This window comes from Xanthomonas prunicola (genome assembly GCF_025266575.1).
Lineage (GTDB): Bacteria > Pseudomonadota > Gammaproteobacteria > Xanthomonadales > Xanthomonadaceae > Xanthomonas > Xanthomonas prunicola.
The window spans coordinates 4,426,823-4,484,493 of record NZ_CP096142.1; the positions used below are offsets into that span (position 1 = coordinate 4,426,823).

The 57,671-nt window shown below is 64.8% G+C and carries 43 protein-coding genes and 2 other RNA genes (1 of these 45 cut by a window edge); 25 read left to right on the forward strand and 20 right to left on the reverse strand.

Annotated features, from left to right (window positions below; genetic code table 11):
• From leuS to rsfS, 5 genes are all read left to right on the forward strand, one after another.
• Positions 1 to 1,972: the 3' portion of a leucine--tRNA ligase gene (gene leuS, locus M0D43_RS18940; protein ID WP_252162598.1), read on the forward strand. The gene continues 671 nt to the left of window position 1, outside the view; the window shows 1,972 of its 2,643 coding nt (coding positions 672-2,643); its start codon lies beyond the left edge, outside the window; it ends in the stop codon at positions 1,970 to 1,972.
• Positions 1,973 to 2,425: 453 nt separating this feature from the next.
• Complete coding sequence (locus M0D43_RS18945; RefSeq protein ID WP_252162599.1) at positions 2,426 to 3,061, forward strand: LPS-assembly lipoprotein LptE; 636 nt, start codon at positions 2,426 to 2,428, stop codon at positions 3,059 to 3,061.
• Between the two features lie 21 nt (positions 3,062 to 3,082).
• Positions 3,083 to 4,111 (forward strand): DNA polymerase III subunit delta, encoded by a 1,029-nt coding sequence (gene holA / locus M0D43_RS18950; RefSeq protein ID WP_252162600.1) that lies wholly within the window; start codon positions 3,083 to 3,085, stop codon positions 4,109 to 4,111.
• Positions 4,108 to 5,010: a nicotinate-nucleotide adenylyltransferase gene (nadD, locus tag M0D43_RS18955; RefSeq protein WP_252162601.1), complete on the forward strand. Its 903-nt coding sequence runs from the start codon at positions 4,108 to 4,110 to the stop codon at positions 5,008 to 5,010. Before holA ends, nadD begins: the two co-directional genes overlap by 4 nt.
• Positions 5,011 to 5,066: 56 nt before the next feature.
• Entirely contained in the window at positions 5,067 to 5,480 is a 414-nt protein-coding gene (rsfS, locus tag M0D43_RS18960) for a ribosome silencing factor (protein WP_005912943.1), read from the forward strand.
• Positions 5,481 to 5,633: 153 nt separating this feature from the next.
• Here the strand turns inward: rsfS and M0D43_RS18965 are convergent, their stop codons facing one another.
• Positions 5,634 to 7,169, reverse strand: a complete 1,536-nt coding sequence (locus M0D43_RS18965; protein WP_252162602.1) for an alkaline phosphatase PhoX — start codon at positions 7,167 to 7,169, stop codon at positions 5,634 to 5,636.
• 121 nt (positions 7,170 to 7,290) lie between these two features.
• Here M0D43_RS18965 and rlmH point away from each other — a divergent pair, with 121 nt between their 5' ends.
• Positions 7,291 to 7,761 (forward strand): 23S rRNA (pseudouridine(1915)-N(3))-methyltransferase RlmH, encoded by a 471-nt coding sequence (gene rlmH, locus M0D43_RS18970; protein ID WP_024744641.1) that lies wholly within the window; start codon positions 7,291 to 7,293, stop codon positions 7,759 to 7,761.
• 73 nt (positions 7,762 to 7,834) lie between these two features.
• On the opposite strand, the gene M0D43_RS18975 is transcribed toward rlmH, so the two are convergent.
• The 4 genes from M0D43_RS18975 to M0D43_RS18990 all read right to left on the reverse strand — a co-directional run bounded on the left by M0D43_RS18975 (position 7,835) and on the right by M0D43_RS18990 (position 13,356).
• Positions 7,835 to 7,910: non-coding RNA, sX9 sRNA (locus M0D43_RS18975), on the reverse strand.
• A gap of 287 nt (positions 7,911 to 8,197) precedes the next feature.
• Complete coding sequence (locus M0D43_RS18980; RefSeq protein WP_313905036.1) at positions 8,198 to 8,872, reverse strand: energy transducer TonB; 675 nt, start codon at positions 8,870 to 8,872, stop codon at positions 8,198 to 8,200.
• Between the two features lie 310 nt (positions 8,873 to 9,182).
• Positions 9,183 to 12,302 carry a TonB-dependent receptor gene (locus tag M0D43_RS18985; protein ID WP_260807475.1) on the reverse strand — a complete coding sequence of 1,040 codons (3,120 nt, stop codon included), beginning with the start codon at positions 12,300 to 12,302 and terminating at the stop codon, positions 9,183 to 9,185.
• 319 nt (positions 12,303 to 12,621) lie between these two features.
• Positions 12,622 to 13,356, reverse strand: a complete 735-nt coding sequence (locus M0D43_RS18990; protein ID WP_252162605.1) for an SIMPL domain-containing protein — start codon at positions 13,354 to 13,356, stop codon at positions 12,622 to 12,624.
• A 138-nt stretch (positions 13,357 to 13,494) separates the two neighbouring features.
• On the opposite strand from M0D43_RS18990, the gene M0D43_RS18995 reads away from it, so the two are divergent.
• The 3 genes from M0D43_RS18995 to M0D43_RS19005 all read left to right on the forward strand — a co-directional run bounded on the left by M0D43_RS18995 (position 13,495) and on the right by M0D43_RS19005 (position 19,655).
• Positions 13,495 to 14,067, forward strand: a complete 573-nt coding sequence (locus tag M0D43_RS18995) for a Maf-like protein (RefSeq protein ID WP_252162606.1) — start codon at positions 13,495 to 13,497, stop codon at positions 14,065 to 14,067.
• Positions 14,067 to 15,566, forward strand: a complete 1,500-nt coding sequence (rng, locus tag M0D43_RS19000; RefSeq protein WP_101361493.1) for a ribonuclease G — start codon at positions 14,067 to 14,069, stop codon at positions 15,564 to 15,566. The genes M0D43_RS18995 and rng overlap by 1 nt, the downstream gene beginning before the upstream one ends.
• Positions 15,567 to 15,734: 168 nt before the next feature.
• Entirely contained in the window at positions 15,735 to 19,655 is a 3,921-nt protein-coding gene (locus M0D43_RS19005; RefSeq protein WP_260807476.1) for a YhdP family protein, read from the forward strand.
• 5 nt (positions 19,656 to 19,660) lie between these two features.
• On the opposite strand, the gene M0D43_RS19010 is transcribed toward M0D43_RS19005, so the two are convergent.
• Positions 19,661 to 20,413, reverse strand: coding sequence for a DUF6065 family protein (locus M0D43_RS19010; protein WP_252165126.1), 753 nt, complete (start codon positions 20,411 to 20,413; stop codon positions 19,661 to 19,663).
• 98 nt (positions 20,414 to 20,511) lie between these two features.
• Here M0D43_RS19010 and tldD point away from each other — a divergent pair, with 98 nt between their 5' ends.
• Entirely contained in the window at positions 20,512 to 21,957 is a 1,446-nt protein-coding gene (gene tldD / locus M0D43_RS19015; RefSeq protein WP_252162607.1) for a metalloprotease TldD, read from the forward strand.
• Positions 21,958 to 22,048: 91 nt separating this feature from the next.
• On the opposite strand, the gene yjgA is transcribed toward tldD, so the two are convergent.
• Positions 22,049 to 22,627 carry a ribosome biogenesis factor YjgA gene (yjgA, locus tag M0D43_RS19020; RefSeq protein WP_252162608.1) on the reverse strand — a complete coding sequence of 193 codons (579 nt, stop codon included), beginning with the start codon at positions 22,625 to 22,627 and terminating at the stop codon, positions 22,049 to 22,051.
• 145 nt (positions 22,628 to 22,772) lie between these two features.
• On the opposite strand from yjgA, the gene pmbA reads away from it, so the two are divergent.
• Positions 22,773 to 24,140, forward strand: coding sequence for a metalloprotease PmbA (gene pmbA / locus M0D43_RS19025; protein WP_260807477.1), 1,368 nt, complete (start codon positions 22,773 to 22,775; stop codon positions 24,138 to 24,140).
• 328 nt (positions 24,141 to 24,468) lie between these two features.
• On the forward strand, positions 24,469 to 24,933 hold the full coding sequence (locus M0D43_RS19030) for a DUF4870 domain-containing protein (protein ID WP_252162609.1): 465 nt from the start codon (positions 24,469 to 24,471) through the stop codon (positions 24,931 to 24,933).
• Between the two features lie 68 nt (positions 24,934 to 25,001).
• Here the strand turns inward: M0D43_RS19030 and M0D43_RS19035 are convergent, their stop codons facing one another.
• The 5 genes from M0D43_RS19035 to M0D43_RS19055 all read right to left on the reverse strand — a co-directional run bounded on the left by M0D43_RS19035 (position 25,002) and on the right by M0D43_RS19055 (position 31,135).
• A complete protein-coding gene (locus M0D43_RS19035) occupies positions 25,002 to 26,099 on the reverse strand; it encodes a M35 family metalloendopeptidase (protein WP_252162610.1) in 1,098 nt (365 codons plus the stop codon).
• 459 nt (positions 26,100 to 26,558) lie between these two features.
• A complete protein-coding gene (locus M0D43_RS19040) occupies positions 26,559 to 27,434 on the reverse strand; it encodes a polyprenyl synthetase family protein (protein WP_127167875.1) in 876 nt (291 codons plus the stop codon).
• A 1-nt stretch (position 27,435) separates the two neighbouring features.
• On the reverse strand, positions 27,436 to 27,696 hold the full coding sequence (locus M0D43_RS19045) for an exodeoxyribonuclease VII small subunit (RefSeq protein ID WP_003486852.1): 261 nt from the start codon (positions 27,694 to 27,696) through the stop codon (positions 27,436 to 27,438).
• Positions 27,697 to 27,727: 31 nt separating this feature from the next.
• Positions 27,728 to 29,032, reverse strand: coding sequence for a tRNA lysidine(34) synthetase TilS (gene tilS / locus M0D43_RS19050; protein ID WP_127167874.1), 1,305 nt, complete (start codon positions 29,030 to 29,032; stop codon positions 27,728 to 27,730).
• Positions 29,033 to 29,401: 369 nt separating this feature from the next.
• A complete protein-coding gene (locus tag M0D43_RS19055; RefSeq protein ID WP_252162611.1) occupies positions 29,402 to 31,135 on the reverse strand; it encodes an alkaline phosphatase family protein in 1,734 nt (577 codons plus the stop codon).
• Between the two features lie 113 nt (positions 31,136 to 31,248).
• On the opposite strand from M0D43_RS19055, the gene M0D43_RS19060 reads away from it, so the two are divergent.
• Both M0D43_RS19060 and M0D43_RS19065 read left to right on the forward strand, forming a co-directional pair.
• On the forward strand, positions 31,249 to 32,589 hold the full coding sequence (locus M0D43_RS19060; RefSeq protein ID WP_252162612.1) for a dicarboxylate/amino acid:cation symporter: 1,341 nt from the start codon (positions 31,249 to 31,251) through the stop codon (positions 32,587 to 32,589).
• Positions 32,590 to 32,598: 9 nt separating this feature from the next.
• On the forward strand, positions 32,599 to 33,426 hold the full coding sequence (locus tag M0D43_RS19065; RefSeq protein WP_252162613.1) for a class I SAM-dependent methyltransferase: 828 nt from the start codon (positions 32,599 to 32,601) through the stop codon (positions 33,424 to 33,426).
• Positions 33,427 to 33,436: 10 nt separating this feature from the next.
• On the opposite strand, the gene M0D43_RS19070 is transcribed toward M0D43_RS19065, so the two are convergent.
• The gene (locus tag M0D43_RS19070) at positions 33,437 to 34,168 is read right to left on the reverse strand and encodes a hypothetical protein (RefSeq protein WP_260807478.1); all 732 of its coding nucleotides are present in this window, start codon (positions 34,166 to 34,168) and stop codon (positions 33,437 to 33,439) included.
• 338 nt (positions 34,169 to 34,506) lie between these two features.
• Here M0D43_RS19070 and M0D43_RS19075 point away from each other — a divergent pair, with 338 nt between their 5' ends.
• On the forward strand, positions 34,507 to 34,998 hold the full coding sequence (locus tag M0D43_RS19075) for an acyl-CoA thioesterase (protein WP_101361478.1): 492 nt from the start codon (positions 34,507 to 34,509) through the stop codon (positions 34,996 to 34,998).
• A gap of 204 nt (positions 34,999 to 35,202) precedes the next feature.
• On the opposite strand, the gene M0D43_RS19080 is transcribed toward M0D43_RS19075, so the two are convergent.
• Both M0D43_RS19080 and M0D43_RS19085 read right to left on the reverse strand, forming a co-directional pair.
• On the reverse strand, positions 35,203 to 35,952 hold the full coding sequence (locus M0D43_RS19080) for a C40 family peptidase (protein ID WP_252162616.1): 750 nt from the start codon (positions 35,950 to 35,952) through the stop codon (positions 35,203 to 35,205).
• Positions 35,953 to 36,061: 109 nt separating this feature from the next.
• Positions 36,062 to 36,598: a C40 family peptidase gene (locus tag M0D43_RS19085; RefSeq protein ID WP_260808293.1), complete on the reverse strand. Its 537-nt coding sequence runs from the start codon at positions 36,596 to 36,598 to the stop codon at positions 36,062 to 36,064.
• Between the two features lie 110 nt (positions 36,599 to 36,708).
• On the opposite strand from M0D43_RS19085, the gene M0D43_RS19090 reads away from it, so the two are divergent.
• The 6 genes from M0D43_RS19090 (at position 36,709) to M0D43_RS19115 (ending at position 42,655) form a co-directional block, all read left to right on the forward strand.
• A complete protein-coding gene (locus M0D43_RS19090) occupies positions 36,709 to 37,188 on the forward strand; it encodes an FKBP-type peptidyl-prolyl cis-trans isomerase (protein ID WP_252162617.1) in 480 nt (159 codons plus the stop codon).
• A 231-nt stretch (positions 37,189 to 37,419) separates the two neighbouring features.
• Positions 37,420 to 38,664 carry a DUF418 domain-containing protein gene (locus M0D43_RS19095; protein ID WP_252162618.1) on the forward strand — a complete coding sequence of 415 codons (1,245 nt, stop codon included), beginning with the start codon at positions 37,420 to 37,422 and terminating at the stop codon, positions 38,662 to 38,664.
• Positions 38,665 to 38,671: 7 nt separating this feature from the next.
• Positions 38,672 to 39,922, forward strand: a complete 1,251-nt coding sequence (locus M0D43_RS19100; protein ID WP_260807479.1) for an NAD(P)/FAD-dependent oxidoreductase — start codon at positions 38,672 to 38,674, stop codon at positions 39,920 to 39,922.
• On the forward strand, positions 39,919 to 41,289 hold the full coding sequence (gene gorA, locus M0D43_RS19105; protein WP_260807480.1) for a glutathione-disulfide reductase: 1,371 nt from the start codon (positions 39,919 to 39,921) through the stop codon (positions 41,287 to 41,289). Before M0D43_RS19100 ends, gorA begins: the two co-directional genes overlap by 4 nt.
• Before the next feature lie 219 nt (positions 41,290 to 41,508).
• On the forward strand, positions 41,509 to 41,916 hold the full coding sequence (locus M0D43_RS19110; RefSeq protein WP_260807481.1) for an MGMT family protein: 408 nt from the start codon (positions 41,509 to 41,511) through the stop codon (positions 41,914 to 41,916).
• 40 nt (positions 41,917 to 41,956) lie between these two features.
• A complete protein-coding gene (locus M0D43_RS19115; protein WP_252162621.1) occupies positions 41,957 to 42,655 on the forward strand; it encodes a rhomboid family intramembrane serine protease in 699 nt (232 codons plus the stop codon).
• Between the two features lie 219 nt (positions 42,656 to 42,874).
• On the opposite strand, the gene M0D43_RS19120 is transcribed toward M0D43_RS19115, so the two are convergent.
• The 3 genes from M0D43_RS19120 to M0D43_RS19130 form a co-directional block, all read right to left on the reverse strand.
• Positions 42,875 to 44,890, reverse strand: a complete 2,016-nt coding sequence (locus M0D43_RS19120; RefSeq protein WP_252162622.1) for a M13 family metallopeptidase — start codon at positions 44,888 to 44,890, stop codon at positions 42,875 to 42,877.
• Between the two features lie 183 nt (positions 44,891 to 45,073).
• Positions 45,074 to 47,173, reverse strand: a complete 2,100-nt coding sequence (locus M0D43_RS19125) for a M13 family metallopeptidase (protein WP_260807482.1) — start codon at positions 47,171 to 47,173, stop codon at positions 45,074 to 45,076.
• A gap of 383 nt (positions 47,174 to 47,556) precedes the next feature.
• On the reverse strand, positions 47,557 to 49,698 hold the full coding sequence (locus M0D43_RS19130; protein WP_252162624.1) for a M13 family metallopeptidase: 2,142 nt from the start codon (positions 49,696 to 49,698) through the stop codon (positions 47,557 to 47,559).
• 425 nt (positions 49,699 to 50,123) lie between these two features.
• Here M0D43_RS19130 and M0D43_RS19135 point away from each other — a divergent pair, with 425 nt between their 5' ends.
• Complete coding sequence (locus M0D43_RS19135; RefSeq protein WP_252162625.1) at positions 50,124 to 51,719, forward strand: phytoene desaturase family protein; 1,596 nt, start codon at positions 50,124 to 50,126, stop codon at positions 51,717 to 51,719.
• A 107-nt stretch (positions 51,720 to 51,826) separates the two neighbouring features.
• Here the strand turns inward: M0D43_RS19135 and M0D43_RS19140 are convergent, their stop codons facing one another.
• Positions 51,827 to 54,886: a TonB-dependent receptor gene (locus M0D43_RS19140; protein WP_252162626.1), complete on the reverse strand. Its 3,060-nt coding sequence runs from the start codon at positions 54,884 to 54,886 to the stop codon at positions 51,827 to 51,829.
• A gap of 773 nt (positions 54,887 to 55,659) precedes the next feature.
• Between M0D43_RS19140 and apbC the strand changes: the two genes are divergently transcribed.
• The 3 genes from apbC (at position 55,660) to M0D43_RS19155 (ending at position 57,313) form a co-directional block, all read left to right on the forward strand.
• Positions 55,660 to 56,511 carry an iron-sulfur cluster carrier protein ApbC gene (gene apbC, locus M0D43_RS19145; protein WP_260807484.1) on the forward strand — a complete coding sequence of 284 codons (852 nt, stop codon included), beginning with the start codon at positions 55,660 to 55,662 and terminating at the stop codon, positions 56,509 to 56,511.
• 95 nt (positions 56,512 to 56,606) lie between these two features.
• Positions 56,607 to 57,176 (forward strand): dCTP deaminase, encoded by a 570-nt coding sequence (gene dcd, locus M0D43_RS19150; protein WP_005912996.1) that lies wholly within the window; start codon positions 56,607 to 56,609, stop codon positions 57,174 to 57,176.
• Positions 57,177 to 57,237: 61 nt separating this feature from the next.
• A non-coding RNA gene (locus M0D43_RS19155) (sX9 sRNA) lies at positions 57,238 to 57,313 on the forward strand.
• A gap of 27 nt (positions 57,314 to 57,340) precedes the next feature.
• On the opposite strand, the gene M0D43_RS19160 is transcribed toward M0D43_RS19155, so the two are convergent.
• Positions 57,341 to 57,526 carry a LiaI-LiaF-like domain-containing protein gene (locus M0D43_RS19160; protein WP_252162627.1) on the reverse strand — a complete coding sequence of 62 codons (186 nt, stop codon included), beginning with the start codon at positions 57,524 to 57,526 and terminating at the stop codon, positions 57,341 to 57,343.
• Positions 57,527 to 57,671 lie beyond the last annotated feature (145 nt).

Below are 57,671 nucleotides of genomic sequence, written 5' to 3' on the forward strand. Positions count from 1 at the left end.
GCGCAACTGGATCGGCCGCTCGGAAGGGCTGGAAATCCAGTTCGACGTGCGCGATACCGATGGCGCCGCACTGGACCCGCTGCGTGTGTTCACCACCCGCCCGGACACGCTGATGGGCGTGACCTTCGTGTCGATCGCCGCCGAGCATCCGCTGGCGCTGCACGCGGCCAAATCCAATCCGGAACTGGCCGCGCTGCTGGAAACGCTCAAGCACGGCGGCGTGTCCGAAGCCGAGCTGGAAACCCAGGAAAAACGCGGCATGGCCACCGGCCTGACCGCGGTGCACCCGATCAGCGGCGAGCAGGTGCCGGTGTGGGTGGCCAACTTCGTGCTGATGGGCTACGGCACCGGTGCGGTGATGGCTGTTCCCGGGCACGACCAGCGCGATTTCGAATTCGCCAACAAGTACGGCCTGCCCATCGTGCAGGTAGTCAAGCTGCGCGAGCCGCGCAACGAAGAAGAGCAGACCTGGGACGCCACCCAGTGGCGCGATTGGTACACCGACAAGAGCCGCGAGCTGGAACTGATCAATTCGGCCGAGTTCGACGGGCTGGATTTCGGTGGCGCCTTCGAAGCATTGGCCGAGCGCTTCGAGCGCAAGGGCCAGGGCCAGCGCCGGGTCAATTACCGCCTGCGCGACTGGGGCGTGAGCCGCCAGCGGTATTGGGGCTGCCCGATTCCGGTGATCTATTGCCCCAAGTGCGGCGCGGTGCCGGTGCCGGAAGACCAGTTGCCGGTGGTGCTGCCGGAGAACGTGGAATTCGCCGGCACCGGTTCTCCGATCAAGACGGACCCGACCTGGCGCCAGACCACCTGCCCGGACTGCGGCGGTCCGGCCGAGCGCGAAACCGACACCTTCGATACCTTCATGGAGTCGAGCTGGTACGTGGCGCGCTATACCAGCCCGAACGCACGCGACATGGTCGACCGCCGTGCCAATTACTGGATGCCGGCCGATCTGTACGTGGGCGGCATCGAGCACGCGATCCTGCACCTGATGTATTTCCGCTTCTATCACAAGCTCATGCGCGACGCGCGGCTGGTGGATAGCGACGAGCCAGTGACCAATCTGCTCACTCAGGGCATGGTGATCGCCGACACTTTCTATCGCGATGCGGACAACGGCGGCAAGGACTGGATCAACCCGGCCGACGTGGAGATCCAGCGCGACGAACGCGGTCGCGTCACCGGCGCGGTACTGATCGCCGACGGCCAGCCGGTGCATATCGGCGGCACCGAAAAGATGTCCAAATCCAAGAACAACGGCGTGGACCCGCAGTCGATGGTGGCCAAGTACGGCGCCGATACCGTGCGGCTGTTTTCGATGTTTGCCGCGCCGCCGGAGCAGTCGCTGGAATGGAACGAGGCCGGCGTCGACGGCATGGCGCGCTTCATGCGCCGGCTGTGGGTGCAGGTGCACAAGCACGTGGGCGAGGGCGTCGCCGCCGCACTGGATGCCGCCGCGCTGAGCGCCGAGCAGAAGGCGATCCGCCGCAAGACCCACGAAACCATCGGCAAGGTCAGCGACGACTACGGCCGCCGGCACAGCTTCAACACCGCCATTGCCGCAGTGATGGAATTGTCCAACGCGCTGGCCAAGTTCGACGACGCCAGCAACCAGGGCCGTGCGGTGCGCCAGGAAGCGCTGGAAGCGATGGTGCTGCTGCTCAACCCGATCACCCCGCACGCCAGCCACGCGTTGTGGCAGGTGCTGGGCCGTGGTGAGACGCTGCTGGAAAACGTGGCGTTTCCGCAGGCCGATGCCAGCGCGTTGGTGCGCGATGCGCTGACGCTGGCGGTGCAAATCAACGGCAAATTACGCGGCACGATCGACGTTGCCGCCGATGCGACCCGCGAACAGATCGAAGCACTGGCGCAGGCCGAGCCGAACGCTGCCAAGTTCCTTGAAGGCCTGAGCGTGCGCAAGATCATCATCGTGCCGGGCAAGATCGTGAATATCGTCGCGGGGTAAGCGTTGCTGATCCGGCGGGTTGCCACCGCCGGTCCGGGCCATTCGCCGGATCGGTGCGGTGACACGGGTATAGGGTGGCTATCGCGCCTCTTCGCAATCGATGGTGGTGGCGCGTGGCGAAGCATCAGGACGTTGCCGCCGGCGTTGCCGGCGACATCGCACCGGCGGGTCGATGCGTGGGTGTGTCGCTGCGATGTCCTGGCGATGCAGTGCGCTGGCGAGCAGCAACACAGAGGCGAGGGGGCTTGGTGTTTCATTTCACCGCTGCGTGGCGACGCGCTGGGGGGTTTTGGCGATGGTTCCCTACACGTTATTTCACCGGCGCGTGGCGACGCGTTTTTCACTCCTGGGGAGCCGCGGTGTTTCGCGGCGCCCTCTCAAGCCCCGTTCACGCGGTGTCGGGCAGGCTAGCCGCCTGTTGCCGCCGCCGGGGCGCTCATCCAGACTGTGCCCATGATTCGATTCCCTACTGCCTTCGCCGCGTCTCTCGTGCTGGTCTCGAGCCTCACCGCCTGCGGTTTCCATCTGCGTAATTCGCTGGCGTTGCCGCCCGACACGCCGGCAGTGAAGGTGCAGTCGGCCACGCAGTACAGCGAGCTGGCCAAGCTGTTGCGGCGTGGTCTCAGGGCTTCCGGCGCCACGCTGGCCGATGAAGACGCCAAGACCGGCTTCGCGCAGGTGCAGGTGTTGTCCGAGCGCTGGGGCGATCTGCCGATCGCCATCGATAGCCAGGGCCGTGCCCAGGAATACAGTCTGCGCTACGCGGCCATTTTCACCGTCACCACCGCCAATGGCTCGGTGCTGGTGCCGCAGCAGGTGATCGAGCTGTCGCGCGATTACGTGTCGCCGCCGGTGGACGCCACCGGTACCGCGACCGAGCGCGAGATCCTTGCCGACGAACTGCGCAGAGACATGTCGGCCTCGATCCTGCGTCGTATCGACAGCGTGGTGCGGGCACGGTTGAAGCGTGGCGAAAGCCTGGAAAGTACCCCGTCTGCGCCGTTGCCGCCGGCCCCAGCACAGCCCACCACGACGCCCGAATCCAGCGTACCGGCCTCGTTGCCGCCTGCGCCGACCTCGGGCAACTAAGCCGCTCCCGCTTTTTCGGTTATGGAACTTCGCCCCGAGCAGCTGGCCGGCCAGTCCAACCAGCCGTTGCAGCCGGTCTATCTGATCGCCGGCCCCGAGACCTTGCGTGTGCTTGAGGCCGCCGACGCGGTGCGTGCACGCGCGCGCGCCGAAGGCATCGGCGAACGCGAGGTCTTCGATGCCGACGGCCGCGATTTCGACTGGAATCAGCTCGACGCCAGCTTCAATGCGCCCAGCCTGTTCAGCCCGCGCCGCCTGGTCGAGGTGCGCCTGCCCAGCGGCAAGCCCGGTAAGGATGGCGCCGAGGTCATCACCCGCTTCTGCGCCAACCCGCCGCCGGACGTGGTGCTGCTGATCACCGCCAACGACTGGAGCAAGGCGCACCAGGGCAAGTGGGCAGAGGCGGTCGGCCGGATCGGCACTATTGCCGTGGCATGGGCGATCAAACCGCATGAACTGTCCGACTGGATCGAGCGTCGCCTGCGTGCGCACGGCCTGCGTGCCGACGCCGCGGCCGTGCAGCGCCTGAGCGAGCGGGTCGAAGGCAACCTGCTCGCCGCCGCGCAGGAAATCGACAAGCTCGCCCTGCTGGCCGACGGCAAGACGCTGGATCTGGAGGCGATGGAATCGTTGGTGGCCGACGCCGCGCGTTACGACGTCTTTCGGTTGGCCGAAACCACGTTTTCCGGACAGCCGGCTGCGGTGATCCGCATGCTCGCCGGCCTGCGCGCCGAAGGTGAGGCGGTCGCCGCGCTGATGCCGATCCTGATCAAAGAATTACTGCGCACTGCATCGCTGGCGAAGGTGCAGGCCAACGGTGGCAACCTCGCTGCCGAAATGAAGGCGCAGGGGCTGTGGGAATCGCGGCAGGCGCCATTCAAGCGCGCGCTGCAACGTCACCCCGAACCGCGGCGTTGGGAACGCTTCGTCGCCGAAGCCGGGCTGGTCGATCGCATGGCCAAAGGTCGCGCCGACGGCGATGCCTGGGTTGGTCTGGAACGCCTGCTGGTAGCCGTGGCCGAAGCCCGTGCGGTGAGATTGTTGGCGTGACCGCGCGGAAGGCCGGGACCGCTGAGCAGGGCGCCGGCGCCGGAGAGCGGGAGCCTCCAACCAGCCCAACCGCAGACCAAAACGCACAGCCGGCACTCCTCGCGAACTCCACTCCGATGCCAGCGTCTACCAGCGCCATGCCTGCCGCCTCAGCCCCGCTGCTGTCCGACTCCCGCATCCAGACTCCCGCATCTCGGTCCCGCACCGCTTCCCGCGTCCCGCTTCTCGCGGCCGGGCTCCATCTCTACTACGGCGGCACCTTCGACCCGATCCATGTAGGCCATCTAGCCATCGCCTGCGCCGCGCGCGACGAACTGGGTGCACGCGTGCACCTAGTGCCGGCGGCCGACCCGCCGCATCGCCCTGCGCCCGGCGCCACTGCCGCGCAGCGTGCGCAGATGCTGCAACTGGCGCTCGCCGACTATCCAGGGCTGCAACTGGATACCCGCGAGTTGCGCCGCGCCGCGCAGAGCGATGCGCCGTCCTACACCGTCGATACCTTGCGCGAACTGCGTGCCGAACTCGGCCCGAGCGCCCCGATCGCCTGGCTGCTCGGCGCCGATGCTTTTGTCGGATTGCACCATTGGCATGCGTGGGAGGCGTTGTTTGGGCTAGCGCATTTCGTGGTTGCCGCCCGACCGGGCACCACATTGGAGTTGGCCGACGTACCGCAGCTGGCCGCGGTGGTGCAGGGCCGCTGGGTCTCCAGTGCGGGCGAGCTGGTCGGCGCGCCGGCCGGCCGCCTCTATCTGCTGCATCAGCCCTTGCGCGGCGAATCGGCTAGCGCAGTGCGTTCACGTATCGCGGCTGGCGGCCAATGGCAGGCCCTTGTGCCGCCGTCGGTGGCCGCAATGATTCAGCGCGAAGGCCTGTACCGCAGCGCCCGCCCGGCTTGCTGAACACGCGTCCGGCCGGACCGGCCTATAATTCACGCCAATTCCATCGAGTTGCCGCTTTGACCAGCCAAGCCCAAGTCATCAAGACCTCCCTTCCGAACCCGCCGCCGTCCGTGCCGGCCCTGTTGGCCACCGTGCGCGAGGCTGTCGAAGAACTGAAAGCCAAGGACGTGGTCGAGATCGATGTGCGCGGCAAGTCCAGTGTCTGTGACTACATGGTGGTGGTGTCGGGTACCTCGACCCGCCACGTCAAATCGATCGCCGACGAAGTGGTCAAGTTCGCCAAGCGTCTGGACGTGATGCCGCTGGGCGTGGAAGGCGAGCGCGAAGCCGAATGGGTGCTGGTCGATCTGGGCGACGTGGTGGTGCACGTGATGCTGCCGCGCGTGCGCGAGTTCTATGCGCTGGAGCGCTTGTGGACGGTGGGCGATCAGCGCCCGTCCGACGAAGACGAGTCCGACGAACTGCGCTGAATCTGCGCTGCGTGCGTGCACGATCAACAACGGCGCCCTTGGGCGCCGTTGTTGTCTGCGTCGTTCGTTGCGCAAGTGATCGTCTTCGTGCATTCCCTGGCAATCGCTGTTCGGGACATGTGCATCACCAGCGCGCAGCGCACCGCCTTCCAGTTACAGCGGTCCGCGCTCCCACGGGCCGGTAATCGCCAGCGTAATACCCGGCGTCTGGATGTTGACGAACAAGGTGCGCGCCAACGGGTCCCAACACGCACCGCAGAACTCCGTATCGCGGTAATCGCCTTCGGCAATCGTCTTGCCGGCATCGGCAATCTGCTGCGAGGTCAGCTGCACATTGTTCTTGGCCAGGTAGAACGATTCGCCGTTACGGGTCAGCCCGAGCAGACGCGCGCCCGGGCCGTATTGGTCCGGGCTCTCGCCGCCGTCTTCGCACAACACCACGCCGCCGCGCGCGCTCACCGTCACGTTGTCTGGATTGTGCGCCGCCAACTGATTGCCGCTGACGAACAGCGCACTCAGACGTTGGGTAAACAGGTCCAGCACCCACACCGCGCCATTGCCGTAACCGCGGCGGCCCTGCGCATCCACGCCGGTGCTGGTGTCGACGATGAACAGCTTGCCGTAGCTGTACCAGATGCCTTCGCCGCGACTCATGCGCAACGCGCCATCGGCCCAGGCCTGCGCGAACGGGCCGCTCAAGGTGTCGTTGGCGCCGATATCGGCAAAGCCGTCCGGTGCGGCGATGCCGTCCAGATCGGGCTCGGAGATATCCACCCATTCCAGTTGGAATTGCTGGCCGATGCCGGCCACGGTGAGGTCGGCATTGCGGCGGCCACGCACGCGCGCGGCCTGCAGGCGGCCGCCGTTTTCCAGTGAGCCATGACGGCCGCGGCGGTCGTTGGGAATGAAGCGGTACAGGCCGGCCTTGTTGCGGTCGTCCTCGGTGAGATAGACGATGCCGGTGCGCGGGTCGATCGCCACAGCCTCATGACTGAAACGCCCCAGGCCCACCAGCGGGCGACCGGTGGTGCGGTGGCTGTCCGGGTCCACCTCGAACACGTAACCATGCTTGCGGCCGGTGCTGGAGACCGCATTGGTCTTGATCTCTTCGCAGCTCAGCCAGGTGCCCCATGGCGTGGGGCCGCCAGCGCAGTTGACCAGGGTGCCGCCGAGGCTCGGCTCCAGGCTGCCCCAGCCGCGACGGCCATAACTCAGCGTAGTGGTGCCGCCGCCGGCGGACTGGGTGCCGCTGACGATGCCGGTGTCGTACATCGCCGGGGCGCGGAACGGGTTGCCCGCGCCGCGTTCGTGGTTGCGGATCAGCACATATTCCAGGCCGCGCAGCGGGTCGCTCCCGGGACGCCAGTCGGGCCGGCGCAGGCCGACCACGGCCATGCCGTCATGCCGGTCGGGACAGGGCTGGCCGTCGTCCATACGATCGCCGCTCCAGCCGAACGAGCGATAGCTGAAACCTTGTGGCAGCTGCAGCAGCGGCAGACCGGTGCTCTGGTCGGCAACCGGAGCGAGTGGGCCGTACCGGCTCGGGACCGGGGCAAGGCGCGTGGAGGGCGAGGTGGCGGCCTGGGCCTGGCGCGACTGCAATGCGCTCAAGCTGCCAAGGGCGCCGGCGGCCATGACGGCAGCACTGCCCTTGAGGACCTGGCGGCGGGCGGGATCGAAAATCGGCATCGAACGACTCCTGCGTGGCTGGGTTCTCGAGCGACACTAAGTGCCAGCTGTAACCACACCATGACACGTAGTGACAAATCGGCGCGGACTGCCCGGGCGGTGACGCGGATATCATGTGCGGATGAAATGCCGATTGATCGCCACCGGCGAACGTGCGCCATCGTGGGTTGCACAAGGGTTTGCCGAATACCAGAAACGTCTGTCGCACTGGATGCCGCTCGAACTCGTCGAGATCGAACCCGGCCTGCGCGGCAAGGGCCGCGACGCACAGCGCGCGACCGACGATGAAGGCCGCCGCGTGCTTGCCGCGCTTCCGAAAAATGCTTACGTGGTGGCGCTCGATGTGCCGGGGCGCCCGCTCAGTTCCGAACAGCTCGCCCAGCGCATGGAGCATTGGCGCGGACAGGGGCGCGACCTGGCGTTTTTGATCGGCGGGCCCGAAGGTCACTCGGCAGAGGTGCTGAAAAGCGCCAGTGAAAGCTGGTCGATCGGCCCGCTCACCCTGCCGCACATGCTGGTACGCCTGATCGTCGCCGAGCAGCTGTATCGCGCTGCGGCGATGTTGGCAAATCACCCGTATCACCGCGCATAGCAACGCGCGCAGGTGGTCCAGATCCAGCAGCAAGCGAAGGTCGTCGCTTCCCGTCACCAACGACGAACCGAGCAGCGAACAAGACGTCGCGAAAAGTCGCTGGGGCGGTAGGGATGGCGCGGAAGAACCGCAGTGCTCAAGCAGCGCATGCCGATTCCGACCACTGGCCGCATCTGTCCGATGGCTGCGCGGTTGTTTTGTTCGCCGATCCAAGTTGCATGCGTGCTGCTGCGTGGCCGCAGCTTCGTAACGTGATGGGCGGTTACCGGCGATCGATGGCGGGTGCGTCATTCAAACGGACGCTTTGGCGATGTTGCTTATTGCGGATAACCCGAGCGCACGCGTTGGTCGTGGCTGGATGGCAGTCGTCGGTCGTCTGAGCAGGGTCGTATCGATGCGGCGGCTGCAGTTGCAAGCCGCCGCATCGGGTTGCCATTCAATTCAACGCGAAGCTCACCGGCACCAGACCATAGGCTTGTACAGCCTGACCGTTCTGCATCGCCGGCTGGAAGCGCCAGCTGCGCAGCACCTGGCTACGTGCAGCCAGGTCGAGTACGCGATGGCCGCTGCTGGTCTGCACACTCACTTCGGTCGGGCGCCCATCGGTGCCGACCAACACGCGCAGCAGCACCGTGCCTTGCTGACCTGCGCGCAGTGCGGCCGCCGGATAGCTCGGCGCTGGCGAATTCAGATACTGCAATTGACCGGCTTCGATCGGTCCGCTGGGTGCAGTGGTCGTCGGAGCGCTGTCTGCAACGACGTCGGAGACCGTTGCGGCAACGGCAGGCGGTGCGCTGTCGACAACGGGCGCCTCACTGACCACCGGGGTCTGTACCGGCACCGGCAGCGTCTTGGTCGGTGAATGCGTTTTCGGCGTGAACGTGACTTCGACTGGAAACAGGATCGGTGGCGGCGGCGTCGGGATGCTGACCGGCATGAGCCAGCGCTCTTTTGGCGCGGTCTGCTGGGGAATGGCCCGGTGCGAGAGCGGAATCAACAACAACCCGCCCGCCAATAGGTGCAATGCCACGGCGGTGCTCATCGCCAGAACGCGTGAGGTGTCGATGCCAAGGGGACGGGAAGAAACCTGCGATTGCGTGCGAACCATCATCCACCTCCAGAACGGAACTGCGGAAAGGACCAGCGCGACCCGGACGTACATCACCATCCGGTAGCGTAGGTTTACCGCAGCGATGGCGGCCGCACAAGCGTCACACGCGATTGCGTGGTTGCATCGCACCGTCAACGCGGCACGCGTCATGCGCATCGTGCTCGGCGATGCAGTGCGCCCGCGAGTTTCCAGACGCGTCCGTCAGTGGCAATCATCCGCGCAAACAAAACGCCCAGCCGAAGCTGGGCGTGGATGCAAGAAAAGCCCAGCCCTTTGCAGGGCTGGGGAAACGACGCTGACGGGAGAGGCGTCAGTAGTCGTACGACACGGACAACACGGCGTAGCGCGGCTGGGTGAAATAGACACCCATGCCGTACGTGTTGGACAGGGTGTACGGGCTGTCTTCCCAAGTGGAGTCCACTTGCAGCGGCTTGCGTTCGTTGAAGATGTTGAAGCCTTGCAGGGTGAAGGCCAGCTTTTTGTCGGCAAATTCCGGGCGATAGGTCAGGCCCAGGTCGACGATCTTGGTCCATGGCATGCGACCGGCGTCGCCAGGCCGCGACGGTTGGCCGTCGCAGATGTGATAGGCCGAGCGATAACCGACCGGATCGCCAGCATCGGAAGACTCGTCGGTGCCATTGGTGCTGACATACCCCAGGCACGACTTCGGAGTACCAGAAAGAATGCGGATATTTCCCGCGATCAACCACTCCGGTGCGAGCTGGTAGGACCCGTAGAGCTTGATCTGGTGGCGACGATCGTTGGCCAGGTAGCCGCCGGAGTACCACATCAGCGCAGCTGCATCCCAGTCCTGGGTCTTTGACACGTCGGTTTGACCGATGTCCGACTTCACCTGGCCCTCGGTATTGCCGAAGTTGCGCGACAAGGTGTAATCGATGCGGCCTTCCCACTTGCCGTCGAACGGATGCTGCAGGAACAGATCCAGTGCCAGGTACTTCCGCTTGGCCTTCTTGTCGAATCCCCAATCGGCCGACGACATCGAAAGCGCGGTGCGGCCGGAACCATCGAGGTTCGCCAGACTGAAGGAATTGGTTTCGCCCGGGTTGAAGATCACGCATCCGGGAACATTGACTGTGCTGGGGTCAACGCCAATCGCGGTCAGCTTGGTGCGCATCTTCTCGGCATCGCAGACATCGTCGATGGTGGTGCCCAAGTTGCGGTAGGTGAACTTGGCGCCAGTGACCCAATCGCTGCCCAGCGTCTTGTCGAAGCCGACCATGAACTCATCCTGGTACATCGACTTGAGATCTCGGGCGGCAACGCTGGCCGAGTCGGTCGGCTGGCCGCATTCCTGATTGGAAGAGACCACATTGCCTCCGCAGGAGAAACCCACGCTTGGGTCGACCGCGATCGGCGTCAGACCGGTGGGATTGCCTTGCGCGTCGATGCCGGTGTAGTTGAAGTATTCGCTGGTGTACGTGGACGGTGAAGCGCCGCGAATGGCGACGCTATTGGGGAGCGCAAGATAGTAGCGGCCAGCATTGCCGTAGACCTTGAACGACGAATCGCCAAAGACATCCCAGCTCAGGCCCAGACGCGGCGCCCACTGGTTGCCGCTTTCCACATACGGCGTGCCGGCGTCGTTGAAGTTGGTGAACTTGTCGTTGCGCACGCCCAGGGTCAGCAACACGTTGTTGGTGACCTGCCACTTGTCTTCCAGGAAGTAAGCCTTCTGCCGGACCGACATGCTGGTGGAGGTGTTGAACACGCCTCGATTCACGTAATAGCCATCGCCGCCGGCCGGGCCGACACCCAGCGAACCGCTGATCGGCAAATCCGGACGCGACGAGTTCCCGTAGGTCCAGGTATAACCCGGTCCGGTCGTGACCACGCCTTCATTGTCGGCGCTGAAATACATATTGTCGACGCCAGCGGCCAACGTGTGTTGGCCCAGCACGTATTCCAGGTCCAGGCGCAGACCGTGCGTACGGTTTTCGCCGTCGCGTCCCTGAGACGAGGTTTGATTATTACGGATCTGGGTGCCCCCGGTCACAGAGGGGTCCTGCAGATTGGCGAAATACAAATACGGATTTGTGCTCGGGTTATTGCGATAGTCGCTTTGCTGGCTCTTGCCGTAGGTCGCGCTGAATGTCAGTGCGTCGGTGATATAGCTGGTGTATTTGCCAATGTAGTAGCGGTCGTTGACCTTCACGGTATCGGCAAACGCATCGTCTGCATTCGAGGTAATGCCGTCGTAGCCGTTGAAAGCGCTATACACGCCGCTCTCGCGGTAATTGTTTTTTACGCCAGTGAATTCAAGGACGTTGCTGTCGTTGATATTCCAGTCGATCTTGGCGTAGACCTTCGGCTCGTCATAGCGGTAATTGTTGCGGCCAATGACCGGGTTGTCGCGGCTTGCGGTCGACACGCCTTCAGTGCGTTCCTGTTCGGCGGCAATGAAAATGAAGAGTCTGTCCTCGATCAGCGGTCCACCCGCATAGGCACTGTAGACCGTATTCCAGGCCTGGTCGTCCTTGCGGCTGCGGTACAACGTGCCGGGCAACGTTGGATCGCTATATCTATAGTCGCCACTTGGCGGGGCGGTGTCTGGGTAGAAGACATTCTTGTAGTCGCTGGACAGGCTCTTCGGCCGCCACAACATCTGGCCGCCGAAGTGCCACTCGTTGGTGCCGCGCTTGCCGATCTGGCTGAGCACACCGCCGGCGGAGCGGCCGTAGCGGGCGCTGTAGCCGCCGGTATAGGTCTCCTGCTGGTCGATGGCGCCATAAGGCAGGGTGACACCGCCGATGTTGTTCAGCGGATTGGAGCTGAGATAGCCGTTGAGGTAGTAGGCGTTCTCGGTGACGCCGGCGCCGCCGAACGAGATAGCATTTCCATTTGCAAAATACCCGCTACCCTGTACCGCGCCAGGTGACAACAGCGCAATCGCTTCGCCCGAGCGTGCCAGCGGCAAGCGCTGCAGTTGCTCGGCCGTGATCACGGTGCGTGATGCAGTCGCAGAGACGTCCACCGGCGAGATGTTCTTGCCGGTGACCGTGATGGTGCCCAGGGTGGCAGTGTCGTCGGACGCATTGCTGCTGCCGAAGGACACATCGGTGCCGGCGCCGACGCGCAGTGCGATGTTTTTGCGCGTCTCGGCGGCTTGGCCTTGGCGCTGCAGGGTGACGGTGTACGTCCCTACCGGAAGGTTGCCGATGGCGTAACGGCCGTTGGCATCGACCGTTGCAGTGCGCGTAAAACCGCTGTCGCTCTGCGCGGTGACCGTTGCACCGGCACTGGCCGGCGCGCTTCCGTAGATGCCGGCCGTGGTGCTTTGCGCGGCCGCAGTGCCGGTGGCGAGCATGCCGACGGCGCCGCTCAGCGCAAGCGCAAGCATGCTGATGCGGCCATAGCGCACAGGCGACGTGGAGCAGAACGGGCGGCGGTGCCGCGCGGGGTGGCTGGTCATCTTTATCGCTCTCCAGATGGGCGCCGTCACGAAGATGACAGTGCGCTGACACCTGATGCTAGAGAGCGGTTGCGCCCGCTTAAAGAACGATTTCTCTGAATCTCATGTTTTTTTTAGCACAAAGACCAAAAAAGGCCTATTCAGACTGAACTGGTGTGACTCTGGGTACTTGTAAGTAACCAGATTTAGGTTCAAGAGCGCGCGGTGACGTCCAGTAGCCGGGAGAGCGGCGCCCAGTCGACTGGCCGCGTCACCGACACTGCCCTCCGAAGAGGGCACTGCAAACGCAATACGTCGGTCCTGATTGAGTTCCCGCTCATCAACGTCCCAGCTCGAACGTGACATCCAGGTTGATCGACAGCGTGCTCTCGCCCGGGGCCACCGGGGTGTCCATTTCGGCTGTCTTCGCGCGCATCGAGGCGGCCATCATCATCGGGCGAACCACGCCACCGCTGCGGCCTTCGGAGATGCTGACAATGCGGCGCACCTTCAGGCCCAGCGATTTGGCATAGGTTTCGGCGCGCGCCTGGGCTTTTTTCAGTGCGGCAACGCGTGCTTCGTCGTAGACCGGTTCGGGTTGGTCGATCGAGAAGCTCGGGCCGTTGATGTCGTTGGCGCCCTGCGCGACCAGGGCGTCGAGCACCTTGCCCAGGCGGGTGATGTCGCGGACCTTGAGACTCACGGTGTTGCTGGCCTGGTAGCCGTTGATCTTGGGTGCTTCGTTTTCCTTGTAGGTGTATTGCGGGCTCAGATTGATGCCGCTGGTCTGCACATCCTTGTCGGCGATGCCGGCCGCCTTCACTGCGGCCATGACCTTGCTCATCTGTTCGGCGTTCTGGCGCATGGCGGCATTGCCGTCGGTGGCCTGGGTGACGACGCCGGCAGACAGCGTGGCGATGTCCGGCACGCGCTTGGCCTCGGCCTCGGCCGACACGTTGAGCAGGGTGCCGTCGCTGGGAATGGTGTAGCTCGACGCAGGTTGGGCGTGGGCGGTCATGGCGGTTCCGGCAGCGATGGACAGGGCCAGCAACAACGGCTTGAGGTGGGTACGCATGAGATCTCCTTGTCTGTGTGGCGAGCGTGTTGGCACTTCGATGAATATGCTGTGAGTCGAACGCAACAAGGCTTCCGGCAGCGGTGCGTGCGTTCACCAGGCGAGCGGGCGAGTGCGGGCAACAGGTATGCTGGACGGATGCTCTATCTCGCCTCCCGTTCGCCGCGCCGACACGAACTCCTGCAACGCCTGGATGTGCCGTTCCAGGCATTGCAACTGGATGTGCCCGAGCTGCGCGCAGCCAATGAACCGCCGGAACACTACGTGCAGCGCGTCGCGCTTGACAAGGCGCACGCCGGGCTGGCGCTGGTACAGGCCGCCGACCCCGACGCCATCGTGCTGGGCTCGGATACCGAAGTGGTGCTGGGCGAGCGGGTGTTCGGCAAGCCGGTCGATGTGGACGACGCCATTGCGATGCTGCGCGCGTTGTCCGGGCGCACCCACCAGGTGCTCACGGCGGTAGTTCTAGTCTGCGCACAGCGCGCGCCGGCGCAGGCATTGGTGGTGTCGGAGGTCACTTTCGACACGCTCGATGCTGCGCAGATCGCCGCCTACGCCGCGTGTGGCGAGCCGATGGGCAAGGCCGGCGCATACGCGATCCAGGGCCGCGCCGAACGCTTCATCCGCCATCTGTCCGGAAGCTATTCCGGCGTGATGGGATTGCCGCTTTATCACACCTCGCAGTTGCTCACAGCCTTCGGAGCGCATTGATGTCGGAAGAGATTTTGGTCAACGTCACCCCGCGCGAAACCCGCGTGGCGGTGATCGAGAACGGCATGCTGCAGGAGCTGCATATCGAGCGCGGTTGGCGCCGGGGCGTGGTGGGCAATATTTACAAGGGCAAGGTGCAGCGGGTGATGCCCGGCATGCAGGCCGCGTTCGTCGAAGTCGGACTGGAGCGTGCTGCGTTTCTGCACGCCAACGATGTGATCCGCCTGGCGCCAGTGCCGGCCAGTGTGGTCGACACCGAAGAAACCCCGATCCCGCCGCCGCCGCCGGCCTCGGTGCCGATCGTGGAGCTGCTGCGCGACGGCCAGGACATCGTGGTGCAGGTGGTCAAGGACCCGATCGGCACCAAGGGCGCGCGGTTGACCACCCAGATCAGCATTCCGTCGCGCTATCTGGTGCTGCTGCCGCAGTCCAAGGTCGTCGGGGTGTCGGCGCGCATCGAAGACGAGGCCGAGCGCCTGCGCCTGAAGACCATCGTCAGCGAGGTCTCGGCCCAGCATGGCGGCTTCGGCTACATCATCCGCACCAATGCCGAAGGCCAGCCGGCCGAGGCATTGGCCGAGGACATCGCGTATCTCTCGCGGGTCTGGACCGTGGTCGAGCGCCGCGGCCGTGAAGCGCCGCCGTGCAGCATCATCTACGAAGACCTGAGCTTGCCGCTGCGTGCGGTGCGCGACCTGATCCGCCGTGACGTGGAGAAGGTGAAGGTCGATTCCAACGAGACCTTCGTGCAGTTGCAGGCCTTCGTGGCCAAGTACATGCCGGTGCTGGCCGAGCGGCTGGAGCTGTACACCGGCGACCGGCCGATCTTCGACCTGTACGGGGTCGAGGACGAGATCGGGCGTGCGTTGAACAAGCAAGTGCCGCTCAAATCGGGCGGCTATCTGGTGATCGACCAGACCGAGGCAATGACCACCATCGATGTCAACACCGGCTCGTTCGTCGGTCAGCGCAACCTCGAAGAAACCGTGTTCCGCACCAATCTGGAAGCTGCACAGGCGGTGGCGCGGCAACTGCGGCTACGCAATCTGGGCGGCATCATCATCATCGACTTCATCGACATGGACGACCCGGAGCATCGCCGCCAGGTGCTGCGCACGCTGGAGAAGGCGCTTGCACGCGATCACGCCAAGACCACCGTGTACGAGTTCTCGCCGTTGGGCCTGGTGGAGATGACCCGCAAACGCACCGTGGAAAGCCTGGAGCGCCAGCTCTCGGAAACCTGCGGCCAATGCGGCGGGCGCGGCACCATCAAGACCGCGGAAACGGTGACCTACGAGATCTTCCGCGAGATCACCCGCGCTGTGCGCCAGTTCGATGCCGCGCGGTTGCTGGTGATCGCGTCGTCGAAAGTGGTCGCGCGCATCACCGAGGAAGAGTCGGCAGCCGTGGCCGAACTGGAAGAGTTCCTCGGCAAAAGCATCCGCTTCCAGTCCGATGACCAGTATCTGCAGGAGCAGTTCGATGTGGTGCTGCTATGAGGCGGGAATGGAGAGTCGGGAATCGGGAATGGGGGTGGAGCGAAAGGCGCTCTGCGGGGTGCCGGTGACATCTTTAGAATGGCGGCGCGCGCGGATGGATGATCGTGCGCGCGGCGCGGTTTGTGCTCCTGCGATTCCCTATTCCCTATTCACCATTCCCCGCCGTTAATGCCCACCCCGCTGCGCCGCCGTCTGCGCCTGTTCCGCCGCTATGCGATCACTGCCTGCGCGCTTGCGCTGGTAGCGGTCGCGTTGCTGGTGGGCGCGGTGAGCCAGGCATTGCCGTTGGCCGAGGAACACCCACAGCAGATTGCGCAGTGGCTGAGCCAGCGTGCCGGTCAGCCGATCGCGTTCGATCGGCTGCAAACCGAGTGGACGCGACGCGGTCCGCTCTTGCGGCTGGATGGGTTGCGCATCGGCCCGCACGGAGAGGTGCGCGTCGGCCAGGCCGAGGTGCTGCTGGCGATGTACGCCGGGCTGTTGCCGGGTCATTCGTTGACCGAGATACGCCTGCGTGGCCTGGCGCTGACCTTGGAGCGCGGCGACGACGGTGCGTGGTCGGTGCAGGGCATGCCCAGCGGCGGGGACTCCGATCCGCTGGATGCGCTGCGCCGGCTCGGCGAGATCCAGCTGGCCGAAGCGCGCCTGCATGTGGCCGCGCCATCGATCGGCCTGGACACCACGTTGCCGCGCATCGATCTACGCCTGCGCGTCAGCGGCTCCAGCGTGAAGGTGGGCAGCCGTAGCTGGATCGATCTCAAGCGCGCGCCGCTGACGGCGGTGCTGGAATTCGACCGCGACAGTGGCGACGGTCGTGCTTACGCGCAAGCCGACCCGGCTGACCTGTCCGCGTGGGCGTCGCTGCTGCAGTTCGGCGGCATGCGCGTGGATGGCGGTGGCGGGCGGCTGCAGGCTTGGGCACAGCTGCGCGCACGAAAGATCGCCGCGGTGAGCGTGGATGCCGACCTGCAGCAACTGCGCCTGTCCGGGGAAGCGCTGCCGGACGAGACCGCGCGGCGCACATTGACCTGGGAGCGGCTGCAGGCGCGCGCGCGCTGGCAGACCATCGGTGGCGGCTGGCGGGTCGACGCCCCGCTGCTGCGCATGGGGCAGGCAACGCATCTGCAGCATCTGGACGGGCTGAGCATTGCCGGCGGGCGCCGCTATGCGGTGGTAGGCAAGCATGTCGATGTCTCGGGCTTGATCGCGGCGGCGGCGCTGAGCGAGCAGTTGTCGCCTGCCTTGCGACGCTGGCTGAGCCTGTCCAAACCGCAGCTGCGCGTGGCCGACCTGCAGATCGCCGGCGAGCAGGGCGGCGCGATGCGGGCGCAGGGCCAGATCGAAGAACTCGGGTTTCTGCCGGTGGGCAATGCGCCGGGCATCAGCGGCCTGCGCGGCAGCATCGATGGCGATGCGCAGGGCGTGGAGCTGGACCCCGTGCCCGACACCACGCTGCGCTTCGATTGGCCAACCGGCTTTGGCGTGGTGCATGAGATTCAGCTGGCCGGCAAGATCGTCGGTTGGCGCGAAGGCGCCGGCTGGCAGGTCGCCACTCCGGCGCTGCGTGTGCAGGGCAAGGATTACGGCGCCAACGTGCGCGGCGGGCTGTGGTTCCAGGGCGATGGCCGCCGCCCGCGCATGCAGCTGGCGGCCCAGTTGGACGATGTGGCGCTGCCGGTGGCGCGCAAGTTCTGGATCCGCTCCAAGATGAGCGAGGCTGCCATCGACTGGCTCGATATGGCCGTGGCTGGCGGCACCGTCACCGGCGGCACTGGCCTGGTCAGCGGCGATCTGGACGATTGGCCGTTCGACAATAACGACGGGCGCTTCGAAGCATTCGGGCAGATTCGCGATGGCGTGATCCGCTTCCAGCCGGACTGGCCGGCGATGGAGCAGGTCCAGGCGCACCTGCGTTTTATCGGCAACGGTTTCTCGCTGCAGGGGCAGGGCGACCTTGCAGGTACCCCGATTGCGCAGCTGGAAGCGGGCATCCCCAGTTTCGCCACCTCTGAACTTTACGTGCGCGCCTCCACCCAGGCCGATGCAGCGCAGCTCCTGGGCATGCTGCGCAAGAGCCCGCTGGAGCGCCGCTATGGCGACACCTTGCGCAATCTCACCGTGTCCGGTCCGGCCGCCGTGACCTTCGATCTACTGCGTCCATTGCGCACCCATGGCGTTGGCGGCCATCTGCAGGGCACGGTGGCGTTACAGGGTGCCAAGCTGGCCGATGCGCGCTGGGATCTGGCCTTCGACCAGGTCAGCGGGCAGGCCGAGTACCGAGACACCGGCTTTGCCGCCGACCATCTGAGCGTGCAGCACGAGGGGCGCAGCGGCGACTTGTCGTTGCGCGCCGGCGGGTTGGTGCAGGACCCCAAGCAGGCCTTCGAAGCACGTCTTGGCGCCACCCTGGATGCCAAGGAATTATTCGACCGCGCACCGCAGATGGAGTGGCTGCGTCCGTACGTGCACGGCAGTGCACCCTGGCAGGTCGGTGTGGATGTGCCGCTGCCGCCGCCGGGGCAAACCGATGCAAATGCGATGCTGACGCTCCGGTCTAGCTTGGTTGGCACCACGCTGGATCTTCCTGCGCCGCTGGACAAGGCCGCCAGCCAGCTGCTGGACACCCAGGTCAAGGTGGCGCTGCCGGTGGGCGATGGCGATATTGATGTGGCGTTCGGCAAGCTGGTGGCGCTCAAGGCCAGCAGCCATGGCGAGCAGACCGGCGTGCGCGTGGTGATGGGCACCGACACCGTCACCGAACGGCCGCCGGCCAACGGGTTGGTGGTCACTGGTCGCGCCGCGTCGCTGGACGCGATCGACTGGATCAGCCTGGCGCGCGGCACCAGCAGCGATGCAGACATGCCGTCGCTGCCCGGCCAGCCTGCCATTCCCAAGAAAGACGCGGTGCCGTTGCAGGAGGTGGACGTGCAGGCGGACCGCTTGCTGATGATCGGCGGGGTATTCCCGCAAACGCGCCTGCGTCTGCACCCCACCCGCGATGCGGTGGCGGTGACGCTGGATGGCCCCTCGCTGGCTGGCCAGCTCACCGTTCCCACAGCCGATGGTGCAACCGTGCAGGGCACGTTGAAGACCGTGCACTGGCAGCCGGTGGCGGCGCCTGCCGAGCCGGCCGCGCCCGAACCTGGCGACCCACTGGCCGGCGCGTTGCCGGAGCCTGCGCGTCGTGCCGTGGCCGAATTCGACCCGGTCTCGATTCCGCCGCTGGCGTTGGATATCGACGATCTGCAGATCGGCAAGATGACCTTCGGCGCGGCCACCCTGCGCAGCAGCCGGCTCACCGATGGCATGCAGGTGGATCAGTTGCAGTTGCGCTCGGACGACCAGAACATCGGTCTCACCGGTGCCTGGCGCGGCAAGGGCGACGCGGCCAGCACGCGCCTGTCAGCGCGTGTGGACAGCCGCAACCTGGGCAATCTGCTGCAGAACCTCACCCTGGGCGGCCAGCTGCGTGGCGGCGAAGGAGCGCTGGAACTCAATGCTGGCTGGGAAGGCTCGCCAACTGGCTTTGCGCTCGGCTCGCTGGACGGCAACCTCAAGGTGGACGTGCGCAACGGTCAGTTGCTGGAAGTGGACCCAGGCGCCGGCCGCGTACTCGGCCTGCTCAGCGTGGCGCAGCTGCCGCGTCGGTTGATGTTCGACTTCCGCGATTTCTTCTCCAAGGGCCTGGCCTTCAACAAGTTAGCCGGCGAAGTGCGCTTCGGTGAGGGCTTCGCGCGCACCGATGCCATCCGCATCGAAGGCCCCGCTGCCGACATCGCCATCCGCGGTCAGACCGACCTGCGTGCACAGACCTTCGACCAAACCGTGGACGTGAACCCCAAGGCCGGCAACCTGCTGACCGTGGTCGGCGCAGTTGCCGGTGGCCCGGTGGGTGCGGCAGTCGGCGCGGCGGCCAACGCGGTGCTTGGTAAGCCGCTGGGTGCGATCGGTGCCAAGACCTACCACGTCACCGGGCCGTGGAAAGATCCGCAGGTGGACGTGGTGGAGCGCGAGGCGCGCGAGCGGGCGCCGCGCAAACCGGCCGCTCCATCGGGTAAGTCCGGCAAGGCAGATCCGACGCTGCGCTGACGCACTCAGTCGGCCGGGGTTTCGTCGCTGCCGGCACGCGTAAACATTGGCAAACGCAGGCGCGAACGATGCCCCGGCGCTGGCGGCTGCCCCGGTGCGGCCACGCCAAGAAAGTAGCCGCGCTGCCATTTTTCGCGCGCTGCCGCCGAGTGCGCATCGGGCAATTCATCGAGAAAGCGCGTGCGGCTGTGGGTCCAGTCGGCATGTTGCTGCGCCAGTTGCGGCGCCTCGGAGAGCGGCTTCCACTGCGGCTGCACCTGCTCGATCAATTGTCGCTGTAGCGGGAACAGGTGACAGAACGGCTCGCCCGCCTCGAAGCGAACCCGCCCGGGCCGGGTGAAACGCCAGTTCATGGTGAAGGTGTGCGGACTCCAGTCGGTTTCCACCATGCCGCTCAGCGCGCCGATGCCGTCCTTGGGTCGGTTCAAGGGTCCGGTGACGAACAGGTCGATACCGGTGTCGGTGCGGAACAGGCAGGGTACATGGAAGGTCAGCACGCCATAGCCGAAGTGGCTGATCGCCGGTGCCACCGTGTCTGCATCGGCCGTGATGGTGATCGCTGCCAGCGCGTCGCTGCCGTCCCAGCTGGCTTCGAAACCGGACTGGCACAGCAGTTCCCAGCCATGCGCATTGGCAATCGCCAGCGGCAGGCAGCGGTAGGCGTAGCGTTGGTCGGTGGCGTCCATCCACGCGCGCTCATGCGGGGCAGGGCGGATGTCCAGCGTGTGGCCGTCCAGAACGTGGGCGATGAGCTTCATGCGCGGGCGATCGGCGAAGAGCTGGCTGGCGATGATAGCTGCGCGCATGTTCAGCGGAACGACTTGTCTCCCCGGCGCGCGGGCCCCATCCTGACCACATGACCGATAACGCTCTCACTCTGGCCGAAACCCGGCTGCTGCTTCCTTCCGGCCTGGATGCCGGCCATCTGGACCGCACCTTCGGTGCCCTGCTGGGCCCGGGCATCGACTTCGGCGACCTGTATTTTCAGCATTCGCGGCGCGAGAGCTGGAGCGTGGAAGACGGCATCGTCAAGGACGGTGCGCATTCCATCGAACAAGGCGTCGGTGTGCGCGCGATCGCTGGCGAGAAAACCGGCTTTGCCTATTCCGACGACATCCATCGCGATGCGCTGCTCGAAGCGGCGCAGTCCGCGCGCGCGATCTCGCGTGAAGGTGGAGCGCAATCCACGCGCTCGCTGGTGCGCGGCAGTGGCCGCGCGCTGTATCCGGCCACCGACCCGATCGACGACATGGACAGCGCCACCAAGGTCGACCTGTTGCGACGGATCGACCAGTTTCTGCGTGCTGCCGACCCGCGCGTCAAACAGGTGATGGTGAGTCTGTCCGGCGGCGTGGATACGGTATTGATCGCCCGCAGTGACGGCGTGCTGGCAGCGGATGTGCGCCCGCTGGTGCGTTTGAACGTGCAGGTGATCGTCGAACACGGCGGCCGTCGTGAATCCGGTTATTCCGGCGGCGGCGGGCGTTACGGCTATGCCGAACTGTTTGCCGACGGCCGCCCGGAAGGTTTTGCGCGCGAAGCGCTGCGCCAGGCGCTGGTGAATCTGGATGCGATCCCGGCACCGGCCGGCGTGATGCCGGTGGTGCTCGGCCCGGGCTGGCCCGGCGTGCTGTTGCACGAGGCGGTGGGCCACGGTCTGGAAGGCGACTTCAATCGCAAGGGCACCAGCGTCTACGCCGGCCGCATGGGCGAGCGCGTGGCATCGCCGGGCGTGACCATCGTCGATGACGGCACCCTGGACGGCCGTCGCGGCTCGCTCAACATCGACGACGAAGGCACGCCCAGCCAGTGCACCACGCTGATCGAAGACGGCGTGCTGGTGGGCTACATGCAGGACACCCACAACGCGCGCCTGATGGGCGTGGCGCCCACCGGTAATGGCCGCCGCGAATCGTTTGCCCACCTGACCATGCCGCGCATGACCAACACCTACATGCGCGCCGGTCAGCACGACCCGGAAGAGATGATCCGCTCAGTGAAGAAGGGCATCTATGCGGTGAACTTCGGCGGCGGCCAGGTCGACATCACCAGCGGCAAGTACGTGTTCTCGGCGACCGAGGCCTACCTGATCGAAGACGGCAAGGTTACCGCGCCAGTGAAGGGCGCTACGTTGATCGGCAACGGCCCGGAGACCATGCAGAAAGTGCGCATGATCGGTAACGACCTGGCGTTGGATGAAGGCGTGGGCGTGTGCGGCAAGGACGGGCAGAGCGTGCCGGTCGGCGTCGGCCAGCCGTCGCTGTTGATCGACGGCATTACGGTCGGCGGAACGCAGGCCTGAGATGCCGGGATTCGGGAATCGGGATTGGAGAATCGCAACGGCCGGGATGGCCGCGATGGCCGTTACGGGGTTCGATGGATCGGGCAGATCCCTATTCGTCGCCTTCCGATGCCGATTCGTCTTCCAATCCCGAATCCCCACTCTCCGATCCCGACTCTTGAGACAGCTCGCGCAGCACCTGGAACAGTTCGCGGTAGGCACGCGGAGGCTTGTTTTTGGCGCGTTCGTGGATCGCGTTGCGGACCAGTTGACGCAGTTGCTGGCGGTCGGCCGCCGGGTAGGCTTCCAGCAGTTCGGCCAGCGCCACGTCGCCGTCGGCGAGCAGGCGTTCGCGCCAGCGCTCGACCCGATGGATCGCCGCCACTTCGCGGCGCGCCGTGTCGCTGTTGGCGTCCAGCGCATCGCGGATCGCTGCCAGGGTCTGCTCGTCCTCGCGGCGCATGTGCTTGGCCAGAAACGCCAGTTGCCGCTTGTGGGCGATATGCGAGGTGATGCGCTTGCTCTCTTCGATATGCGGGATCAGCGATTCGGGTACCGGCAACTTGGCCAGCTGCGCCGGGGTCAGCGCGACCAGCTTCTCGCCCAGGTCGAAAATCTCAAGCGCTTCGCGCCGCTGCTGGCTACGGCTGGCGCCGCGAAATTCACCGGTGTCTTCATCGCGTCCGCGCATTGCCACTACATCCCGAAACTTGGTTGATAAACATCTCCGGCCTCGAACGGCCGGGCGTCGGCGGAACACTCCGCACTGAATTCAAACACTCCGGTCATGGATGGCCGGGCTTGGCGGACGGATCCGCGTTTCCAAGGATAAAGCATTGAACGCACTCTCCTCCGAAATCCGTGTCATCGACGACAGCCTGCAGCGCCTCGACGCGCTCACTGACATCTCGCAGCGCCTGCTCGCGCGCGCGCGCGCGGCCGGCGCCACCCAGGCCGAAGTGAGCTGCAGCGAAGAGCGTGGTCTGGACGTCAATGTGCGGCTGGGCGATGTGGAGACGGTCGAATCCACCCGCGACCGCGGCATTGCGGTCACGGTCTACTTCGGCAAGCGCAAGGGCAGTGCCAGCACGGCCGACCTGCAGGATTCCAGCCTGGAATCCACCGTGGCGCAGGCCTGCGCGATCGCCCGTTTCACCGAAGACGACGTGGCCAGCGGCTTGGCCGACCCGGAGTTGATGGCGCGCGAATTCCCAGAACTGGATAGCTGGCACCCATGGGCACTGGATGCCGATACCGCCGTGGATCTGGCGCTGGCCTGCGAAACCGCCGGCCGCGACGCCGACGCGCGCATCAGCAATTCCGATGGCGCCTCGGCCAGCACCGGGCTCAGCCTGTCGGTGTACGCCAATTCGCACGGTTTCATCGGCCGCGAGCGCGGCACCCACCATTCGATCAGCTGCGCGCTGATTGCCGGGCAGGGCGACGGTATGCAGCGCGATGGCTGGTACAGCAGCGCACTGGCGCGCGAAGACTTGGAAGCACCGGATGCGATCGGCCGTCATGCTGCCGAGCGCACCCTGGCACGCCTGCAGCCGCGTTCGCTGCCCACCGGCCAATTGCCGGTGCTGTTCGCGCCGGAAGTGGCGCGCTCGCTGGTCGGTCACTTACTCGGTGCGGTCTCCGGCGGCGCGCTGTATCGCCGCGCCAGCTTCCTGCTCGACAGCGTGGGTACCACCCTGTTTCCAGACTGGTTCAACATCGAAGAGCTGCCGCACCTGCGCCGCGGTCTGCGCTCGGCGGCGTTCGATGGCGAAGGCGTGGCGACGCGGCGCTCGGCATTGATCACCGACGGCGTGCTGCAGCGTTATGTGCTGGGCAGTTATTCGGCACGCAAGCTGGGTCTGCAGACCACCGCCAATGCGGGGGGCGTGCATAACCTGCAGGTCACTGCCAACGCAGGCGATCTGGCATCGATGATTGCCGGCATGTCGCGCGGCCTGCTGGTCACCGAACTGATGGGCAACGGCGTCAACCCCGTCACGGGCGATTATTCGCGCGGCGCCGGCGGTTTCTGGATCGAGAACGGCATGATCGCCTACCCGGTCGATGGCCTGACCATCGCCGGAAATTTGCGCGACATGTTCGCCGGCATCGAAGCGGTGGGCAGCGATGTCGACCCGCGTTCGCACGTCAAGATCGGCTCGGTGCTGATCAACCGCATGACGGTGGCCGGCGACAGCTGAGCGACGTCGGCGGTACCGAGGTAGCCGGTTTTCAAGCGGGCAGCGTGCGGGTGGGTGCAAGCGTCGCGAGCAGGCGCTTGCGCACAACGTGCGTGCAAGTAGCGGCGAAGAAGGCGTGTCAGCATTCGCTCCCGCTGCCTCTGACGAACGATGCGCAAACGTATATGGGGCATGCGAAGGCACGCGCTACTTGCGAGCGCTACCTGCGCGATTTGCGGCGTCGGTAAATCCGATATCTCCGTGTTGCAGGCAGCGCCCGTCGCGGTAATCGAGGGCATCCTGTCCGCCATTGCGCTGCGCATTGCAGCCACGGCAAGACCGCCTGCCCGTGCCTTTCCGCACTGGTGGCTGGCTGAATCGTTGCTATAGTCCGCCGCACCACAACCATGCATGGGGAGACATGATGAGCGAATTCGAATCGCACGCCGTACCGCCACCGCCGCCGGTCGGCACCAGCACGCCGTCGGAGGAGCGCACCCTGGCGCTGGCCGCACATCTGCTGGGCATGGTGACCTACTTCGTCGGCGCGCTGGTGATCTGGCTCATCAGCAAGGACGCCAGCCCGTCCAAACCCTTTGCCACCGATCAGGCCAAGGAAGCATTGAATTTTCAGATCACGGTGGTCCTGGCCATGATCGTGGCGGTGATCCTGACCATGGTGTCGTTCGGCATCCTGTTCTTCCTGCCTACCCTGGTATGGATCGGCAGTCTGGTGTTCTGCATCCTGGCCGCGGTCAAGGCCAACAACGGCGAACACTACCGTTATCCGTTCACGCTGCGCCTGATCAAGTAATCGGCGCGGTGCGAAACAAAAGGCCCGGCAGCGATGCCGGGCCTTTGTCGTTTCAGACGATGACGCGATCAGTTCTGCGCCGGGGTGTTTTCGGCGAAGTACTCGTGGCTGTCGGCGTTGGTGATGGCCTGGGCCGGGTTGCTGATCGCCAGGCTACGCGCGCCGGACTGACCATAGACGCGGTCCTGCGTGCCGGCCACCACGGTGAAGTGGCTGGTCTCGTGCACCAGGGTGCCGGCCTTGGAGTCGGTGCCAGTGGTCGACGCACTCCAGAACGCGTTGCAGACATGGATCTCGTACGGCTGGTTGGGATAGACGTAGGCGAAGGCATCCGCCAGATCCGCTTCGCAGCTGCAGTTGATCGTCAGCTGGCCATTGTTCTGGTCCAGCGCGTTGTCGATGTTGACGAAGTTGGAGCTGACCCGGCTGTAGCGCGAGGCGTTATAGGTGCCAAACCAGGTGGTGTAGCGCGCGCCGGTGCTGCCGGCGTTGAGGTAGTTGCGCGCGTTCTGCGAGTAGTTGCGCGCGGCAGTGACCGCACTGCCGGCCTGGCTGGTGCGGGTGGTGCTGCAGTTGAGGTAGTTGATGCCGTTGACCACGGCCGTCGGGCCGACCGCGAGCTGGCGCTGCACGCCACGGCGTGCGCCGTCCAGCCACACGGTGAGCGGGGTGCTGGTGGCCACCGCCGGCTCGCCGTTGGCCGCCTTCATCAGGCTGCCGTCGGAAAAGGAGGCGTACTGCAGCGCCGAGCGCACCTGGATGGTGTAGTTGCCGCTGGTGGACAGATCGTAGGCGCCGGCCAGATCGACCTCGCCCTTCACACTCTGGCCGGGCTGCAGGATGGTGAAGTCGGCCGCCTTGGGCAGGCCACGCTTGACCAGGCGCCCGGTGTAGTCCACCGGCTTGCCGTCGCGGCTCACTTCCAGAATGCCGTTATCCAGCGACTTCAGCGGCAGCTGATAGGTCGGCACGCGTGCGGTCTGGCTGCTGTGATTGGTAACGGTGACGGCGATCTTGCCTTGATGGCGGCCAGCCTGGTCGGCCAATGGCGACAGTTCGATGGTCAACGGAACCGGGCCGCGCACGGACTGCGCCTGCGCCGATCCGAGTACGCCAACAACGGCCAGCGTGCCTGCTGCAAACGATGCGAGAAAAACGTTCTTCACCAGTGACTCTCCGTGTGATCGGGGGATGTCCGCGGATGCGGGCACCCCAAACCTAGGCAGGACGAGCGGACGCGACAAGTTGTTTCATTGCGCATATTTTTGCTCGTAGCACGGCCCTGAGTGGCGCTGAAATAGCATGGATGTTGATAATTCAGCATAAAAATGTGTGTTCCGTCATGAGCTGCGGGTTCGCGCGTGTTGGTGACTGACACAAACGCAAGCAAGAAAAGTTTCGATGTGTGATCAAGTTCTCTGGTTTGAAGATCGCACTGCAGCGGCTGACCGTGCGCTGGCGCACGGAGTGCGCAAATCGTGTCCTGCGGGTCCGTTTTATGTCACGCACGGTGGATATATGGCCATCCATGCGACCGCATGACATGGCGTCTGGTGATGCCGAAGATCGATTCGGCCTCTGCCGCATCCCCTCACTGCGATGTGCAGAGGCGTTGCCAGCTGCGTCTAGTGCGCGCGGTCCACCGCAAATCGGCCCAAGCTGGCCAATGTCTCGCCTGGTTGCCCATAGGGTTGCAGCACGTCATGCATGCGCGTGGCCAGCTCGGCCAGCTTCGCTTTGGCGCCGTCCATCCCGAGCAGGGCGGGGTAGGTGGATTTGGATTGCGCTGCGTCCTTGCCGGCGGTCTTGCCCAACTGCGCCGAGCTCGATTCCACATCCAGAATGTCGTCGCGCACCTGGAAGGCCAGGCCCAGCGCGTCGGCAAATTCGTCCAGGCGCTGCTGGTCGGCCGTCGCCGCGCCCCCGGTGAGCGCGCCCATCCGCACTGCCGCGCGAATCAACGCGCCGGTCTTGAGCGCATGCATACGTTGCAAGTCCTGCAACGACTGCAGTTGCCCAGTCGCATCGATATCCAGTGCCTGGCCGCCGCACATGCCGGCCGCACCCGCGGCGGTGGCCAAGCTCTGCATCCAGCCCACGCGCAGTTCGGCGCTGGCCGATGCAGTGGCCAATAATTCGAAAGCGCGCGTCTGCAAGGCATCGCCGGCCAGAACGGCGGTGGCTTCATCGAAGGCGATATGCACGGTGGGCTGGCCGCGTCGCAGCGCGTCGTCGTCCATTGCCGGCAAGTCGTCATGCACCAGCGAATAGGCGTGAATCAGCTCCACCGCCACTGCGGGCGTGTCGAGCTGATCCTCGGCGGCACCGAACAATGCGCCGCTTGCATAGACCAGCAGCGGCCGCATGCGCTTGCCACCGCCCAGCACCGCGTGACGCATCGCTGCATGCAGGCGCTGCGGCGCATATGTGGCGCTCGGCAAGCCGGCCTCCAGGCTGCGTTCGGTGCGGGCGATCCAGTGGTCGAACAGCGCCGAATTCACCTCAGCCGTCCAGCGACGGCGGTTCGAAGGCTTCGGCAAGCTCGGGGCGCGCAGGGTCGGTCAACAGGCGCACGCGCAGTTCGGCCTGTTCCAGCGCCTGCTGGCAATCGCGGTACAACCCGATGCCGCGCTCATAGGCCGTGAGCGATTGCTCCAGGCTCAGATCGCCGACTTCCATCTTTTGCACCAGTTGCTCGAGTTCTTCCAGCGACTGTTCGAAGCGGGCAACCGGGGACGTTTCGTTCAAGGACTTCTTGGCCATCGCTAAAGTGTGCGGCGCGCGCGCAGGCGGGTCAATTCGGATCGGCAGCTGCCCACCATTGCAGCGATGCGGCGTTCGCCTGCAACCATGCGTCCAAGTTGCCGGAAATGATGCAATCGCCGGCGGCAAGCACCTGCGTGCCTTGCCACAGGATCGGCAGGCGCTCGCGTTCCCATGGCGGTAGATCGAGCGCCTGCAGCAGATGTTTGAGGCGATGCGAATGCGAGCGCCGTGGCAACACGATGCGCTCGCCGCCCTGGCGCGCGCGCACCAGCAGCGGTTGCGCAAAACGCAGACCCGGCGCGCCATGCAACCGTAACTGTGCACCATCGGGCAATTGCAGCGGTGCTGTGCCATCCCACGACGCTTGCCAGTTCGACGGCCAGGCCGCAACGGGGTAATGCAGAAACAGGCACTGGCGCCAACGGCGGACTTCTACCTGCTGCCATGCGAAGCACGCCTGCCGATCTGCGGCGGAATTGTCGATTTCGCGTTCCAGTGCGGCCACGCCTTGCGCAGGCAGTGGCGGCGCGTGCGCCGCGCTCACCCAGGCGCGTAATAGCCGTGCCCTTCGTTCGCTAGGTTGCGCACGCAACGCGTGCAGATCCAGCGCGCCGCTTGCGGTACGCACGCTTGGCAACAACGCCATGTCCTGCAGCAGCAATAATGCGCTGGCATCGGCGCTCAGTTGCGCACTACGCGCCAGCGCATCGGCTGCTTGCGGCCAGCGTTGCTGCAGCAACGGCAACACCTGGCTGCGCAGGAAATTACGGTCGTGGCGTGGGTTGGCGTTGCTGGGATCTTCGATCCAGCGCAACTCTTGTGCGAGCGCATAGGCGAGCAGATCGGTGCGGGTGTACGCCAGCAGCGGGCGCCACAGCGTGCCGTTGGCGAACGGACGCTGCGGGCGCATCGCCGCCAGCCCTTCCGGGCCGGAAGCGCGCAGCGCACGCAGCAGGAACGTTTCGGCCTGATCGTCGCGATGGTGCGCCAGCGCCAGCCACTCGCCAGCGGCAAGTGCGCGCGCGCATGCGGTGTGGCGCGCGTTGCGCGCTGCTGCTTCCAGACCAAGGCCACTATCGCGCTCGACGTGCACCTGCACGATCTGCAACGGTACCTGCAGCGCAGCGCAGGTGCGTTGGCAATGCGTGGCCCAGGCGTCGGCATCGGCATGCAGCCCGTGATGCACATGCAGCGCGCGCAATCCTGCTTGGCGATAACGCGGCATGGCCGCCAGCAAATGCAGCAGCACGCTGGAATCCATCCCTCCGCTGTAGGCCAGCAGTACTGGGCCGGGCGGGGTGGCGGGCAGCAGTAGCGGGGTGTCGGTCAGCACAGGCGCAATCCTGCGACCCATACTGCGCGGCGGGCGAGCGGCGGCTGCACGCGCTGCGCGATTGCCGAACGGTGGCCTGCCTGCCACGCTTGTTGCTGGTGTGTCATCGATAATCCCGTCGTTCCCTGCGCGATGCAGTTCGAACACCGGTGCGCAGCTTCCGCGACTCGGACATCGCGTTGCTGTCTGCGGTCACCGCAGCGATGCCCTGCGGCCATTCCCGTCGCAAAGCACTCAACCCGCTGCTGCGGGCTGTCCCAGGCCTCACCGCCCATCGCTGCTGCAACGCAAGCCAGGTGGGTTGACCGGCGATGCGGCGACCGCATCATGCGGCGGCTTGTCTACCATCGCCGCAGCGCCGCCTGCGCATCAGCGTTTGACCGCCGTCTCGAAGGTGGTCGGCTTGGGCAACTCGACAGGCACGCCGGCGGCATCGCAGGTGCCGGCCTTGCACAAGCGCTCGCGCAGACGCGGGGTGGCCTGGACGATGACGTGGTAGATCACGTTCTCTTCCAGCGTGCCGCGGAACGCCGCGCTGCCCGGGCCGGTGGCCCAGATGCCGACGTCTTCGCCGCCGTGGCTTTCGGACTTGGTCGGTACCAGCGCTTCCTGCATGTAGCTGGGCGCTTCGGTGTCGACATGGGTGAGGTCGGGCCGGCCGTGGGCCGGCTCGCTGCTGCTGGGTTCGTGCGGGTACTTTTTCGGTCCGGCCGGCTGTGCATTGGTCGCGCCGGTGTGGCCGGGGCCATTGGCGTAGCTGAGGGTGGTGTAGGGCTGGCCTGCCAGGTCGGTGGCCAGCTGGCTGCGGTCGCCTTCTTCGCCGCCGGTGCCGCGGACCTTGCCCAGGATCGGATTGCCGCGCACCGGGTAGCCGACGAAGTTGAGCGTATGCGAGTGGTCGGCGGTGACGACGATCAACGTGTCGGCCGGTGCGGTTTGCACGGCGGTGCGCACCGCATCCGACAGCGACACCGTTTCATCGAGCGCGCGGTAGGCATTGCCGGCGTGGTTGGCGTGATCGATGCGGCCGCCTTCGACCATCAGCACGAAGCCGTTGGGATCGCGCGACAGCGACTGGATCGCGGTGCGGGTCATTTCGGTCAGGCTGGGCTCGCCCTGCGGGGAGCGGTTGCGGTCGTGGTCGAACTGCATATGGTCCGGCTCGAACAGGCCCAGCAGCGCGGGTGCGCTGGTGGCGGCCTGCAGTTGCTGCTCGTTCCAGACATACGCGCCCTGCGGATGCGCCTGTTTCCATTCGGCAACCAGGTCACGGCCGTCCAGGCGCAGGCCCACCTTGTCGTCGTACTCGGGGTCGCGCTCCTGCACGGTCTGGAACTGGCTGCGGCCGCCGCCCAGCACCACCTGCGGGCCGCGGCCGTAGCGCGCGGTCGACAACAGCTGCTGGGCGATGTCCTGGCAGCCGGCGGTACGCGCGGACTCGGGCAGGTCGGTGTCGTTTTCCCAGTTGCGGTCCGGCGAATGCGCGTAGGTCGCCGCCGGGGTGGCGTGGGTCAGGCGGGTCGTGGTGACCACACCGGTGGCCATGCCGGCGCTGTCGGCCAGCTGCAGCCAGCTCAACAAGCCCTTGCCCAGGCTGTCGGCGCAGTCGCTGCGGTTGCCGCTGCTGACGCCGATCGCGCCCATGTGCGACTTCACACCAGTGGTGATCGCGGTCATGGTGCCGGCCGAATCCGGCGTCTGCGAATCGGTGTTGTAGGTCTTGCTGAAGGCGGTAGCGGGGAATTGCTCCCAGGACAGCAGGTTCTCCTCGCCGGGGCCGCCCTTGCGCTGGCCATCCAGGATGCGCGCGGCCGCCACCGTGGTCAGGCTCATGCCGTCGCCCAGGAACAGGATGACGTTGCGCGCCTTGCCGGCCATGGCGCCATTGCCGGCCGCACGTGCGGCGCCGGAGCGGTACCACCACTGCGGGGTCTCGCCGGCCGGATGCGTCACCGGCGGCACCTCGACGCGGACCGACGCAGGTGCGGAGGCGCTGCTCCCGGCGGTGGAGGCGCAGGCGGCGACGCACAGCGTGGTCAGGGCGGCGAGGATAGGCAGGCGGTAACGCATCGGGTTCGAACTCGTGACTGAATCAGCTGCCATTATGCCGGCCCGGGTCCGTCGCACGGATGACACGCTGCTGTTCCAGTCGTGGTCTCGCGGGCAAAGCAGGCCTGCGCTAAGGTGCATGCACTCTCCCCGGATGATTCGACGACATGAAACTGGTTGCGGCCTGGTTGCGCATTCCGTTCTGGCAGCGCGTGGTGGCCGGCTTCGTTCTCGGCGCGATTGCCGGGGCGTTGATGGGCCCGGCGGCCGATGTGTGGTTCGGCCCCCTCGGCGACCTGTACGTCACCCTGATCAAGATGATCGCGATCCCGCTGGTGTTCTTTGCGGTGATCAATGCGATCTCGTCGTTGCACGGGCAAAAATCCGTCGCCGCGCTCGGCGGCCGCACCTTCCTGTGGTTCGTGATCACTGCCGCGCTGGCGGTCGGCATCGGCCTTGCGGTGGGCACGATCATGCAGCCGGGCGCAGGGCATTTCAGCCTGAGCGTGGACTCGGCGTGGACGCCGCGCGATGTGCCCAGCCCGATCAAAGTGTTGCTGGACGTGGTGCCGTCAAACCCGTTCTATGCATTGACCGGCATCGGCACCAAGACCAATGCGGCCGGCGAAACCGTGCTGGCTGCCGGGCGCGGGTCGATCCTGCCGGTGATCTTCTTTGCCGCGTTGCTCGGCTTTGCGATGGTCAAGCTCGGCGAGCGGGTGGCCGAGGCGCGCAAGCTCACCGGGCAGCTGAGCGACATCATGATCCAGGTGACGCGCTTCGTGCTGGAGATGACCCCGCTGGGCACCTTCGGCCTGATTGCCGGCCTGGTGGGCAGCTACGGTTTTTCGAAACTGCTGCCGTTCGGCAGTTTCGTGCTCGCGCTGTATGTGGCCTGCGCCCTGCATATCCTGGTGGTTTACAGCAGCCTGTTACTGGCGCACGGGCTCAATCCGTGGAAGTTCTTCCGTGGTGCGGCGCCTGGCATGCAGGTGGCCTTCGTCAGTTCGTCGAGCTTTGCCGCGATGCCGGTGGCGATGCGTTCGATCACCCACAATCTGGGGGTCAGCAAGGACTACGCCGCGTTTGCGGTGCCGCTGGGCGCCAGCATCAAGATGGACGGTTGTGGGGCGATCTACCCGGCGCTGTGCGCGGTGTTCATCGCCCAATACACCGGCGTGCCATTGACGGCCAACCAATACTTCGTGGTGTTGATCGCCTCGGTGCTGGGCAGCTTCGGCACCGCCGGTGTGCCGGGAACCGCGGTGATCATGGCCACGGTGGTGCTGAGTGCGGCCAATCTGCCGCTGGAAGTGATCGGCTATCTGTATGCAATCGATCGCATCCTCGACATGATGCGCACCATGACCAACGTCACCGGGCAAATGCTGGTGCCGGTGCTGGTGGCCAAGGAAACCGGCTTGCTCGACAAGAGCATCTACGACGCGGCGTCGACCAATGTCGGGCTGGAAGATCCGCCTGCAGACAGTGCCAGTCCACTGCGCTGAGGCTGTTGCATGCGTGCCGGATTTCCCATGCTGCGCGAACGGCTGCAGCAACTGCCCGAGTTAGAGAGCGTCGATGGCGTGTTCGTGCAGCGCGGTTTGCACGACCACCCGTTCGAGCAGCACTACCTGGAGATCCGGCGCAAGGAAGGCCGGCTCTACACCGATGCGCAGGTGCGCAGCCTGCCGCGTCCCAGCGGCAAGCTCGGTGCCAGCCTGGAATGGCAGGTGCGCGCGCTGTCCAGCAGATTACTGATGCAGCACCTGCAGGCGCGTGGCAGCGCAGGCGCCATCCTTGAACTCGGTTGCGGCAATGGCTGGCTATCGCGTTTGCTGGCGCAGTCGCTGCAGCGCGACGTCTGCGGCATCGACGTCAATCGCACCGAACTCACCCAAGCCGCACGCGTGTTCGGCCACGAGGAACGCCTGAGTTTCGTCGCTGCCGACATCCAGACCGTGGCGCTGCCGCACGATGTCTTCGACGTCATCGTGGTGCCGGCGTGCATCCAGTATTTTCCGCATCCTGCCGCCCTGGTACGCCACCTGCTTGCGCAGCTGCGCGACGGTGGCGAGTTGCACATCCTCGACAGCCCGCTGTATCCAGACCGGCAACGTGCCGACCAAAGCGCTGCACGCAGCCTGCGCTATTTCACCGGCCTGGGCGTGCCGGCATTGGCCGAGCAGTATCACCAGCACACCTACGCCGTCTTCGACCCGTTCGCAGTGCAGTGGCTGTTCGATCCGCGCCAGCTGCGCGCGCGCATGCGCCGCATGCTCAAGCTGCGGCAACCGCATTTCCCATGGTTATGTCTTCGCAAGCAGGACAACCAGGGGCAGTAACTCGGCGCCGTCATCGCGCCTGCACGGCTTCCAGCAATGTCGTTGCGTGCGGCGCCGTATGCTGGGCGACTGCGCCGACCACGATGAAGAACATCAGCACGCCGAGCAGCGGCCACAGCGTGTGGCGAACGCATAACCACCACCAGCCTTGCACCTGCACGCCGCGCATGCGGCGATACAGCCCGCCTGCCAGTGCCGCGTCCACCAGAAGCTCGGCCATCAATACCGGCGCCGACCACACCACCCAAGCGGCAGCAACGATGGCGACTGCGGCCGCGGCCAGCACTGCCAATAGCGCCAGGATCGGCAGACCAACCTCACCATCGATGAAGTCCGGGAGTGCGCCGTCGCCCGAAGCATCCGAGACGGATCCGGATGGCGCGCTCCACATGCCCGAACGACCTGCGCCGCTGGAGTTGCCGCCGTTGCCGGCCCATCCCGAGGTGTCTTGCGCCGCGCTGCTGCCGAGATCGACGCAGTCGCTCACCAACTCGCCATCCACATCGTTGCGCCATCGCACCCATGCCCACATCAGCAGCAGGAACAGGCCATAGGCAACCAGCGTCGCCATCGGGTAGCGCACCACCATCGCGTCCACGCCGGCATTGCGCAGCAGGAACGAGGCCAGCAGCCCGCCTGTCGCGGTGAGCAACACGATGGCGCTCATCTGCAGGCGCGGCCAACCGTCGCGTTCCAGATGCCGCCGTGCATGCTCGATGGTGAATCGTCTTCGGTCCGACATGATGCGATGCCTCCTGCTGCCGGCAGCCTTGCCCGGATGCCGAGGGTAGGTGACTTTCGATGACGCGTGCACGCGCTTGGCGGCAGAGGTGCCACATGTCCAGGAACCGGTGGTCGATGAGGAGCTTGCCGGTGCCGAGCGCGCAAGCGATCGCTCAAAGGCCTGCGGCGCGCACTTTTGCTGTGTGGAGGCGTCGTAACAACATGTTGTGGGCGCGGGAGACCTGCAAGGCAGGCGCAGGGGTGCGTTGTGCGTTGGCGCATCCGAGTGCGCGGGGCGAATCCCTTCAACGCGCGCGCATGGCACACTTTCGGCTCATCCCTTGACCAGAGCGTGCAGTGATTGGCCAACAGCGTGATCTGACATTTCGTTTTCTGGCCGAGCCCAGCGACGTCAACTTCGGCGGCAAGGTGCATGGCGGCGTGGTGATGAAGTGGATCGACCAGGTCGGCTTTGCCGCGGCCAGCGGCTGGAGTGGGCATTACTGCGTGACGGTGGCGGTGGGCGGCATCCGCTTTGTGGCGCCGGTACGCATCGGCGATCTGGTGGCGGTGTCGGCCAAGCTGGTCTACACCGGGCGCAGCAGCATGCATTTCGCCATCGATGTGCGCGCGCGCAGCCCGATGGGCGGCGATTCGCGCCTGTGCACCCATTGCATCATCGTGTTTGTGGCGATGGACCCGGACGGCGTCACCCCGGTGGAAGTACCGTCCTGGCGTCCCGACACGCCGGAAGATCAGCGCCTGGCCGAATACGCGCTCAAGGTGATGGAGTTGAGCAAGGGGATCGAGGACACCATGGCGCATTACAGGGCCGATACCTCGCAATAACCGGCATTGTGCGCGCCGGGACATCATCTGCCCGATGGCAGCCGATGTGGCAGATGCAGCCTGCAGCTGGTTTGCCTGGCACGTGTGCCTGTATGCGCTGGTACATGCCACGCGGCGGGCGCATGAAGGAGCGGCCCAGCCCGTGCAACAAAAAGGCCGCGAGATCGTCGCGGCCTTTCATGACTGAGCCGAAGCAATCGGGCGTTACAGCACCCGGCGCGCCTGGATGAACTTCTCGCTCCAGTAGCCACTCGCCAGCGAGTCCACCCGCACGTCCTTGCCGCGGCTGGGTGCGTGCAGGAACTTGCCGTCGCCGACCACCAGGCCGACATGGTCGATACGGCCGCGCTTGCCGAAGAACACCAGATCGCCAGCCTTCAGCGCGCTCGGGTCCTTGATCAGTTCGGCTGATTCATCGCGGGCGATGTCGCGCGAGACGCGCGGCAGGTCGATGCCGAGCGCGGTCTTGAACACGTAGCCGACCAGGCCGCTGCAGTCGAATCCTTCGGTGGACTCGCCGCCCCAGACGTACGGGGTGCCGAGCAGCGCCATGGCGCGCTGCAGGATCACCTGCACGCGGCTATCGGCCACGGCATTCTGGGCAGCATTGGCCGCGCTCTGCGAAACATCATAATTGGCGAGCAGGCGGCTGAGGTCGCCAGCGAACATCGCCGAGCGGTCCATCAGAGGAATAGCGTCATTGGCGGCCAGGTGCGGAAGCAGGGCGGCCAGTGTTGCGGTAGCAGCGGCGTCGGCGCGGCTACGGGTTGCGGCTTTCTCGGCGGCGACGGCGCTGTCTGGCGTGGTCGTCTGCGGAGCGGGCGGTGTGCTGTTAGCGGTCTGAGCCAACGCGGGAAGTGCTGCAAGCCAGAGAGCGGTGGCGCATAGCAGGCGGAGCGGTTTCCGGGGCGGAAGCGGTGCGGCGCCAGTTTTGGTCTGTTCGTCGTTCGTCACGCGGGAATCACAGTTCTGCTGTCGATGCGAGATGATGCCTTGGTGAAACAATCGTTACGTTCAAAAAAAGTTAAATTTCCGTTTTGTGACTTGTGATGCACGTCACATTTCAGTGTAAAACCCGCTTTGAACCTGAATAATGGTCGCGCCAGTAGGCGCCATCAAGAAAATCCAAGCGGACCGTACCACCGGTGGTGGGAGCATGCACGAAGCGGCCTTCACCGACATAAATGCCGACGTGGGTCACGCTGCCACCGGAGCCGAAAAACACCAGATCGCCGGTGGCAAGTCGCTCGGGCGGGATGCGTGGGCCCTGGATCGCGGCCAGCTCGCGCGAAGTGCGTGGTAGGGCCAGCACGTCCTTGTAAACATAGGTCACCAGCCCGCTGCAGTCGAAGCCGGTCTCCGGCGTATTGCCGCCGAACCGGTACGGCGTGCCCACCAGCCCCAACGCGCGCATCAAGATGTTGTTGGCAGCGGCCGGGTCGGCCGGGGGGACCTGCGGCCATACGCGCGATGCCGGCGGTGGTGTGGCTGGGCGCCGGACCGGCGCTTGCGACGAACAACCGCCCAAGAGCAGCAGGCCCAGCAACAGGCTGGCCGCGACGCGCCGGCGGCGGGCGGCGAAAACTGGCGTGATATGCATGGAGCCGGGATAATGAGCGGTTCGAAAGGTCGCCATGATGGCGGCGCACCCGGCGGCCGACAAGCCGTCTTCCACCGTCTGCCACCGGGCAGCCTCATTCAGAGCCAGGCATGAAGATCGAAAAAGACAGCGTCGTCCGCTTCCACTACACCGTTTCCGAGATCGGCCAGGAGCCGATCGAGAGCTCCAAGGAGCGTGACCCGTTGGCGATCATGATCGGCCACGGCAACATCATCCCGGGCCTGGAAGCGGCCATGATGGACAAGCAAGCGGGCGAGAGCTTCGGCGTGGACGTCAAGGCGGCCGACGCCTATGGCGAATACCGCGAAGGCCTGAGTCAGCGCGTGCCCAAGAAGCATTTCGGCGCCACCAAGCTGGTGCCCGGCACCCAGGTCGTGCTGCAGACCAACTTCGGCCCGCGTGCGGTCACCGTGCAGAAGGTCGGCATGAGCGTGGTCGATGTGGACCTCAATCACCCCATGGCCGGCAAGGACCTGCATTTCGACGTGGAAATCATCGAAGTGCGTGAAGCCACCGCCGAAGAGCGCGACCATGGCCATGTGCACGGTGACGGCGGTCATCACCACTGAGATCGAGCAGGAATGTGGTTGCGCGCGAGTTGGGTCGACAGCGCACGGGTGCCCAACTGTCGTATGTCAGGCGTTGGGCGCTGCGACGTTGCATAAGATCCACGCATTGCTCGTCCCTCCACATCGGTGTGTCGCCGAGCTTGCGTGATTGCTGTTCCTGACGGCTCGCCCCACCGGCGGGCCGTTTGCATTCTGCGGCGCGCGCCGCCGCACCTGGTTGCCTGAGCCGTGATGACATCCCGCAACGCCTTGTTTCCCATTGCTGCGACCGAGCGCATCGTCGTGCTGGACGTCCTGCGCGGCGTGGCGCTGCTGGGCATCCTGCTGATGAACATGGAAGCCTTCGTCGGGCCGCTTGATCTGGCCATGACCGGCGTCGATCCGCATTGGCATGGTGCCGACCGTGTTGCCGATGCGCTGGTCTATGTGTTCGTGCAAGGCAAGTTCTACACGCTGTTTTCGTTGTTGTTCGGGATGGGCGTTGCGGTGATGGCGCAGCGCGCCGCGCAGGCCGGGCGCGCATTCTTCGGCCTGTATCTACGTCGCACCGTGGCGCTGCTGGCAATCGGCCTTGCCCATACCTTGTTGGTGTGGTCCGGCGACATTCTGGTGACCTATGCGCTGCTGGCGTTGCTGCTACTGAGCGCGCGCAACGTGCCAACGGTCACGCTGCCGTGGTTGGCCGCGTTGGTGTACCTGTGCGCACCTGGATTGACCCTGCTGTATGGCGTGGCCAGCGAACTGGCGCAGGCCGATCCTGCCGCGACGGTGCAGTGGAAAGCGGCGATGGCCGATGCCGCGCAGCAGGCACTGGCGAATGTACAGGCGCAGCGCGCCGCATTCGGCAGCGGCACCTATCTGCAGGCAACGGTGCAGCGATGGCATGACTTTCAGGAGGCCATGACCGGCCTCAGTATCAATGGCCCGTCCATGTTCGGCATGTTCCTGCTCGGTAGCTGGTTCGTACGCAGCGGCGCGATCGCCGCGCCCGAGCGCTTCCCGCGCTTGTTTGCAACACTGCGCTATGCCGTGTTGCCGCTCGGGCTGGGTGTGATGCTGACAAGTTATGCAGTGGAACCGTGGATCGATCCGGCGCGGCTGGACATGCGCCTGTCCTGTGCCTTCGCGCTGTCGCTGATCGCCGGGCCATTGATGTGCCTGGGCTATGCCGCATGGGTGGTGCGTTTAGCACCGCGCCTGTCGTGGGTTGCGCCAGCGGGGCGGATGGCATTGAGCAACTATCTGCTGCAATCGCTGGTGTGCACCGGCATCTTCTACAGCTACGGTCTGGGTTATTTCGAGCAGCTGCCGCGTGTGTGGCAATTGCCGTTCGCGCTGGTGGTGTTCGCGCTGCAGGTGCTGCTGAGCCGGTGCTGGCTGCATTGGTTCCGCTTCGGGCCGATGGAATGGCTGTGGCGCAGCGTGACCTATCTGCATATTCCGCCGATGTGGCGCAACGCCAAGCGCGCCGGGTAGCGCCTGCATGCGCACCGATCGCGATGATGTGGTGGTGATTGGCGCGGGCGCGATTGGCCTGGCCACCGCGCTGGCACTTGTCGAAGCGGGTCGGCAAGTACGTGTGCTCGATGCCGGTGCGCCCGGTGCAGCGACCTCTTACGGTAATTGCGGCACCATCACACCGAGCCATGCACCGCCGCTGGCGGCGCCCGGCATGCTTGCGCAGGCAGTGAAATGGATGTTCACCCCGGATGCGCCGCTGTATATCCCGCCACGTCTGGATCCCGGGTTATGGCGCTGGCTGCTGCGCTTTGCACAGCGTTGCAATGCAGGGGATTGGCAGTCCAGCGCGTATGCGCGCGCGGCGTTGCTGCACGATGCGCGGCAGCGCTTCGACGAGTGGGTGGTACGGTATGCGCTGGACTGCGAATTTCGCAGCGACGGGCTGGATTATGTGTTCGGCGACGCGCGTCGCTTTGCGCAGTATCGCGAAGAATGCGCACTGTTGGCGCAGTGGGGCATCCGGGCAGAGGTGATCGATGGTGCGGACTATGTGCGCCAGGATCCCGCATTTTGCGATGGTATTGTCGGCGCGATCCATTTCCCTGGCGATGCGCATCTGCGCCCGGAGCGTTACACCGCTGAGCTGGCGAGAGTGCTGCGCGCGCATGGCGTGGCGATCGATGCGCACTGCCGTGTGCAGGCCCTCGTGCCGGATGCAGCTGGAACCTGCGTGCAGACCGAGCATGGCAAGCGCTATGCGCGCGAGGTGGTCATCGCGACCGGGCCGTGGTCACCGGTGTTGGCGGCGCAACTTGGCCTGCGCTTGCCGGTGCAGGCTGGCAAAGGCTATTCGATCACCTACAGTGCGCCGCCGCTGATGCCGCGTCGCCCGGTAGTGTTGAAGGACCGCTGGGTGTTCGTGGTGCCGTGGCGCGACCGCCTGCGCATCGGCAGCACGATGGAATTTTCCGGGCGCAATACGCAGCTCAACGCCACACGCCTGGCAGCATTGGAGCGCGCGGCGGCCGAGTACCTGCATGCGCCGTGCGGTCCTGCCGTGATCGAACGCTGGTACGGATGGCGGCCGATGACCTGGGACGACCTGCCGGTATTGGGCGCAGTGCCGGGCCATCCTCACGTCTGGCTCGCAGCCGGGCATGGCATGCTCGGCATCAGCATGAGCACGGCAAGCGGACAATTGATGGCAGACCTGATCACGGGCCGCGCACCTGCGCTGGACCCGCATCCTTACCGGGCGGAGCGTTTCGCATGAGTGCGCGTTACGACTACGACGTGGTGGTTCTGGGCGGCGGCTCTGGCGGCCTTGCCGCAGGATTTCGTGCAGCAAAACATGGCGTGCGCGTTGCGATCATGGAACCCGGCGACTTGGGCGGCACCTGTGTCAACCTCGGCTGCGTGCCGAAAAAGGCGATGTGGCTGGCGGCCGATCTGGCCGGCAAGATCGAGTTGGCAGGGGCATTGGGATTTGCGGTGTCGCGCCCGACGCTGGCCTGGCAGGAGCTGGTCACGCATCGGCAGGGATATATCGCCAATATCCACGCCAGCTATCGACGCCGCCTCAATGAAGATGGTGTGGTGTTGATCCCGCAACGCGGTGTGTTGCAGGACCGCCACACCATCATGGGCAGCGACGGCGTGCCGGTGACCGCCGAGCACATCGTGATCGCCACCGGTGCACACCCGCTGCGCCCGGACGTGGAGGGTGCCGAACATGGCGAAGTCTCCGACGATTTCTTCAATCTCTGTCATGCGCCTGAGCAGGTCGCGATCATCGGCGGGGGATATATCGCGGTCGAAATCGCCGGGCTGCTGCAGGCCCTGGGGAGTCGCGTGCATCTGTTCGTACAAGGCGAACGCTTGCTGGAGCGCTTCGATGCGGAACTGACCTTGCAGTTGGCCGACAACCTGCGTCATCTGGGCGTGCGGCTGCATTTCGGTTTCACCACGACGGCGCTGGAGCGCGATGCGCAGGGGGCGCTGCGCGTGCGTGGTCATTCCGTGCATCCGCGCGAGCAGGGCAACGATGTCTTCGACAAGGTGTTCTTTGCGGCAGGCCGCCGCGCCAATACCGCCGGGCTGGGCCTGGACACGGTAGGTGTAGTACTCGGCGATAAGGGCGAAGTGGTAGTGGACGACGGGCAGACCACCAACGTGCCGAATATTCACGCGATCGGCGATGTCGGCGGCAAGGTCGGGCTGACGCCAGTGGCGATCGCTGCGGGTCGCAAGTTGATGGACCGCCTGTTCGGCAATCAACCGGATGCGCGGATGGACTACGAAGGCGTGCCAAGTGTGGTGTTTTCGCACCCGCCGCTTGGCACTGTCGGGCTGACCGAGGAACAGGCGCGCGCGCGTTACAACGGCGAGGTGCGCGTCTATCGCAGCAACTTCCGCCCGATGCTACACGCGCTGGCCGATGCGCCGCAGCGCAGTCTGTTCAAGCTGGTGTGCGCGGGCGAAGCAGAGCGTGTGGTCGGCCTGCATCTGCTGGGCGAGAGCGCAGACGAAATGCTGCAAGGCTTTGCAGTAGCGGTGAAGATGGGCGCGACCAAGCGCGACTTCGACGAGACCGTGGCGATTCATCCCACTTCGTCCGAAGAGATTGTGTTGATGCATTGAGGAACGGTGGCGTCGCTGTCGCGAATCGATGGTTGGTCGCCACGTGGCGGTGCATCAGGCGATGCCGCGATCAATGCCAGACTGCGCTATGGGATGGTAGCCGCACCCTCATCCGGCACTGCGCGCTACCTTCTCCCGATGGGAGAGGGCTTGCAACTTTCCCTTCGCATGAAGGGTTCGATGCGCACACGCACACCCATCACCTGGCATGCTTGTGCGATGTTCCAATCTCGCCATCTCACGCCGAGCCCATCTGCCAGCCTTGCTACGCGCGCCGGCTCCAAGGAGCAGGCGCTGTCTGGCGAGCAGGCGCGGCTGCGGATTCTTGAGGTGATCCGTGCGATTCCCGTGGGCGAGGTCGCCGGTTACGGGGAAGTTGCTCGGCGCGCCGGCTTGCCGGGCCGTGCGCGGCTGGTGGCGCACGTGCTCAGTGGTCACGATGACCCGCAGCTGCCCTGGCACCGCGTCTTGCGCAGCGATGGCCGGATCGCCTTGCCCGACGGCTCGGCGGGCTATCGCGAGCAATGCCAGCGCCTGCGCGCCGAAGGCGTCCAGGTGGAACGGGGCCGTGTGCGCCGTGCCAGTGCCGCGCAGCGCCTGGATGCGGCCGTATGGGGGCCTTCATAAGCTTGCCGTTATCATCGGCAGCACTCCGAAGGATGCCGCCATGCCTCAACTGCCGCCCATCACCAAAGCATTATTGATCGCCAACATCGGCTTGTTCCTGCTGCAGTGGGCGGTGGGCGACCTGGGTGCCGGCGTGCTGCCATCGGACAGCGTGTTGTCGTGGCTGATGTTGTGGCCGCTGTCCAACGGATTCGATGCGTTCTCGCCGGGCGCCAGCTTCATGCCCTGGCAGTTGCTGACCTACGCATTCCTGCATGGCGGCTTCAACCACCTGTTCTTCAACATGCTGGCGCTTTTCATGTTCGGCGCGCCGCTGGAGCAGACCTGGGGCCAGAAACGCTTTCTGACCTATTACCTGGTCTGTGCGGCCGGTGCCGGCGTGTGTCAGCTGTTGATGGCCTGGTTCACGCAAAGCGGTGCGCCGGTGGTGGGCGCGTCGGGCGGTGTGTTTGGCTTGCTGCTGGCCTACGGCATGCTGTTCCCGAATCAGCGCGTGATGCTGCTATTCCCGCCGATTCCGATGAAGGCGCGCACATTCGTGATCGTGTTCGGTGCGATCGAACTGTTCCTCGGCGCAACCGGCTGGCAGCCCGGTGTTGCCCACTTCGCGCATCTGGGCGGCATGCTGTTCGGCTGGCTGATGATCCGCTATTGGCGTGGCCAGTCGCCATTTGGTGGCAGCGGTGGAAAGAAGGGTGGTGGCAAGGGACGCAAGCCGCCGTTGCGCGTGGTGCGTTGAGGCAGGCAATGCGGCGTTGTTCCGCGTGATCAGCGGGAGCGGTCTTGGCCGCGATGGGCATTATCGGGAACACCTCATCGCGGCCAAGGCCATTCCTAGAAGAATGGCAGACGCAGAAGCCAGCACGGATCACGGACGACACGCCTTCCAACGAATGCCACAAACAAAAAAAAGAGCGCGGAATCCGCGCTCTTTTTTATTGCCTAACCTTTGCGAGGATCAGCGCCAGAGTTTGATCTGGTCTGCATCCACGCGCTGCATCGGTTGGCCGGCCTTGCAGCTGAACACTGCACCGAATTCCGGCAGGTTCGACAGCGGACCGTTGGTGCGCCACTGGCCCGGTGCGCGGATGTCGGCGCTTGCGCGCTGCACCGCTTCGTTGGGCGACAACTGCTGCGCCCACAGCCCGGCCCAGGCAGTGAAGAAGGCTTGCTTGTCCGCCTCGGTGGCTGCCGGCTGTGCCTTGTTGAACGCCTGCCAGGCCAATTCGATGCCGGCCAGATCGGCCAGGTTCTCTTCGGCGGTCTGCGCACCGTTGACCTTGGCATTGGGCACGCCCGGGTACGGGTAGGCCGAGAACTGCGTGGCGACCTTGTCGGTCAGCATCGTCCAACTGGCCTTTTCGGCCGGCGTCCACCAGTTGCGCAGTTCGCCCTTGGCATCGACCAGCGCGCCCTTGGCATCGATCGCACGGGTGATTTCGTGCGCGACCAGCGCACCGTAGGCGCCGTACCGCGCGGCCTGGGTACCGCCGGTGGTCAGCACCGGCGCTTGCAACACCGCGGCAGTGACGATCAGGCGGTTCTGCGCGATGTCGTAGGCCACCGCCGGCTGCTGCGGCAGCACGTCCCAGCGACGGTCGGCGTTGCCCTTGCCGATGCGCTTCATCTCTTCGCGGTGACGCCAGGTCGAGGCGATCAGCATGTTGCCGCCGAAGCTGCCGCGGCCCATCGGCTGCACGGTGTAATCCAGGTCGCGACGCGGCGCGCCGACTTCGATCTTCATTGCGGCCAGCTTGGCTTTGGCTTCGGCGATCACTTCGCCGTTGCCCCAGCCGCTGCGCTCCAGCGCGGCCAACTGCGCGTCGCGCAGCTGGTCGGCGATGGCTTCGGCCTGACGGCGGGTGTCGTTGCTCAGGTAGCGCGCCACGTACTCGCGCCCGAGCATCGGGCCGGCGGCGATATTGATCGCGTCCAGCACCTGCTGCCAGCGCTGCGGCGGCACCGCATCGCCACGCAGCAGACGGCCGCGGAACTGGTATTCGGCATCGTGGAAGCTCTTGGACAGGTACGGCGCCATGGCATCGCCCACGCGCCAGCGCAGGTAGGCCTTCCACTGTTCCGGCTTGATGCTGACGATCATGCTGTCGAGCTGCTTGAACATGGCCGGGTCGGCCATCGACACCAGATCGTCCTTGACGCCCTGCGCTTCCAGGAAGTCGCCCAGACGCAGGTTCTTGTACTGCTTGGTCAGTTCCTTGGTGGCGATCGGGGCGTAATTGTTGAACGGGTTGTTGATGCCTTGCACCGACTGCGCGCTACGCGCCAATGCGGTTTCGATCTGCAGCACGGAGGCGGCATCGGCGTCGAGCTTGTCGGCCGGGGTGCCGGTCAGCGCCAGGATCTGCTTGACGTAGGCGCGGTAGCGGCCCATCAGCGCCTGGGTGTCGGCATCGGTGCGGGTGTAGAACGCCGGATCCGGCAGGCCCATGCCGCCCTGCATGAAGTAGCCGATGTGGCGGTCCAGCGCTTTCAGGTCCACGTCCGGGCCGAAGTTGAAACCGACCGGAATACCGACCTGATGCAACGCCGCGATGGAAGCGGGCACATCCTTGGCCTTCTTGATCGCGTCGATGCGCGAGAGCAGGGGGGCGATCGGGTTGGAGCCGTCCTTTTCGACAGCTGCTTCGTCCAGGCCGCTGGCCCAGAAATCGCCAAGCAACTTCTGCACGTTGCCCTGCGGGGAATTCATCGATGCATCGAGCAACTCGCGCTGCTGCTGCAGGGCGCGCTCGGACAACTGGCCCAGCGCAGTGACGGCGCCGGCCTGCGGCACCGGGTTGGCCTTGAGCCAGCTGGCGTTGGCGTAGTCGTAGAAATTGGTGCAGGCCGCCGAGACGGCTGGAGCCTTGGGCGCTGCGGCCTTCTTCTTGCGAGCGGCGTCGGCGTCGGGGGCGGACAGCAGCGAGATCAGGCTGAAGCCAAGAGCGAGGGCAAGCGGACGAATGGTGGGCATCGAGAAGAAGGGTGGCCAGAGTAAAGTCGCCGGAGTTTAGCAAGGCTGCGTGCCATGCAGGCGGGCGGACGCTGTGGTTCGTGCTCGGTGCTGGCCGCTTGCATGAATGCGACAGGCCCGCGCATGCGGGCCTGTGCCTGGTGTCATCGTGCTGAAAGCGCTTGCAGCCGCCGGCGCGTCGGCCTACCAGATCACGACGCGGTCTTTCTCGGGCCGCACCATCGCATCGCCGGCCTTGCAGAAAAACGCGGTGGCGAAGGAGGGCATGTTCGAGGGCGGGGCAATGGCGCGCAGGTTGTCGGGCGCATGGGGGTTGCTCGCCAGGTAGACCAGCTGCTGCTGTTCGCGTGTGTGCCCACGCCAACTGCGCGCGAAGCTCAGGAAAAAGCGTTGATCCGGACTGTAGCCATCGATCGCGACAGCGCGCTCCGGGTGCGCGCGCAGATCTGCTTGCAACGCATCGTAGGCGACGTTGAGACCGCCCAGGTCGGCAATGTTCTCGCCCAAGCTGAGCTTGCCATTGACGTGCACCGTGGGGTGGCTGGGCAGCGGCGTGTAGGCATCGAACTGTTTGACCAGTCGCTCGGCGCGTTGCTCGAAAGCGTTGCGATCCTGCGGCGTCCACCAATCCACGTTGTTGCCGGCGCCGTCGAATTGTCTTCCCTCGTCGTCGAAGCCGTGCATGGCTTCATGCCCGATCACCGCGCCGATGCCGCCGTAGTTCAAGGCATCGTCTGCAGTGGCAGCGAAGAACGGCGGCTGCAGAATTCCTGCAGGGAAATTGATGGAATTGGTGCTGGGGTCGTAATACGCATTGACGGTCTGCGGCGTCATCGACCAGCGCGCGCGATCGGTGGGTCTGCCGATCTGGGCGATGTCGTAGTGGTAATTAAACTTCGCTGCTGCCTGCAGGTTGCGGTAATACGCGCCAGGTACGATCTCCAGCCCCGACCAGTCGCGCCAGGTGTCCGGATAGCCGATTTTTGGCAGGAACGTTTGCCACTTGGCGATAGCCTTGGCTTTGGTTTCCGGGCTCATCCAATCGACGTTTTCGATACGTGCCTTGAGCGCAACACGCACGTTGTCCACTAAGTCGCTCGCACGCTGTTTGGCTTCAGGCGTGAACACCTTGGCCACGTAGAGCTGCCCCAGCCCTTCGCCCATTGCGCCGTTGACCGCGCGCAACACGCGCTTCCAGCGTGGCTGCTGCTCGGGCTGCCCTGACAGGGTCTTGCCGTAGAACGCGAAGTTGTTGTCGACGAAGGCCTTGCTGAGCTGCTTGGAAGCGTCATCGATGGTGTGGAAGCGTAGATAGGCCTGCCATTGTGCGATCGGCGCGTGTGCCAGCTGGCGATCGAATTCACCGAAGAAGCGCGGCTGCGACAGGGAAAAGCCAGCACCACTGCGGATGCCTTGCGCAGCGAAGAAACCGGTCCATGAAAAGTGCGGAGTGAGTTTGTCGGCCTCTGCCGTGCTGACGAAGTGATACTGGTTTTTGGGGTCGCGCGCCTCGACACGTGTGAGTGAGGCGGCAGCCAGCCGCGTTTCGAGGGCGAGCACCTCGCTTGCCTGTGCCCTGGCAGCGTCGGCGGTGCTGCCGGTGAGCTCGAAGGACCTGGCGATATAGGCCAGATAGGCCTCGCGAATGGCCGCGTATTCGGGCGCGGTGTAGTACTCCTTGGTCGGCAGGCCGAGTCCATCTTCTTGCGCGAACCCGATTTGCCTGTCGGCATATTTGAAGTCGGCATGCGCGCCGAAAGTGAACACCAGCGCATCGCCTTCGGCAAAACGGCGGGTGATGTAGTCGGCAACGTCCTTGCTTGAGCTCAGTGCAGCAATTGCGTCGAGCTGTGGCCGGATCGGCTGGTCGCCGGATGCTTCGATGGCCGCTTCATCCATGCCGGAGGCATACAGCACGCCGATCTTGTGGGCGACAGGATTGGCTTGCTTGTCCGGCTGTTTCGCTGCGTCTTCGGCAATCTGGCGTTGGGTGGTCAGGCTGTTCTCCACGAGCACATCAGAGACGCCCCAGCTGGTACGGTCGGCCGGAATGGGATTGGCTTTTTTCCAACGGCCATTGACGAAATCGTCCAGGTTCTGGCATGCGCTGGTGGCTGCATCCAGTTCACTGATATCGAACCCAGGTTTCGCCGCCGCTGGCGTCGCTGCAGGAGCCGACGTGACGGTGTTGTCCTGCGTGCTGCTGGTATCCGCTCCGCGTTGGCAGCCCGTCAGGGCGCCCATCAGGGCAAGGGCAAGCATGGAGGTCTTGGTGGGTGACATGGGCGCCAGTCGCTGGGATGAACGCCGAGCATAAGCGGACCCATCCACAGGGGCGCATGCGTTGAGTTTTGTTGAGGCTTGCATGCAGGCGGGATTGCAGATCGCGGCGCATCGCAGCCGGTAGTGCGGGTCTTGAGGCCAGTGCGCGATTGGGGCACGCGTCGCGATGGCTTCGTAGACGCATCCGCGCCACATGCAACGGCGTGGTACGCAGCTGTCGACAGGTGCGTGGAGCCATCGTTGGCCGGTGCCAAGAGAGTCTGCCTCAGTCGTTGGTGCAGGCTGTCGCTGTATGGACGGAGAGCGCGCCTGGAAAAGCGAGTGCCCAAAAAAAGGGCGGCAATCTTTCGATCGCCGCCCGTTGTTCTACAGCGACTGCGCAGTTACCAGATCACAACCTGCTTGTCGCCCTGACGCACCATCGCATCGCCCGCCTTGCACGAGAACGCAGCGGCGAATGCCGGCATGTTCGACGGTGCACCGATGGCGCGGAAGTTGGCCGGCGCGTGCGGGTCGGTTTTCAGGCGCACTAGCAGTTCTTCCGGGGTGAAGTTGCGACGCCACACCGTGGCCCAGTTGAGGAAGAAGCGCTGGTCGCGGGTGATGCCGTCGGTCTTGGGGTCGTCCTTGCCGGCGGTGGCGGTCTTCATCGCGTCGTAGGCGGTGTTGAGGCCACCCAGGTCGGCGATGTTCTCGCCCAGGGTCAGGTCGCCCTTGACCTTGTCGCCAGCTGGCGTGCGGTAGCCGTCGAACTGCGCCACGAGCTTGCCGGTGCGGGCCTTGAACGCGGCCAGATCCTTCTGCGTCCACCAACCCGGATCGGGGATGAAGTTGCCGTCGGCACCGAAGCGGCTGCCCTGATCATCGTAAGCGTGCGTCATTTCGTGGCCGATCACTGCACCGATGCCGCCGTAGTTCATTTCCTCCGGCGCATTCGGGTCGAAGAACGGCGGCTGCAGGATCGCCGCCGGGAACACGATCTCGTTCTGCAATGGGTTGTAGTACGCGTTGACCGTCTGCGGGCTCATGCCCCATTCGGTCTTGTCCACCGGCTTGCCGATCTTGGACAGGTTCCACTTGTAGTTGAACTCCTGCGCGGCCATCACGTTGCCCAGGTAGCTGTCGCGGCCCGTGCTCAGACCGTTCCACTCACGCCACTTTTCCGGATAACCGATCTTGGGCGTGAAGCTTTCCCACTTGGCAATGGCCTTGGTCTTGGTCTCCGGGCTCATCCAGTCCAGCTTTTCGATGCGGGCCTTGAGCGCGGTACGCAGGTTGGTCACCAAGGTCTCCATTTTGGCCTTGGAATCGGCCGGGAAGGCGACCTTGACGTACATCTGGCCCAGCGCTTCGCCGGCCTGACCGTTGATGGTGGCCAGCACGCGCTTCCAACGCGGCTTGATTTCCTTCTGGCCGCGCAGGGTCTTGTTGTAGAACGCGAAGCTTTCATCGACAAACGGCTGGCTCAGGAACGGCGAAGCGCCATCGACGGTGTGGAAGCGCAGGTAGGCGCGCCAGATCGCCGGGTCGGTGTCGGCGATCATCTTGCTCACTTCCTGGTGGAAGGCCGGGATCGCCAGCGAGAACATCTCCGGCGTGGCCACGCCTTGCGACTTGAAGAACTCGGTCCATGACCAGTTCGGGGTGAGCTTGTCGGCATCGGCCGGCGAGATCGGGTTATAGGCCAGCGAAGCATCGCGCGACATCTGGGTGCTGGTCTTGGAGACCTTGGCCAGACGGGTTTCGAAGTCAACGACTTGCTTGGCCTGCGCGGCGGCATCGGCCGTGGCCACGCCGGACAGTTCCAGCACCTTGGCGACGTGCGCCTGGTATGCCTCCAGCTTGGCCTTGTTGGCGGCGCTGGTGTAGTACTCCGGGTCCGGCAGGCCCAGTCCGCCCTGCATGGCGTAGGCGATGTGCTGGCTGGACTTCTTGAAGTCCGCTTCGGCGCCGAAGCTGAAAAGCGCGTTATTGCCCTTGGCTGCGCTGGTGCGCAGATAGTCGACCAGCTTGGCCTGGTCGCTGATGGTGTCGATGGCGGCCAGCTCCGGCTTCAGCGGCGCGATGCCCTGCGCGTTGATCTTGGCTTCGTCCATGCCGGTCGACCACAGGTCGCCGACGATTTTCTCCACGCCCGTGGCCTTGCTGTCGGCTGCGGCTTGTTCCACCAACTGCCGCTGGATCGCATTGGAGCGCTCGTCGAGCATCTCGAATGCGCCCCAGCTGGTGCGGTCGCTCGGCACCGGGTTGGCGGCCAGGAACTTGGCATTGGCGTAGGCGTTCAGATCGGTGCAGGCGTTGCTTTTGGGGTCCAGGTCGGCCGCGGTGAACTGGTTCACTGCCGGCAGCTTGCTCTGGTCAAGGGTCAGCGTCTTGGGTGCCGCCGGGGTGGTGGCCGCAGTGTCGCCCGCAGGGGCGGCCGGCGCGGTGTCTTCGGATTTCTTGCAACCGCTCAGGGCAGTGGCCACGGCCAGGGTCAGCGTCAATAAATGAGGTGTACGAATCACAAAGGACTCCAGAAGCATCAATGGGAAGCCCCGTCGCCGGGGCCATGGCCGGCACTCTACGCCTCGCCAGCCGGATGGCATGGTGTCGAAGGTCATGGGTGCGGCGTGTGCAGGATCGGGCGGGAGGGCCTGGCTTTTGGCTCAGTGGATGCCGGAACTTCATTTGGGACAGCCTTGAAGATCGCCAGCAGGGTGTCGGTGGCGGCTTGGATGCACCTCACGGGAAGCCGTCAGCGGGGTGTGTCGGCGCGCTCGACCCACTTCACGTCATAAGAGGGGCATTTGCCGCACTGAGCATCGGCTGCGACTTTTGCGGCAGCTGGCCTTCGTCCCATCAGCTGCACTGGCGGCGTCGTGTTTAGCTCGGCACTGGCGGCCGACTGCGCAGACCGGCTGTTGTTGCCGGATAGTCGGCGCGGGCGAGCGGTGCTATACACACGGGCATGCCCATGGCCTCTGACCCCTTGGATGCACTGATCATCGGCGCCGGCCACAACGGCTTGGTGTGCGCTGCGTATCTGGCCAAGGCCGGTAAACGCGTGCTGGTGTTGGAAGCGCGCAATGTGGTCGGCGGCGCAGCGGTGACCGAGGAATTTCATCCGGGCTTCCGCAATTCGGTGGCCGCCTACACCGTGTCGCTTCTGCAGCCCAAGGTCATCGCCGATCTGGCGCTCGAGCGCCACGGCCTGCGCGTGGTGCCGCGACGGATCAACAATTTTCTGCCGCTGCCCAATGGCGACTATTTGTTGGCTGGCGCAGGCCGCACGGTGCAGGAGGTCGCCAAGTTTTCCGCACGGGATGCGACGGCATTGCCCGCTTACGAAGCGCGGTTGGAGCAACTGGCCGATGTCTTGCGCGCGCTGGCCTTGCAGCCACCGCCTGAGGTCACCGATGGCGGCTGGTTGCGGGCATTGCCGCAGCTATGGCGGGCGGGCAAGGTCGGCCTGCAGGTGCAGGGCTTGTCGCTGAGCTTGCGCCAGGAGCTGTTGGACCTGTTTACGATTTCAGCAGCGGAGTATCTGGATCGCTGGTTCGAGAGCGCCCCGATCAAGGCCTTGTTCGGTTTCGATGGCATCGTCGGCAACTACGCCAGCCCTTACACGCCCGGCACCGCGTACGTGTTGTTGCATCATGTGTTCGGGCAGAGCAACGGGGTCAAGGGTGCCTGGGGCCACGCCGTCGGTGGTATGGGGGCGATCACTCAGGCCATGGCCGCCAGTGCGCGCGAACACGGGGTGCAAATCCGTACCGGCTGCGCGGTGGAACACGTGTTGGTGGATCAGGGGCGTGCGGTCGGTGTTGTTACTGCGGACGGAGAGATAGTCCACGCCCGCGCCGTCGTGGCCAACGTCAATCCGAAACTGTTGTATCAGCGCCTCATGCGGCCAGATGACGTGCCTGCGGCAACGCGCGAGCGGATTGCGCATTACCGCTGCGGATCGGGTACGTTCCGCATAAATGTCGCACTCTCGCGCCTGCCGGATTTCACTGCATTACCCGGCAATGGCGATCATCTGACTGCCGGCATCATCCTGGCACCGAGCCTGGACTATATGGACCGCGCCTGGCACGACGCGCGCGCTTTCGGATGGTCGCGTGAGCCGGTGGTCGAATTGCTGATCCCCAGCACCCTGGACGCCACCCTTGCGCCGCCAGGTCAGCATGTCGCCAGCCTGTTCTGCCAGCACGTGGCACCGCAACTGCCCGACGGCAGGCAGTGGGACGACCACCGCGACGAGGTGGCCGATCTGATGATCGCCACGGTCGAGCGCTACGCACCTGGATTTGCGGCATCGGTGCTGGGCCGGCAGCTTCTGAGCCCGCTCGATCTCGAACGCATCTTCGGCCTGGTCGGCGGCGACATCTTCCACGGCGCCCTCAGCCTCAATCAACTCTTCAGCGCACGCCCGCTGCTGGGGCAGGGGGCCTATCGCGGCGCGCTGCCTGGGCTGTATTTGTGCGGGTCGGGGACACATCCAGGTGGTGGAGTGACTGGTGCGCCTGGACATAATGCGGCGCGGGTGATTTTGGCTGGGTGAGAGCTCCTTAAAACGTGACGCATAAAAAAGGCCTCTGAAATCAGAGGCCTGGAGCAAGAACATCCACTGCAACGGAAGCGCCATTGAGACGCTTCCGTTGCCGACGATCAGAAGTCGTAGGATGCCGAGAGACGAACGAAGCGCGGCGTATTGAAGGAGAACGTATCGGTTCCGATCCCGTAGGTGTTGGACACCGTGGAAGGTGCGGTCTCGTAGACACCGTTCACGCGCAGCACGTCGCGCTGGTTGAGCACGTTGAAGACCTGCAGTCCCAACGCCAACTTGTGGTCGGCGAAGCTCGGACGATAGGTCACGCCCAGATCCAAGTTGGTTGTCCAAGGCGTGCGGCCTGCATCGCCCGGCCGCGACGGCTGACCACCGCAGTAGTGATACGCCGAGCCATAGCTGATCGGATCACTCTCGTCGGTGCCGAAATAACCAAGGCAGGATTTTGGCGTTCCGGACATGACGCGCAACGTGGCAGACGCCATCCATTCTGGCGTCAGCTGATAGGCGCCGAAGGCCTTGAGCTGATGACGACGGTCGTTAGCCAGGCTGCCGCCTGCGTAGTACATGAGAGCCGCGGCGTCCCAATCCTGGGTCTTGGACACATCGGATTGACCGATATCCGACTTCACCTGACCCTCGGTGTTGCCGTAGCTGTGCGACCAGGTGTAATCGACGCGGCCATACCACTTCTCATCGAAGGGGTGTTCCAAGAACAGGTCGACGGCGACATAGTTACGGCGTGCTTTGTCGGTGAAGCCCCAATCGGACTGGGACATGCGCACGCTGGTGTAGCCAGAACCATCGACATTGCGCAGTTTATAGGTATTGGTCTGCCCTGGGTTGAACATCACGCAGCCGGGAATGCTGACCGCATCCACATCGCCGCCCTGGGCGGTCAGCTTGTCACCGATTTTGGCGGTGTCACAGACGTCGTCGATGGCCGACTGCAGTTTGCGATAGGTGAACTTGGCACCAGAGTTCCAACTTGAACCGAGTGTCTTTTCGAAGCCGACCAAGAACTCGTCCTGGTACTGCGACTTGAGATCCGTCGGAGCAAAGGAGTTTGGATCGGGAGCCTGGCCGTACTCGCCGTTGGAAGACACCGGGCCAGGGCCAAGCGAACGCAGGCCGGTGGGCTCGCCATTTGCGTCGATACCGGTGTAAGCGAAGTATTCGTCGGTGTAGGTGGACGCCGACGCGCCACGAATCGCTACGCTGTTAGGCAACGCGAGGTAGTACCGCCCCAGATTGGCGAACACCTTCAACGAGGAGTCGCCGAAGACGTCCCAGCTGGCGCCAACACGCGGTGCCCACTGGTCGCCGCTGTCAACATAAGCAACATGGTCGCTATTAAAGTTGGTGAACTTGTCATTGCGGATGCCGAGCGTCAGCAACCAGTTGTCGCTGACTTGCCAACGATCTTCTAGGTAATAGGCTTTCTGTTCCACGGCCATGCTGGTCGTGGTGGTGAAAATGCGGCGCTGTGCGTAGTAACCATTGCCGCCGGACGGACCGACTCCCAGACCGGGCCGGATGGCTTGCGTGGGATCGGTTTGGCGACCGTAGATCCACTGATAACCGGGACCGGTAGTACGCACGCCTTCGTCGTAGGCGTTGAAGTACATGTTGTCCACGCCAGCGGTCAGGTCGTGGTTGCCCAAACGGTATTCCAGTTCTACACGGAGGCTGCGGGTTTTGTTCGTCGGGTCGTCGGCTTTGGCGCGGTTGGTGGTCTGGTTGTTGCCAATCGGTTGCCCGCCAGTGATTGCCGGATCCTGGTTGGTAAAACTTCCGAGGAATGGCAGATCCGAGACCAGTCGATTGAATTGCTTGTTTTCCTGCTTGCTGCGGCCCCATGTGGCGCTCAGCGTCAGGTCATCGGTGATGTAGCCGGTGTACTTGAAGATGTCATAGGTGTCCTTGATCTTGAACGTATCCGGATAGGTGCCGGTGGCCGCACCGCCAGAAAGACTGTCGTAATCGAAGGATGTGTAATACCCGGAGCGGCGATCCGTGTTCTGGACGCGCGTATATTCCAGGATATTGTTGTCGTTGATGTTCCAGTCGATCTTGCCGTAGAACTTTGGCGAGCTGTAGTCGTAGTTATTGCGCGCCTGGGTGCTGTCGGTGAACGCATTGGTCGTCACGCCGTCGGTCTTATCGGTTTCGCCGGCGACAAAAACAAACAGCCTGTCTTCGATCAGCGGACCACCGGCGTAGGCGCTATACACCGTACGGGTCTGGGTGTTGTCCTTTCCGCTGCGATAGAGCGTACCCGGTTGGCTACGATCGGTGTACTCGAAGTTCGTGGGCAGCGTAGCGTTCGGGAACCAGACATCGCCACGCGAACTTGCAAGTGCCTTCGGCTCCCATACCGCCTGTGCACCGAAGTGCCATTCGTTGGTGCCGCGCTTGCCGACCTGGCTGATCACGCCACCGGTTGAACGGCCGTAGCGCGAGCTATAACCACCGGTATACGTTTCCTGCTGGTCGATCGCGCCATAAGGCAAGCTCACGCCGCCAAGATTGCTGAGCGGGTTGCTGACGTTGAAGCCGTTGATGTAGTACGCGTTCTCGGTAACGCCGGAACCGCCGAAAGACACCACCGAGCGCGAACCGTTATTGAACGCGCCGCTGCCAGCGACCGCACCCGGTGCCAGCAACGCGATCGCTTCGGCGCTACGTCCCAGCGGCAAGGTGGCCAACTGCTCGGAGGTGATCACCGAACGCGAGCTGGTAGAGCTGACATCGATCTTCGGTGCATTAGCGGCGGTGACGGTGATTGCACCGAGCGTGGTTGCATCGGCATTGCTACCCGAAGTACCTGCGCCAGCGAAGGACACTTCCGTGCCCGAGCCAACGCGCAGCTGCACGTTTTTGCGGGTGTCGACGACCTGGTCGCCGCGCTTCAAAGTGACGGTGTAGGCACCCACCGGCAGCGAGCCGAGCGTGTAGCGGCCATTGGCGTCGATGGTGATGGTGCGGCTGAGGCCGGTGTCGCTCTGCACGACAATCGTGCTGCCGGCTTCGGACGGGGCGCTGCCGTAGATGCTGCCGGTGGTGCTTTGCGCGTAGACCGCGCCGTTGGTTAGGCAAGCACCGAGCACAACGGCAAGGGCGGTGCGTTTGAGGACTTGGCGACGCAACTGATTGCTCATTCCTGACCTTTTCAACTGAAGTTCGGATAAGGGGCGGTCATCGGGGAGTCAGATGGCCTTAACCCGAACGTAATGAATGCCTGCTATGCAGTGCAAGCTTTTGAAACGATTTGTTAATGAAATAGTCCTGATCCGCGTCGAAAGTGAGGAATTCGGCACAAAATGGCGCCGCGCAACACATCTAAACAAACGACCTCGAGCGACACGCGCGAGTTAATGGTTACGTTCGATACAGTTTGCGTCGCGTCGCAAGCGAGCTCAGCGTCGATCACAGTGTTCCGGCGGCGAGCGAAGATCAGCAGGTGTGCCAAATCCGCAAAAAGCCCCGACAAGCGGGGCTTTTTTCTATGTGCATCAAGCCATCAGAAGCTCACCGGCGTTCCCAGGTAGAAGAACCGGCCCACGTTGTCGTACAGCGCAGAGGTGAAATCCTAGCCGACGTAGCTGCCACACCAGACCGTACGACAGGCGGCGCGCGTGCTCCGGCTTCACGTCCGCATCTGTCGCCGCTCACGCCGGAGCGAGTGGAGGTACGAGTGGAGATAAAGGTGTCGATCCAGCCCACCCGGATGCCCAGCACCCTGCCGTTGGCCTGGCGCAATGCCACATCGCACATCCAGTCGAGCCGCTACACTCACGCCCTTCTTTTGATGCAGCGCCGAGCGATGCTCAAGTCGCTCGCGCCGTAGCACACGACAAGTCGAGTAAGCGATGAACACGATGGTTGAAGTTGGTTGCGTGGCGGCAGTCGCTCTGACAGGGGCGGCTCGCGCATGACGGGCGAACGCAGAGTTGCAGCGCATGCGGTGCAGGGCGCGTTGGCGCCGCACCCGCGCATCCGCAATGTCATTGCGGTGGGGTCGGGCAAGGGTGGGGTAGGTAAGTCCACCACCGCGGTGAATCTGGCGCTGGCGCTGCGCCAGCTCGGCGCGCGGGTGGGTGTGCTGGATGCCGATATCTATGGCCCCAGCGTGCCGGCGATGCTGGGCCTGAGCGGGCGGCCGGACAGCCCGGACAACAAATCGATCGAGCCCCTGCGCGCGTTCGGGATCGAGGCGATGTCGATCGGTCTGCTGGTCGATCAGGACACTCCGATGATCTGGCGCGGGCCGATGGCCACTTCCGCCCTGACCCAGCTGTTCAACGATACGCTGTGGGACGACCTGGACTATCTGCTGATCGACCTGCCGCCCGGCACCGGCGACATCCAGCTGACCCTGTCGCAGAAGATTCCGGTGGCCGGCGCGGTGATCGTGACCACGCCGCAGGACATCGCCACGCTGGATGCGCGCAAGGCGCTGAAGATGTTCGAAAAGGTCGAGGTGCCGGTGCTGGGCATCGTCGAAAACATGGCGGTGCATACCTGCAGCAACTGCGGCCACCGCGAGCATCTGTTCGGCGAAGGCGGCGGCGAACGCATGGCAGCGCAGTACGGCGTGCCCTTGCTGGGCTCGTTGCCGCTGGAGATCGCAATCCGCGAGCAGGGCGATGCCGGCCAGCCGATCGTGATCGCAGCGCCGGACTCTGCGGCTGCGCAGGCCTACCTGGCCGCAGCCAGGCGCTTGTCGGAAGAGTTGGGCAAGCGTCCGCGCGCCAGCATCCCGATTTCCGCCTCGCTGCTGTAACGCGTCGGCCGGCCTCCGGTGCCGGCCGCTGGTAGAATTCGCCGTCTTCGCGCGGGCCGCTCGGCCCGCCGCCTTCCGTCTTCAAGGAACACCGCATGAGCATCAAGAGCGACCGCTGGATCAAGCGCATGGCCGAGCAGCACGCGATGATCGAGCCGTTCGAGCCCGGCCAGATCAAGCACGATGCCGCCGGCCAGCGCATCGTCAGCTTCGGCACCTCCAGCTACGGGTATGACGTGCGTTGCTCGCGCGAGTTCAAGGTCTTCACCAACATCAACTCGACCATCGTCGACCCGAAGCACTTCGACCCGGGCAGCTTTGTCGACATCGAATCGGATGTCTGCATCATCCCGCCGAACAGCTTCGCACTGGCGCGCACGGTGGAATATTTCCGCATCCCGCGCGACACGTTGGTGGTGTGCCTGGGCAAGAGCACCTATGCGCGCTGCGGCATCATCGTCAATGTGACCCCGCTGGAGCCGGAGTGGGAGGGTCATGTGACGCTGGAATTCAGCAACACCACGCCGCTGCCGGCGCGCATCTACGCCAACGAAGGCGTCGCGCAGATGTTGTTTTTCCAGTCCGACGAAGTCTGCGAGACCTCGTACAAGGACCGTGGCGGCAAGTACCAGGGCCAGACCGGCGTGACCCTGCCGCGCACTTAGAGCAGCGACCCAAACGACTGCGCTCACCGCAAGGCGGGCGCGGCCGGTGCCCGGAATCGGCACGTACCACGCATACACGGCGGTTCCTCCGCGCCATCCACGCCCACCGGGCGACTGCTCGTTACGTTCTGTTAGACGCCATAGAAGAAGGATCCGCAGTGCCTTCAGCAGGTCGCGGCAGCCTTCTCGCGGTAGCGCAGTAATTGGCGCACGCCAGCGGCGATGAGAAACACCGGCCACCAGGTTGCGATCAGGTTGCCGACATCCATATGGGCCAGGCCCAGGTTGTCCAGCAGGAACAGCGCGCCCAGGACGATCAGGAACAGGGCGGGGATCAGGCGGTACTTCATGGCGATGTCCTCGTTGGGTGTGAGGCCATGCTGCGCCGGATGCACCCGCCGATCAGGTGCCGGAAGTCAACAATCGCAGATGACAAACGTCATGTCGCCAGCGGCATGCGGTGGCGGAGGTGTGGGCGTTGCTGCATGTGATTGG

What these genes read in the sequence shown, in the direction of transcription:
- M0D43_RS19070 (WP_260807478.1), bottom strand. Translation starts at nt 34,168, where the DNA reads ATGTCGGACCGAAGACGATTCACCATCGAGCATGCACGGCGGCATCTG.
- M0D43_RS19005 (WP_260807476.1), top strand. Translation starts at nt 15,735, where the DNA reads ATGCCCACCCCGCTGCGCCGCCGTCTGCGCCTGTTCCGCCGCTATGCG.
- M0D43_RS19100 (WP_260807479.1), top strand. Translation starts at nt 38,672, where the DNA reads ATGCGCACCGATCGCGATGATGTGGTGGTGATTGGCGCGGGCGCGATT.
- M0D43_RS19060 (WP_252162612.1), top strand. Translation starts at nt 31,249, where the DNA reads ATGAAACTGGTTGCGGCCTGGTTGCGCATTCCGTTCTGGCAGCGCGTG.
- M0D43_RS18995 (WP_252162606.1), top strand. Translation starts at nt 13,495, where the DNA reads ATGCTCTATCTCGCCTCCCGTTCGCCGCGCCGACACGAACTCCTGCAA.
- M0D43_RS18980 (WP_313905036.1), bottom strand. Translation starts at nt 8,872, where the DNA reads ATGATGGTTCGCACGCAATCGCAGGTTTCTTCCCGTCCCCTTGGCATC.
- rlmH (WP_024744641.1), top strand. Translation starts at nt 7,291, where the DNA reads ATGAAATGCCGATTGATCGCCACCGGCGAACGTGCGCCATCGTGGGTT.
- gorA (WP_260807480.1), top strand. Translation starts at nt 39,919, where the DNA reads ATGAGTGCGCGTTACGACTACGACGTGGTGGTTCTGGGCGGCGGCTCT.
- M0D43_RS19125 (WP_260807482.1), bottom strand. Translation starts at nt 47,173, where the DNA reads ATGTCACCCACCAAGACCTCCATGCTTGCCCTTGCCCTGATGGGCGCC.
- yjgA (WP_252162608.1), bottom strand. Translation starts at nt 22,627, where the DNA reads ATGCGCGGACGCGATGAAGACACCGGTGAATTTCGCGGCGCCAGCCGT.
- M0D43_RS19055 (WP_252162611.1), bottom strand. Translation starts at nt 31,135, where the DNA reads ATGGCAGCTGATTCAGTCACGAGTTCGAACCCGATGCGTTACCGCCTG.
- M0D43_RS19115 (WP_252162621.1), top strand. Translation starts at nt 41,957, where the DNA reads ATGCCTCAACTGCCGCCCATCACCAAAGCATTATTGATCGCCAACATC.
- M0D43_RS18990 (WP_252162605.1), bottom strand. Translation starts at nt 13,356, where the DNA reads ATGCGTACCCACCTCAAGCCGTTGTTGCTGGCCCTGTCCATCGCTGCC.
- M0D43_RS18945 (WP_252162599.1), top strand. Translation starts at nt 2,426, where the DNA reads ATGATTCGATTCCCTACTGCCTTCGCCGCGTCTCTCGTGCTGGTCTCG.
- M0D43_RS18965 (WP_252162602.1), bottom strand. Translation starts at nt 7,169, where the DNA reads ATGCCGATTTTCGATCCCGCCCGCCGCCAGGTCCTCAAGGGCAGTGCT.
- holA (WP_252162600.1), top strand. Translation starts at nt 3,083, where the DNA reads ATGGAACTTCGCCCCGAGCAGCTGGCCGGCCAGTCCAACCAGCCGTTG.
- M0D43_RS19110 (WP_260807481.1), top strand. Translation starts at nt 41,509, where the DNA reads ATGTTCCAATCTCGCCATCTCACGCCGAGCCCATCTGCCAGCCTTGCT.
- M0D43_RS19090 (WP_252162617.1), top strand. Translation starts at nt 36,709, where the DNA reads ATGAAGATCGAAAAAGACAGCGTCGTCCGCTTCCACTACACCGTTTCC.
- M0D43_RS19120 (WP_252162622.1), bottom strand. Translation starts at nt 44,890, where the DNA reads ATGCCCACCATTCGTCCGCTTGCCCTCGCTCTTGGCTTCAGCCTGATC.
- M0D43_RS19135 (WP_252162625.1), top strand. Translation starts at nt 50,124, where the DNA reads ATGCCCATGGCCTCTGACCCCTTGGATGCACTGATCATCGGCGCCGGC.
- apbC (WP_260807484.1), top strand. Translation starts at nt 55,660, where the DNA reads ATGACGGGCGAACGCAGAGTTGCAGCGCATGCGGTGCAGGGCGCGTTG.
- M0D43_RS19045 (WP_003486852.1), bottom strand. Translation starts at nt 27,696, where the DNA reads ATGGCCAAGAAGTCCTTGAACGAAACGTCCCCGGTTGCCCGCTTCGAA.
- M0D43_RS19085 (WP_260808293.1), bottom strand. Translation starts at nt 36,598, where the DNA reads ATGCATATCACGCCAGTTTTCGCCGCCCGCCGCCGGCGCGTCGCGGCC.
- dcd (WP_005912996.1), top strand. Translation starts at nt 56,607, where the DNA reads ATGAGCATCAAGAGCGACCGCTGGATCAAGCGCATGGCCGAGCAGCAC.
- M0D43_RS19130 (WP_252162624.1), bottom strand. Translation starts at nt 49,698, where the DNA reads ATGCTTCTGGAGTCCTTTGTGATTCGTACACCTCATTTATTGACGCTG.
- tldD (WP_252162607.1), top strand. Translation starts at nt 20,512, where the DNA reads ATGACCGATAACGCTCTCACTCTGGCCGAAACCCGGCTGCTGCTTCCT.
- M0D43_RS18985 (WP_260807475.1), bottom strand. Translation starts at nt 12,302, where the DNA reads ATGACCAGCCACCCCGCGCGGCACCGCCGCCCGTTCTGCTCCACGTCG.
- M0D43_RS19160 (WP_252162627.1), bottom strand. Translation starts at nt 57,526, where the DNA reads ATGAAGTACCGCCTGATCCCCGCCCTGTTCCTGATCGTCCTGGGCGCG.
- M0D43_RS19140 (WP_252162626.1), bottom strand. Translation starts at nt 54,886, where the DNA reads ATGAGCAATCAGTTGCGTCGCCAAGTCCTCAAACGCACCGCCCTTGCC.
- rng (WP_101361493.1), top strand. Translation starts at nt 14,067, where the DNA reads ATGTCGGAAGAGATTTTGGTCAACGTCACCCCGCGCGAAACCCGCGTG.
- M0D43_RS19010 (WP_252165126.1), bottom strand. Translation starts at nt 20,413, where the DNA reads ATGAAGCTCATCGCCCACGTTCTGGACGGCCACACGCTGGACATCCGC.
- M0D43_RS19095 (WP_252162618.1), top strand. Translation starts at nt 37,420, where the DNA reads ATGACATCCCGCAACGCCTTGTTTCCCATTGCTGCGACCGAGCGCATC.
- M0D43_RS19065 (WP_252162613.1), top strand. Translation starts at nt 32,599, where the DNA reads ATGCGTGCCGGATTTCCCATGCTGCGCGAACGGCTGCAGCAACTGCCC.